This is a genomic window from Aeromonas oralensis, from assembly GCF_049665575.1.
Lineage (GTDB): Bacteria > Pseudomonadota > Gammaproteobacteria > Enterobacterales > Aeromonadaceae > Aeromonas > Aeromonas hydrophila.
Map to the genome: position 1 here is coordinate 3,727,689 of NZ_CP187186.1, position 54,812 is coordinate 3,782,500.

Consider the following 54,812-nt stretch of genomic DNA (forward strand, 5'->3'; position numbering starts at 1 on the left):
ACGCACAATTCCCCCGGGATCAGGGCGATGATGCCCCCACCGACCCCGGATTTGCCCGGCATGCCGACCCGATAGGCAAAATCCCCCGCCTCGTCATAGAGGCCGCAGGTGGCGAGCAGGGCGTTGACCTGTTTGGTGGTGCGGGCCGGCAGCAAGGGGGTCGTCGCGCCCAGCGGCACCCCGCGATTGGCCAGATAGATGAATGCCCGCGCCAGATCGACGCAACTCATGCGGATCGCACAGGCATTGAAGTAGCTCTGCAGCACCTTGTCCACTTCGTTCTCGAAATTGCCATAAGCCTTCATCAGATAGGCGATGGCCGCGTTGCGGGCAGAGTGCTGATATTCGGAGCGGGCCACCACTTGATCCGCCATGATGGCCTGGTTGCCCGAGAGGCGGCGCACCAGCTCCAGGGTACGCTGGCGCGGCGCGGTGAGCCGGGTCTCCAGCAGATCGCTCACCACCAGGGCTCCGGCATTGATGAAGGGGTTGCGGGGAATGCCCTGCTCGAATTCCAGCTGCACCAGGGAGTTGAAGGGCTGGCCGGAGGGCTCCTTGCCGACCCGGGCCCAGATCTCCTCCTCCTGATAGAGGGTGAGCGCCAGCGTCAGGCTGAGGGCCTTGGAGATACTTTGGATCGAGAAGGGCTCGCAGGCATCACCGGCGGTGAACAGCTCCCCTTCCACGGTACAGACGGCGATCCCGAGCCGATCGGGCCGGCACCTGGGCCAGCGCCGGAATGTAGTCGGCCACCTTGCCCTGTCCGAGCAGCGGGCGCACCTCATCCAGGATGCTGGCCAGTAATTCGGATGACAACACCATAAGCGATTCCATAACTAACGTGGCGATCCCATCACCACCGACAAAAATCCCGCCAGCGGCGGGACTTGTCTATCTGCTGTCGCAGGCTGTCGACACCGGGGCGCCTGCCACAGCCAGCCTGTCATCAGGCCGGTTCACCGTACCAGAGGTCGAACAGCTCGGTGACCACCACGGCTTCCATCCCCTTGCCTTCCAGCCAGGCTTTGACGGCGGCGCGGTCTTCTTCGCTGCATTTGCCCAGCTGCTGGGTGCAGATCATCCCTTCCCAGGCCAGGTGGCCGGAGCCGGCGAAGGCCAGCTTGCGGGGTTCGATCACTTCATCGATCATCGCGTCGACTACCGCATCGATGGTCTCTTCGGCGGTACCGACCGGGAAGTTGAAACTGATGTCGAAGCCCATTTCCTGGAATTCATCGACGCGCAGTTTCTTGCGCAGGCGGCGGCTACGATTGGCCATGATAGCTCCTTCAGTTAGTTGACACGTTTGAAAATCAGATCCCAAACCCCGTGGCCGAGACGGTGGCCACGTTGTTCGAATTTGGTCAGCGGGCGCCAGTCTGGACGCGGCACCCAGTTGCCGGTGGCAGAGGTGTTCTCATACCCCTCGGCGGCACTCATCACTTCCAGCATGTGCTCGGCGTAGTTTTCCCAGTCGGTGGCCATGTGGAACACGCCACCGATGGCCAGCTTCTGGCGAATGTCCTGGGCAAAGGCCGGCTGCACGATGCGGCGCTTGTGGTGACGGCTCTTGTGCCAGGGATCCGGGAAGAACAGCTGCAGGCAGGCGAGCGAGCCGTTCGGGATCATGTGCTCCAGCACCTCCACCGCGTCGTGGCAGATGACACGCAGGTTGGTGACTCCCGCCTCCTGGGCGGTACCAAGGCAGGCACCGACACCAGGCGAGTGCACTTCGATGCCGATGAAGTTCTTCTCGGGGGCATTCTTGGCCATCTCCACCAGGGAGGCGCCCATGCCGAAGCCGATTTCCAGCACCACCGGGGCCTCGCGGCCAAACAGGGCAACCAGATCGAGCGGCTCCGGTGCGAAATCGATACCCATGACCGGCCAGAGCTCTTCCAGAGCCTTCTCCTGCCCTTTGGTCAGGCGGCCTTCGCGACGGACAAAGCTGCGGATCTTGCGCATGAACTTGCCGTCTTCGTTAAATACATCTTGGGTCACTGGCATAATCAAATTGCTCGTTATTGCATCGGTCTGGGTCACAGACGACATAAATGGATTGCTCGTTATCTCGTCGTGCTGATCACAGACGACCGAGATGAATTGCTCGTTGTTTCATCGTTCCACCTCACCGACGAACGCGACATTGTTCGTCATTTCATCGCTCGGCGAAACAGGGTAGCGAATTATCCCAAGATAGGCTCAGGGCGCAAGTGTTTCGCGCAACAAATCCCCCGGCACTGACCAATTCCGCCACTGCGATTGACAAATGCCACCCCCTTCACAGAATCTGCCAGGCGCCGGGTGCATCCTGACCTGCGCAAATAAAACCATACACAACAAAGGATTGCAGTATGAAACACACAGCATTGGCGTTTGCCATCACAGCCCTGCTGGCCGGGTGCAACACCTCCAGCAACGATTCTCAGGCCCCCTCCGCCGCCGAGCAGGCCTATGAATACCTGGTGCAGCTGAGTTCCACCGCCGAGGGGATCGGCGCCAGACCCACCGGCAGCGAGGCCGAGACCCGCGCCGCCGCCTGGATCCAGGACCACCTGGCTGGCTGGGGTTATGAGGTGCAGAACCAGCCCTTCACCTACACCAAGAGCGGGGCCAGCAAGACCTCCCAGAACCTGGTCGCCGAGCTCAAGGGCAAGAGCGACAAGGTGATCCTGATCGGTGCCCACTATGACAGCACCGGCGACAAGAAGGGCTCCGAGGGGGCCACCGACAACGGTGCCGGCGTCGCCGCCCTGCTGGCGGTGGCCGAAGCGCTCAAGGGACAGACCCTGCCCTACACGGTGCGCTTCGCCTTCTTCGGCGCCGAAGAGAACGGCCTCAACGGCTCCAAAGCCTATGCAGCCAGCCTCGACAGTGCCGCCGTCGCCAAGCTGCTGGCCATGGTGAACTACGACACCATCGCCGGAGGCGACATCGTCTACGTCCACTCGGCCCACTCCGACGTGGCCGAGTACAACTGCGCCGATCCGAGCCGCTACAGCTTCGATCCCAAGGTGAGGGATCGCCTGCTGGCCATCTCCAAGCAGACCGCCACCCCGTTTGCCATTCACCCCAGCTACAGCGGCTACCCGGAAGGGGAGACCGGCAGCTGGTCCGATCATGCGCCGTTCGCCTGCCTCGGAGTGCCCATCGCCTACGTGGAGGCCACCAACTTCACCATCAACGGGGCGGATGGCTACGACGGCTACTCCCAGACCACCAATCCGGCGTTGTGGGACTGCTACGACGATGCCACCAAGAGTGCCTGCGATCGGGACAGCGAAACCCAGTGGGGCAAGATCTGGCATACCCAGTATGACCGCCTCGACAAGATGGCCGAACTGTTCCCGGGCCGGGTACAGCAGCAGCTCGGAGCCAACACCGAGCTGATGATCCGCTTCCTCAAGGAGCCGGGACTGTAACGGGTCACGCCGGGGCTTTTGCGCCTCATGGCCGTCCCCGACCGATAAAATTCGGGCAGGTGCCAAACCTGCCCTTTTTTATCGATTTTTGTTACAGCCATTGCCTCATTTTTTAAATCTGATACAAACGGATAACTTGGCGGTCGAATGGAGCGACCGCTCACCATGCCAGAGAGAATCCTATGCAGCCGTTTTTTGCCCAGCGCTTCAAGAAGGTAGAGCCTTCCTTCATCCGCGAGATCCTCAAGGTCGCCGCCAATCCGGAGATCATCTCTTTCGCCGGCGGCCTGCCCAATCCGCACCTGTTCCCGGTCAAGGCCATCGACCAGGCCTGCCAGGACGTGCTGCGCGAACAGGGCGCCGCAGCCCTGCAGTATGCCGCCACCGAGGGCTTCGCCCCGCTGCGCCAGTACATCGCCGACCGCTATCTGGCCCGCCACGGCATGCAGGTCAATCCGGACAACATCCTCATCACCAGCGGCTCCCAGCAGGCGCTGGATCTGCTGGGCAAGGTGCTGATCGACGAGGGGCAGGATCTCATCATCGAGGAGCCGGGCTATCTCGGTGCCATCCAGGCCTTCTCTGTCTATCAGCCGGCCTTCAAGCCCATCACCCTGGGTGAAGAGGGGCTGGATCTGGCGGCGCTGGATGCGCTGCTGGCGAGCGGCTCCAACGCCAAGCTGCTGTACGGCGTGCCCAACTTCCAAAACCCGAGCGGCGTCTCCTACAGCCGTGCCAACCGCGAGGCACTGGCGCAGCGGCTGGTGCGCCACGAGCTGTTGATGGTGGAAGACGACCCCTATGGCGAGCTGCGCTTCGAGGGCGAACACCTGCCCCCCATTGCCAAGCTGGCGCCAAACAATACCGTGCTGCTCGGCTCCTTCTCCAAGACCGTCGTCCCGGCCTTCCGCCTCGGCTGGATGCTGGTGCCGGACTGGCTGCGCAAGAAGGTCACCATCGCCAAACAGGCCACCGACCTGCACAGCAACGCCTTCAGCCAGCAGGTGCTGCACCGCTTCCTGATCGACAACTCGCTGGATGCCCATCTGGAGAAGATCAAGGAGGTCTATGGCCGCCAGCGTGCCGCCATGGAGGCCGCCCTGGCCCGTCACTGCCCGCCCGGAGTCAGCTATACCCGACCCGAGGGTGGCATGTTCCTCTGGCTGACCCTGCCCGCCAGTGTCAGCGCCATGGCGCTGTTTGACGAGGCGATCAAGGAGAAGGTGGCCTTCGTACCGGGCGCCCCCTTCTATGTGCGCCCCGAGATCCAGAACACCCTGCGCCTGAGCTTCTCCTGCGTGGATGAAGCCACCATCGAGGAAGGGGTCAAGCGCCTGTGCCGCGCCCTCGCCCGCATGCTCTGACCAGCTTCGGGGCGAAAAAAAAACCAGCGACCTCGGTCGCTGGTTTTTTATGCGGGCAATTTGGCTCAACCCTGCGCCAGCAGGCCGGCAAACTCCTTCATCGGCATCGGCCTGCCATACAGATAGCCCTGCAGGAAGTTCACCTGACGTGCCCGCAGATAGGCGGCCTGCACCTCGTTCTCCACCCCTTCGGCAACCAGCAGCAGACCGAGCCTAGTCGCCAGATCGATGACGTTCTCGACGATGTGGCTGGAGAGGGCATCGGAGCCGATCATGCCGACGAAGCTCTGGTCGATCTTGAGAAAGTCGACCTGGAACTGCTGCAGATAGGTGAGGCTGGAGTGGCCGGTGCCGAAGTCGTCGATGGCGATGAAAACCCCCAGCTGATGCAGCTCGGCAAACAAGCGGTCGGTCGTCTCGTCGGCCACGATCAGCTCCCGCTCGGTCAGCTCCAGCACCAGCTTGATGGGGTTCTCCCGAAACGCATTGATGAAGTCGCGGCAATCCTCCAGCAGGCTCATGTCCTTGCAGTGGCTGGCGCTGATGTTGAAGCCGAAGTGGAACCCTCTTGGCAGGCTGTGCACTCGGCCTGCGAACTGTTCGCGCACTTGCTCCATCAGCAGCCTGGTCATGGGCACGATGAGACCGCTGTCTTCAGCCAGCGGAATGAAGCGATCCGGCGAGATGAGGCCCTGGCGCGGATGCTGCCAGCGCATCAGCACCTCGCAGCCGCTCCAGTGGGCGTCGTCACCGGTCACCACGGGTTGCAGATAGGGGATGAACTCCCGCTGATCCAGCGCCCGCCGCAGCTCCTGAGAGGGCGAAGTCGAGCGGCCGGCCAGCCAGTAGACCAGGCAGCCCGCCAGCAGACCCAGCAATGGGTAGATGATGAGACTGGCCCGAGAGTAGTTCCAGATATGGCTGCCGTACTCGTCGTGGGAGAGATCCGTAACCACCCGAAACGGGTACTTGCCGGAGGTCTGCTCCAGCGACCCCAGCGCCACGGGCGGCACCTCGTCGTGGATCTGACCGTCGGCCAGCATACTCTGCGCCCCGATCACCAGGGTCAGCGGCGAGTTGCGGCTGAGCATGTCGAGGATGTTGTGCAGGTAGTAGCCATCGATGCCGACCAGTACGCTGTACTCCCCTACCGGTTGGCGGTAGACCACCAGAGGCCGACCCGGCGTCACCGGATTGCCCCGCATCAGATCCAGCTGACCATTGGCATAATCGGCCAGCGTGAAGGGGCCCTGATAGGGACCGTAGAGCGAGGAGCAGTAGACCACTTCCCCTTTGGCCAGGTTGACGGTGCGAACGTCCGGCACGGTCGCCACCTGATCCCGTAGCCCCTGCACCACCTCCTCGCAGGGGCGCCCCACGCTGCCCTGCACCATGGCCGCCGCTTGATGGGCGTGATCCAGGGTGCGCTCCAGCATCTCCCTGGCATGGAGCAGACGCTCTTCGGCATCCTGCTTCATGCCGGCAAAGGTCTGCCAAGAGACGATCAGTACCCCGAGCAGCAGGGGAAGCAGGCCGGCCAGCAACGCCGCCCCCAGCCTGGTATAAAACTGGCGCAACCTCAAACGACGAAACGGCATACCCACCCTCGCGGCAACGGTGAAAAAGCGGACGAGTCTACTCCTATCCCCTTCTCTGACAACCCTTTCTGACAATTCTGACGGCAGAGCGGAGCGCTCTGACGAACACTATATCGCGTCTGCAGCGGGGCGACAGCGGCAGTCGCTGCCATTCCTTCGCATGCGCGCAGTGCTCGCTGCACGCCCCCTGGCGCGATGCGCCAGATGCCTGCTGTGACGATTATAATCTTTGCAAAAACAGCTGCTTGTTCATCTGGTGCCGGCCCACTAGAGTAGAGCCAACAGCGTCAGGGAGTCTGCATATGAAAATATTGATCACGGGAGGGACAGGCTTCATCGGTCGTCGTCTGGTGGCCCATCTCAAGGTGGCCCACGAGGTGCTGGTGCTGACCCGTCAGGGCAGCCGCGCCTATGATCTGCTTGGCCACAACGTCAAGCTGCTCGACAGCCTGGATCGGCTCGACAACCTCAACGACGTGGATGCGGTCATCAACCTGGCGGGGGAGCCCATCGCCAACGGGCCGCTGGAGCGAGCGGCGCAAGCAGTTGCTGTGTGACAGCCGCTGGTTGCTGACCGAACAGCTGGTCGACCTGGTCAAGCTCTCCGATACACCGCCCAGGGTGCTGATCAACGCCTCCGCCATCGGCTGGTATGGCCGTCAGGGCGATGAGCCGCTGGACGAGCAGTGCCAGACTCCTCACGACGAATTCACCCATCAGCTCTGCCAGCAGTGGGAAACCCTGGCCCGCGAGGCCCGCAGCAAGCATACCCGGGTCTGTATCGTGCGCATCGGGCTGGTGCTCGGCACCGATGGCGGCGCCCTGCCCAGGATGCTGCCTCCCTATCGTGTCGGCCTCGGTGGCCCCATGGGCACGGGGCACCAGATCATGAGCTGGATCCACATTCAGGATCTGGTGCGCGCCATCTTGTTCCTGCTGGAACACGACGAGTGTGACGGCCTGTTCAACGGCACGGCGCCGCAGCCGGTCAGCAACCGCGAGTTCAGCCAGACCCTGGCAGGCACCCTGCACCGGCCGCACCTCTTCTTCGTGCCAGCCCCCCTGCTGCAGTTGCTGATGGGCGAAGCGGCCGATCTGCTGCTCACCGGCCAGAAGGTGCTGCCGACCCGTCTGCAGCAGGCCGGTTTCCACTTCACCTACCCGGCGCTGCCCCAGGCCCTTGCCAATCTGCTGAGCACTGCCCGCTGACTCGGCTCATCAGCCAACAGGATAACAATCAGCCCGGCCATTGGCCGGGCTGATTGTTATGGCGCCTTGCGGTATCCGCACAGGATGCGGTGATCAGAGCAGGCCCTGTCCCAACCCACGCAGCCGATCGCTCAGGGTGCCCGCCAGCAGCTGGCGCTGCATGCCCTGCCCCGCCAGCGTCACCAGCACGGCGCCCAGCAGCGACAGGCCGGCCCAGATGGCCCAGTGGAACTGCCACTGCCCCTCGAACCACCACCACTGCAGGCCGAGGGAGCAGAGTTCGACCACCATGGCGGCGCACACCCCCGCCAGCAGGCCGCTGGCAACCAGTTCCCAGCGCAACATCTTCCGAAGCAGCTCGCTGCCAGCCCCCAGAGTGCGCATCAGCAGCAGCTCCCGGCGCCGATGGGCCATGCTGGCCTGGGTCTGGGTCAGCAACACCAGCAGCGCCGCCACCGTCACCAGCCCCAGCATCAGCCCCAGCGCCCGGCTCACCTGATCCGACACTGCCGTTAACCGCACGATCAAATCGTCCACATCGATCAGGCTCACCGTGGGGTGCCGGCGGATCAGCTCCACTTCAGCCACCCGCCCCTGCTCCGGCAAACGATAGCTGCCGAGCCAGGTCTGGGAGAAGGGCGCCAGCACGTCCGGCGAGAAGATCATGTAGAAGTTGGGCCGCATGTTGTCCCACTTGATGGTCCGCAGGCTGGTCACCTGCGCCTTGAAGCTGCGCCCCTCGATGGTGAAGCCCAGGGTGTCGCCGAGGGCGATGTCGAGCCGTTTGGCCAGGTCCTTGTCTACCGATACCTGGCCGGGGCCATCCAGCCAGCGCCCTGTGGTCAGGGTATTGTCTGGCGGCAGGGTAGCGGTGGTGGTGAAGTTGAGCTCGCGATTGACCCCTTCGCGGCCATTTTCATCCGTGTCGAGCACCGCCTCACTGGCGATGCTGACCAGCCGGCCGCGCACCATGGGGTAGAAGTCCGAGGTCACGGCTCCCGCCTGGCGCAGATCGGCCAGGATCCCCTCCCGCTCTCCGTCTGCCACGTTGACCAGGAAGCGGTTGGGGGCATCCGCCGGCAGCCGGGCCGAGAACTCGCCGAGCAGGTCGACCCGCGCCGCCCACAGCAAACCGAACAGCATGAGTGCCAGCGCAAAGCCCGCCAGCTGGAACAAACCGCTGCCCCGCTCGCGGGAGAGATGGCTGATGGCCAACCGCAGCGCGTGAGGCCCCTGCACCCGGCGCCCCAGCCGCAGTAGCAAGGAGGCGATCAGCGCCAGCAGCCCCATCAGCAGGCCCATGCCGCCGATCAGCCCTAGCGCCAGGGTCGCATCGGCGGTGAAGCCCCACACCAGCCCAAACAAGCCGAGCAACGCCACCGGCAACGCCAGCCAGGGCGGGATCCCCGCCTCCAGCTCGCGCCTCAGCACCCGCAGCGGCGGCACCTTGAGCAGGCGCAGGAAGGGCACGAAGGCCAGCAGCAAGGTGATAAAGAAGGCCACCGCCAACCCCAGCGCAAAGGGTCGCCACGACGGCGGCGGTAGATCAGCGGGCAGCAGGTTGCCCAGCAGGTGCAGGGTCAGCCACTGCATGGCGCTGCCCGCCACCAGACCGAGCAGGGCGCCAACCAGCGTCAGCGAAAGCAGCAGGGTACCCATCAACTGCCAGAGCGAGCGACGGGAGGCCCCCAGGGTCTTGAGCAGCGCCACCATGTTGGTCTGGCGCTCGGCAAAGTGACGCACCGCAATACTCATGGCCAGCGCCCCCAGCAGCACTCCCGCCAGAGAAGCGAGCCGGAAGAAACGCTCGGCATTGGCCAGCGAGCGGCCCATCTGGGAGCCCTGGTCGTCCGGCTTGATCAGCTTCTGCCCCGCCTTGAGTCTGGGTTTGAGCCAGCGTTCGTAGTCGGCCACCTGCTCGCGGGTGCCCTTGAACAGGTAGCGCCACTGCTGACGGCTGCCCGGCAGCAGGGCACCTGTCGCCTCCACATCGGCGCTGTGGATCAGAGCCCGCGGCGCCAGCAGGAAGGGGCTGAAGCCCTGATCCGGCTCCTGACCCAGTACCCCCGCCACCTTGAGCACCGTATTGCCCACTTCCAGCGCATCCCCCGGCTTGGCCGCCAGCAGCTGCATCACCCGGGCGGAGAGCCAGATCTCGCCGGGCGCCGGCGCCCTCTGGGGGCTCAGCTCAAGCTTGCCGTAGAAGGGGAAATCCTCAGGCACGGCGCGGATGGAAGCCAGTTGCAGGGCATCGCCATGAAACAGCATGCTGTTGAAGCTGACCGTTGTCTGCACCGCCAGGCCCGTTTTTGCCGCCTGTTCGAGCCAGGTGGCAGGCGCCGGCGTGGCCGAGCGCAGCACCCGGTCGGCACCGATAAAGTCGCGGCCCGAGGCTTTGAGCCCGGCATCCAGCCGATCCGCCACCAGGGCCACGCTCAGCACGCAGGCCACGCTCAGCGCCAGCGCCAGCACGAACCAACGCAGCTCGCCGTTGAATCCTTCCCGGCGCAATAACTTGAATCCCAATCGCCACTGACTCATGACGTGCTCCTCACCTGCGCCAGTCCGGGCAGCCCCTTGTCATTGACGCCTTCCCCACACCATAACTTGAATCCCAATCGCCACTGACTCATGACAGCTCCCTGACTCTTGCTGCAGAGGCCGCTTCGGATGCTGACGCATCCGCCGCCAGCCGTCCCGCCGCCATCACCAGCTGCCGCTGGCAACGCTGAGCCAGCTCGTGATCATGGGTCACCACCACGAGCGTGGTGCCATGCTCGCGGTTGAGCTCGAACAGCAGCTCGATCACCCGCTCCCCGGTCTTGCTGTCGAGGTTGCCGGTGGGCTCATCGGCCAGCAGCAGGCTGGGCCGGGTCATGAAGGCCCGGGCGATGGCGACCCGCTGCTGTTCACCGCCGGAGAGGCGCGGCGGCAGATGGTGCAGCCGCTCACCAAGACCGACCGCCGCCAGCAGTTCACGAGCCCGCGGCTCGCAGCGGGTCTCGCCACGCAGCTCGGCAGGCAGCATGACGTTCTCCAGCGCACTCAGGGTGGGCAGCAGCAGGAAGGACTGGAACACAAAGCCGACCTGCTCAGCCCGCAGCCGGGCACGCCCCTCCTCGTCCAGCTGCAGCAGCGACTGGCCGAGGATCTCGATATCCCCCTGGCTCGGCAGATCCAGCCCGGCCAGCAGCCCCAGCAGAGTGGACTTGCCGGAGCCAGAGGCGCCGACCAGCGCCACCGTTTCTCCGCTATTGACTTGCAGGTCGATCCCTTCAAGGATGGTGAGGCTTTCCTGGCCCAGGCGCACTGTCTTACCCAGGCCCTTGACGTTGATAATGGGAGTTGAATTCATGACGCGTTTCCTGTTTGCCTTGTGCTGCCTGGTGTCATCGGTGCAGGCCCAGACCCTGCTGGTACTGGGCGACAGCCTGAGTGCGGGTTATCAGATGCCGGCGGAGCAGAGCTGGCCTGCGCTGCTCAATCAGAAATGGCAGCAGCAGGGGGGTAAACATCAGCTTATCAATGCCAGCATCAGTGGTGAAACTACGCAAGGGGCGCTGGCCAGATTGCCAGCCTTGCTCAAGGAACATCAACCGGACTGGGTGCTGATCGAGCTGGGTGGCAACGATGGGCTGCGCGGGTTCGCGCCGGCCATCACCCGGGACAATCTCACCAGGATGGTGGCGCTGACCAAGGCGCAACAGGTAAAAACCGTGCTGACCCAGATCCAGCTGCCGCGCAACTACGGCGCGCGTTACCTGCGCCAGTTCGAGCAGATCTTCCCGGAGCTGGCCAGCGCCAATCAGCTGCCGCTGATGCCCTTCTTCATGGATGATATTGCGCTGCGCCCTGAACTCATGATGAACGATGGCATCCACCCCACCGCCGCTGCCCAGCCGCAGATCCGCGACCGGGTAGCCAGCTTCATCGAGCCGTTGCTGACCCAATGATCCCGGTGTCATGGCCTTGGCCATCTTCCGGGTTACAACCCCAATAAAAATCCCGCCAAGGCGGGATGTTTATTGCTCCTGTCTCAGCGTTCCAGGATCTGGCGCAGCCGCTCCTGAGCCACCCCGACCAGCAGGTCTGGCTGGAACTTGGAGATGAAGCGATCACAGCCAACCTTCTTGACCATGGCCTCGTTGAAGTTGCCGCTCAGCGAGGTGTTGAGGGTGATGAAGAGCTCGGACATGCGGGCATCACTGCGAATTTCGTGGGTCAACCGGTAGCCATCCATCTCCGGCATCTCGGCATCGGTGATCATCAGCAGTATCTCGTCGGTCACCTTCTTGCCCGCATCGCACCACCCCTTGAGCAGGTTGAGCGCCTGCAGGCCATCCTGGCATTCGATCACCTCCAGCCCCAGCTGGCCCAGGGTCTCGCGCACCAGGTTGCGGGCCGTGCTGGAGTCGTCGACGATGAGTACCTTGCGGCCATGCATTTCCGGCAGGATATCCCGATCCAACACCTCTTCCGAGATGCGGATGTCGTAGGTGATGATCTCGGCCAGCACCTTCTCCACGTCGATGATCTCGACAATCTGGTCAACGCCATCCTCGGGAATGCGGGTGATGGCGGTCAGGTAGTTCGCCCGCCCGGCCGAACGCGGCGGCGGCAATATGTCCTTCCAGGTCATGTTGACGATGTTGGCCACCTGCCCCACCAGAAAGCCCTGAATGGTGCGGTTGTATTCGGTAATGATGAGGTTGGACTCGGCATCGATGGGCATCGGGCGCATGCCGATGGCGCTGCGCAGGTTGATCACCGGAATCGAGGTGCCACGGATGTTGGCCACCCCGCTGATGTTGTGGTGCGCTCCCGGCATCTTGTTGAGATGGGGCAGCTTGACCACTTCCCGCACCTTGAACACGTTGATAGCAAACAACTGTTGGGATCCCAAACGGAACATCAACAGCTCCAGGCGGTTCTCCCCTACCAGCTGGGTACGTTGGTCCACTGAATCCAATATGCTCGCCATATAAAGCCCTTACGTCCGTTGCCCGAGTCTCGCCATAGTATAGAAGGGTCAGAATCCCAACACGACCCGTATTCTTATCCTATGTCGGCCAGATGATGCAGGAACTTGATAAAAAAAAGCGAGACCCGGCTCGCGGCCGGGCTCTCTTCAAGCTTGTCAGTAACCATTCGTTCCCAATCCTGTGGCAACGATGATACGGCCCTGATTATCCGATACAAATCAGCGCCCTCCTCAATTGTATGACATAAAAAAAGCGGCAGATGAATCTGCCGCTTTTTGCCTGGGGTCGACCGGATTACTTGTCGATATCCAGCATGTTGTTGTTCAGCATGTAGTCGATCACCTGGGACGAGGTGGCCGACGTGCTGCCGGTGAGGCTGTCGAACGTGTGGTTCATCAGCACTATCTCCTGGGTCACGGGGGCGGCGCTGCTCTCCTTGACCTGCAGGTGAACCCCTTCGCTGTCCTGGAAGACAGAGAGCAGGCTCTTCAGATCGTTCTGGTTGCGAGAACCGTCGTGATCCAGCAGGTCGCTCAGATCCAGCTTGTCACCTTCCGCCTTGGAGAAGTCGACCACGTAATCCTTGGCCACGCTGCCCGCAGCGGTGTCGCCCTGCAGCCAGGTGAAGGTATCGGCGCCGCCATCCCCCTTGAGGATGTCATTGCCAAGCCCGCCGACCAGGATGTCATTGCCCAGCCCACCGCTCAGGGTATCGTCACCACTACCGCCGTACAGGGTGTCGTTGCCGCTGCCGCCGTACAGGGTATCGTTGCCGCTCTCGCCGTACAGGGTGTCGTTGCCGGCACCACCGAACAGGATGTCGTTGCCGGCCCCACCGAACAGGAAGTCATCGCCACCCTGACCGAACAGGATGTCGTTGCCATCGCCGCCAATCAGCTCGTCAGCCTTGTCGTTGCTGGAGGACTGGTCGAACTCGCTGGCGTGGTCCGTGATGTAGTCATGGACCTGGGCATCGGTCACCGAACCCACACTCAGCTTGCCGGCCACATACTGCTTGATGGCCGCGTAGCCTTCACCGTTGATGCCAGCGAAGTGGATGGCATCCCCGAACAGGATGTCGTCACCGGCGCCGCCGTCGATCCGGTCGCGGCCCGGCAGGTTGTTCACCGAGGTACCCAGGATGGCGTTGGCCAGGTCGCTGGCGTTGACACCGGTCATGATGACGCCGTCAGAGTCGTAGGACTTGAGATCGTTGTAGGAGATGTTGGCCCCCAGTCCGATCGCTTCCACCGTGACCCCCATGCCCGTCAGCAAGGCAAAGCCGGCAACCGAGTTGGCGATAGTGATACTACTGGTGGAATTACCTGTGCCCGCCAAAGTTGCATAGACATAGCGCCCGGTGCCATCTGGTCTCATATAGCCAATCTGGTTGCCGCTGTAGTCATAAACTACACCGTTACCGTTAACCACCGTCCGACCATTCACTGAGTATGTTTGGCCATAGGTGTAACTAGTACCGATGACATTGCTCAGGTAAACATCGTTCACTGTGCCAGCACGATCTCGGATCATGGGGTCATAACCCTCGTTATCCAGATAGAAGGTCGGCTGACCATCAGTAATGAAGTAGGTCAGGTTCTTGGCATTGGTGTTGTTCTGTACGGTCGAACTGTTGAACCAGTTGGCCGTGGTCTTGAACACATCCTCGTAGTTGGTGCCGCCACCGTTGCTGGAGCTGCCATCCATGCTGTCGAGAATGGCTTGCAGCTGGCTCAGGGCGTTGCTGTCCTTCAGGTTCACGCTGACCGACTTGTTGGCCATGGTGTCGAAGTCTACCAGGAAGATGTTGACCGTCCCGGCCCCATCGGTCCCGGCGCTCGCCTTGAGGCTGGAGAACACCTGTGCCAGCTGGCTCTTGATGGTGTTCATGGCGCTGGTACCGATACTGCCCGAGCTGTCGACCATGAAGGCGATGTTGTAGTTCTGGCCCGGCAATACCACGCTGCCATCCAGATCCCCGACCACGATATTGTGCTCGCTGCCATAGGTACGGTTCTGATCGCCAGGTTCCCCTTCGGTGGAAAGGAAGTAGCTCATGCGGATCGAATCCTGATCCGATGCACTGCTGGTCTGATCGGTCGCCACTTCCTTGGCAATGGCTTCTACCTTCAGGTCGAACTGGCCGGCACTGCTGCCCGGTACCCGCAGGGTCAGACCGGTCAGTTTGACGTCCAGCGCGCTCTGGTTCCACAGACCGGTCAGCGTCAGCTTGCCATCGGCTCCCACGGTGCCGAGCACGGTGGAACCCTGATACAGAGTCGACCCCGTCGGCATGCCGGTCAGCACCAGGCTGTCGAACTGCTCGCTGCCATCCCGGTCGGTCAGGGAAGCGCTGATCTCGAGCGGGTAATCCACCACGCTCGGCTGTACCGCCGTCAGGGTACCGTCGGTCTGGTTGAACTGGTAGACGCCGTCATCAAACTGCACCAGCTCGATGTCGTAGAGCGACTTGCTGATGGTGACGCCGTTCTCCTTCACCAGGAAGTTGAAACCGCCGTCGCTTCTGCGCTCGATGACATAGTTGGCACGCGAGCCCATCAGTACGGCCAGGTCGGTACCGGCGCCACCATACAGGGTATCGCCACCCAGTCCGGCCACCAGGATGTCGTTGCCGGTGCCGCCATCGAGGGTATCGCCGGAGACCGAGTTGCCGCCGACCAGAACATCATTGCCGGCACCGCCGACAAAGTAATCACCGCCCCCTTCACGCTGACGATGTAGTCGTTGCCGCTGGTCCCCACCACGCTGTCCTGGGTCGTGGTGCTGTCGGTAAAGCTGCTGGTGATGCCAAAGTTGCCCTTGTTGAAGTTGCCGCTCTGGAACGCCCCGGTGGAGATGCCGGACGATGGGTACTGGGTATAAAGCGGAATGCCGTTACCCGTCAGGCTGATGTCGACCACCGGCTTGTCCGCAACCGCCGTGATATCGATCACCAGCTTGCCGCTGTTGCTCAGGTTGGCGCCGTCGCTGATCTGGTAACCAAAGCTGGCGTAATCGCCCTGCAGGTTGCCGGTCACGACGCCATTGCCGTTGCTGGCATTGGTGCTCGATTCGTTGAGGCCTGGCACGAAGCGCAGGTGGCCGCTGTCGATATCGGCGTAGGAGACAAGATCCCCCACCTTCACCGCGATCCACTGGCCGGCTGCGTTCAGGTACTCCAGCTTGCCGTTCAGCGGCAGGCTGTTGATCTGTACGCTCAGGTCAGAGGCGGCCTGATCATCGCTGGCACCAAACTGGGCCCACTTCAGCACCAGCGGCGTGTCTTCCTTGCCGGCACTGTAGCCACCCGTAGTCACAGGCGCACGATCGTTGTCGATGATGGTACCGATGCCGTTCTGACCACCCACGGTCACCGTCAGGGTCTCATTCGCTTCGACCAGACGATCGTCCACCGTCGGGATGGTCACGGTAAAGCCCGACACCCCGGCCGGCACTGTGATCTTGCCGGTGGTGCTGTTGTAGGTCACACCGTTGCTGAACTGGGCAGTACCCCAGTCAAGGCTGGAAGCCGGGTTGGTACCGCTGCCCTTGATGCCGAAGTCATACTGGGTCGCTTCCTGGGTCGCATCAGAGAGCGTCACCGTGTGCAGCAGGTTGCCGCCTTCGGCCGCACTCTCGCTGGAGACCGACTGTACGATAGGCGTAAACAGCGGCTTGGTTGCGAAAGAGCCCAGGCTGTAGTCGCCGTCGCCATCCACCACCTTGATCTGGAAGTCGATGTCGCCATCCCCCAGCGGCTTGGACATGTTCTGATACTGGAAGAACTCCCACTTGCCGGTGGCTGGAGTAAATTCCAGACGGAACACCAGGGTGCCATCGCTGGCCTTGCCGACCAGAGTATTGGCCGATTCCATCGTAGTTGTGATCAGCTTGCCAGTCGCCGTGGTCAGCCCGGTCTCGGTAGAACCGACCAACTGCATGTAGCCCTTGCCGTCGGCGCCCCACTGCGGGGTGACCGTGCCGGAACCGTAGGCGATGGCCGGTGCCGTGGTGGCACCGAGGAACTCGATGCTCTTCACGGTGAAGTCGCTGTTGTCGGCATAGAGGCCGTTACCATTGTTGGTGGCCTTGATGACCATGGTATCGAAGCCACCCTGCTGCACCTGGAAGTTGCCGGCATAGTCGCCACCCGCCGCGTTGGAGCTGAAGGTCTGGGTACCGATCAGCACGCCACCACGGTAGAACTCGACCACGCCACTCTCCAGCTCGCCACCGAACATCTGGCTGAACTTGATGTTGGCGCCATAGGCCACCTTGCCCGCATCCAGCTTGACGATCAGCTGCTCGGAAGCAGAAGTACCGTTTGCAAAGTGGCGGAAGTCCACCTCGTTGGCGAGGTTGTGGTTCGGTGAGCCGACACTGGAAACCCCCAGACCGGCGCTGGAACCATTGACATTGGCGGTGATCAGGGTCGAGTTGGTCGACGAGGTAAAGCCCAGCGCCGTGATGCTGAAGCCGCTCACGTTCAGGGTCGTCTGGTTGCTGCCACTGTACTTGGTCAGATCAAACAGACCGGTCAGGGTATCCGGGATGTTGGTCTTGATGACGGAGACGGCCGCCATGTCACCGGCCACCGGCGAGTCATCCTCGACCGAGATAGGCAGACTGCCGGTGGTGGTGGTCTTGCCATCCGATACGGTCACACCGATCTGGAAGTTGAGTACGTCTTCACTGCCCTTGACCGGATGATCAAGCGGAGCCTTGAGCGTCACGTCATAACTCCAGTCGCCCTTGCCGTTGCCAGCGGGAGCAGTCAGTTTCACATCCATGACCGCCTTGTAGTCGGCGCCGCCCGGTGTACCGGTATAACCGGTCAATACCTTGGTGGCGGCATTCCAGCTCCACTGCACCGCGGCACCGCCAGCCGTCAGGCCAGCAGGCCCGTTCAGGCTGATGGTAAGCGTATCCTGGCTGTCGACATCGCCGACCGTGATCTTGCCGCTGGCGGCCACGCTGTCGGTGGTATCGCTGCTGCCTGCCGTATCGGCAATGCCGCCGGCAAGCCCCTCTTCGGAGACCACGGCCCCCTTGTCGATACTCAGGGTCGGTGCATCGTTGGTGCCGGTGATGGTGACCGAGACGGTATGGCTGGTGCCATCCACACTCTTGACGGTGAAGGTTTCAATACGGGTCTCGCCCAGGCCCAGATACTGCACCTTGCTGTTGTCGACGTTGTAGCTCCAGGTACCGGTCTCGGTGATGGAGAGGCTGCCCAGTGCACCCACGCTCGGGGTGCCGTTGCCGGCCACAAACTTGGCCTGACCCTGGTCCGCATCGCTGATGGTCAGCACGCCGCTGTCGCTCAGCTTGCCACCCACCACGTTCAGATCTTCGGTCACTGCCCCCAGGTCATCCCCCGCCACCACAGCGCCATCGTTCACGCCGGTGATGGTGATGGTGACGGTGTGGGTGGTGCCATCGACCGAGGCCACGGTGAAGCTCTCGACCCGGGTCTCGCCCAGGCCCAGGTACTGCACCTTGCTGTTGTCGACGTTGTAGCTCCAGGTACCGGTCTCGGTGATGGAGAGGCTGCCCAGTGCACCCACGCTCGGGGTGCCGTTGCCGGCCACAAACTTGGCCTGACCCTGGTCCGCATCGCTGATGGTCAGCACGCCGCTGTCGCTCAGCTTGCCACCCACCACGTTCAGATCTTCGGTCACTGCCCCCAGGTCATCCCCCGCCACCACAGCGCCATCGTTCACGCCAGTGATGGTGATGGTGACGGTGTGGGTGGTGCCATCGACCGAGGCCACGGTGAAGCTCTCGACCCGGGTCTCGCCCAGGCCCAGGTACTGCACCTTGCTGTTGTCGACGTTGTAGCTCCAGGTACCGGTCTCGGTGATGGAGAGGCTGCCCAGTGCACCCACGCTCGGAGTGCCGTTGCCGGCCACAAACTTGGCCTGACCCTGGTCCGCATCGCTGATGGTCAGCACGCCGCTGTCGCTCAGCTTGCCACCCACCACGTTCAGATCTTCGGTCACTGCCCCCAGGTCATCCCCCGCCACCACGGCGCCATCGTTCACGCCAGTGATGGTGATGGTGACGGTGTGGGTGGTGCCATCGACCGAGGCCACGGTGAAGCTCTCGACCCGGGTCTCGCCCAGGCCCAGGTACTGCACCTTGCTGTTGTCGACGTTGTAGCTCCAGGTACCGGTCTCGGTGATGGAGAGGCTGCCCAGTGCACCCACGCTCGGGGTGCCGTTGCCGGCCACAAACTTGGCCTGACCCTGGTCCGCATCGCTGATGGTCAGCACGCCGCTGTCGCTCAGCTTGCCACCCACCACGTTCAGATCTTCGGTCACTGCCCCCAGGTCATCCCCCGCCACCACGGCGCCATCGTTCACGCCAGTGATGGTGATGGTGACGGTGTGGGTGGTGCCATCGACACTCTTGACGGTGAAGCTCTCGACCCGGGTCTCGCCCAGGCCCAGGTACTGCACCTTGCTGTTGTCGACGTTGTAGCTCCAGGTACCGGTCTCGGTGATGGAGAGGCTGCCCAGTGCACCCACGCTCGGGGTGCCGTTGCCGGCCACAAACTTGGCCTGACCCTGATCCGCATCGCTGATGGTCAGCACGCCGCTGTCGCTCAGCTTGCCACCCACCACGTTCAGATCTTCGGTCACTGCCCCCAGGTCATCCCCCGCCACCACGGCGCCATCGTTCACGCCAGTGATGGTGATGGTGACGGTGTGAGTGGTGCCATCGACACTCTTGACGGTGAAGCTCTCGACCCGGGTCTCGCCCAGGCCCAGATACTGCACCTTGCTGTTGTCGACGTTGTAGCTCCAGGTACCGGTCTCGGTGATGGAGAGGCTGCCCAGTGCACCCACGCTCGGGGTGCCGTTGCCGGCCACAAACTTGGCCTGACCCTGGTCCGCATCGCTGATGGTCAGCACGCCGCTGTCGCTCAGCTTGCCACCCACCACGTTCAGATCTTCGGTCACTGCCCCCAGGTCATCCCCCGCCACCACGGCGCCATCATTCACGCCAGTGATGGTGATGGTGACGGTGTGGGTAGTCCCATCGACCGAGGCCACGGTGAAGGTCTCGACCTTGGTCTCGCCCAGGCCCAGGTACTGCACCTTGCTGTTGTCGACGTTGTAGCTCCAGGTACCGGTCTCGGTGATGGAGAGGCTGCCCAGTGCACCCACGCTCGGGGTGCCGTTGCCGGCCACAAACTTGGCCTGACCCTGATCCGCATCGCTGATGGTCAGCACGCCGCTGTCGCTCAGCTTGCCACCCACCACGTTCAGATCTTCGGTCACTGCCCCCAGGTCATCCCCCGCCACCACGGCGCCATCGTTCACGCCAGTGATGGTGATGGTGACGGTGTGAGTGGTGCCATCGACACTCTTGACGGTGAAGCTCTCGACCCGGGTCTCGCCCAGGCCCAGGTACTGCACCTTGCTGTTGTCGACGTTGTAGGTCCAGGCGCCGCCTTCGGTGATGGAGAGGCTGCCCAGTGCACCCACGCTCGGGGTGCCGTTGCCGGCCACAAACTTGGCCTGACCCTGGTCCGCATCGCTGATGGTCAGCACGCCGCTGTCGCTCAGCTTGCCACCCACCACGTTCAGATCTTCGGTCACTGCCCCCAGGTCATCCCCCGCCACCACGGCGCCATCATTCACGCCAGTGATGGTGATGGTGACGGTGTGGGTGGTGCCATCGACCGAGGCCACGGTGAAGGTCTCGACCTTGGTCTCGCCCAGGCCCAGGTACTGCACCTTGCTGTTGTCGACGTTGTAGCTCCAGGCACCGCCTTCGGTGATGGTCAGGCTGCCCAGTGCGTCCGCACTCGGGGCACCGTTGCCGGCCACAAACTTGGCCTCGTCGGCGCCATCCACGTCGGTGACGCTCAGGGTGCCGGTCTCGGTCAGCAGCGGCGTGCTTTCATCTTCGGTGACACCACCGGTGTCGCTACCGGTGATCACCGCGGCATCGTTCACGCCAGTGATGGTGATGGTGACGGTGTGCTCGGTGCCGTCCACGGACTTGACCACAAAGGTCTCGACCTTGGTCTCGCCCTCGCCCAGGTACTGCACCTTGCTGTTGTCGACGTTGTAGGTCCAGGCGCCGCCTTCGGTGATGGTCAGGCTGCCCAGCGCGTCTGCACTCGGAGCACCGTTGCCGGCCACAAACTTGGCCTCGTCGGCGCCGTCCACGTCGGTGACGCTCAGGGTGCCGGTCTCGGTCAGCAGCGGCGTGCTTTCATCTTCGGTCACACCACCGGTGTCGCTACCGGTGATCACCGCGGCATCGTTGACGCCGGTGATGGTGATGGTGACGGTGTGGGTAGTCCCATCGACCGAGGCCACGGTGAAGGTCTCGACCTTGGTCTCGCCCTCGCCCAGGTACTGCACCTTGCTGTTGTCGACGTTGTAGGTCCAGGCGCCGCCTTCGGTGATGGTCAGGCTGCCCAGTGCGTCCGCACTCGGGGCACCGTTGCCGGCCACAAACTTGGCCTCGTCGGCGCCGTCCACGTCGGTCACGCTCAGGGTGCCGGTCTCGGTCAGCAGCGGCGTGCTTTCATCTTCGGTGACACCACCGGTGTCGCTACCGGTGATCACCGCGGCATCGTTCACGCCAGTGATGGTGATGGTGACGGTGTGCTCGGTGCCGTCCACGGACTTGACCACAAAGGTCTCGACCTTGGTCTCACCCTCGCCCAGGTACTGCACCTTGCTGTTGTCGACGTTGTAGGTCCAGGCGCCGCCTTCGGTGATGGTCAGGCTGCCCAGTGCGTCTGCACTCGGGGCACCGTTGCCGGCCACAAACTTGGCCTCGTCGGCACCGTCCACGTCGGTGACGGTCAGGGTGCCGGTCTCGGTCAGCGTCGGGTTGGCCTCGTCTTCGGTGACACCACCGGTGTCGCTACCGGTGATCACCGCGGCATCGTTGACGCCGGTGATGGTGATGGTGACGGTGTGCTCGGTGCCGTCCACGGACTTGACCACAAAGGTCTCGACCTTGGTCTCGCCCTCGCCCAGGTACTGCACCTTGCTGTTGTCGACGTTGTAGGTCCAGGCGCCGCCTTCGGTGATGGTCAGGCTGCCCAGTGCGTCTGCACTCGGGGCACCGTTGCCGGCCACAAACTTGGCCTCGTCGGCGCCGTCCACGTCGGTGACGCTCAGGGTGCCGGTCTCGGTCAGCAGCGGGTTGGCCTCGTCTTCGGTCACACCACCGGTGTCGCTACCGGTGATCACCGCGGCATCGTTCACGCCAGTGATGGTGATGGTGACGGTGTGCTCGGTGCCGTCCACGGACTTGACCACAAAGGTCTCGACCTTGGTCTCGCCCTCGCCCAGGTACTGCACCTTGCTGTTGTCGACGTTGTAGGTCCAGGCGCCGCCTTCGGTGATGGTCAGGCTGCCCAGTGCGTCTGCACTCGGGGCACCGTTGCCGGCCACAAACTTGGCCTCGTCGGCACCGTCCACGTCGGTGACGCTCAGGGTGCCGGTCTCGGTCAGCCTCGGGTTGGCCTCGTCTTCGGTGACACCACCGGTGTCGCTACCGGTGATCACCGCGGCATCGTTGACGCCGGTGATGGTGATGGTGACGGTGTGGGTAGTCCCATCGACCGAGGCCACGGTGAAGGTCTCGACCTTGGTCTCGCCCTCGCCCAGGTACTGCACCTTGCTGTTGTCGACGTTGTAGGTCCAGGCGCCGCCTTCGGTGATGGTCAGGCTGCCCAGTGCGTCCGCACTCGGGGCACCGTTGCCGGCCACAAACTTGGCCTCGTCGGCGCCATCCACGTCGGTGACGCTCAGGGTGCCGGTCTCGGTCAGCAGCGGCGTGCTTTCATCTTCGGTGACACCACCGGTGTCGCTACCGGTGATCACCGCGGCATCGTTCACGCCAGTGATGGTGATGGTGACGGTGTGCTCGGTGCCGTCCACGGACTTGACCACAAAGGTCTCGACCTTGGTCTCGCCCTCGCCCAGATACTGCACCTTGCTGTTGTCGACGTTGTAGGTCCAGGCGCCGCCTTCGGTGATGGTCAGGCTGCCCAGTGCGTCCGCACTCGGGGCACCGTTGCCGGCCACAAACTTGGCCTCATCGGCACCGTCCACGTCGGTGACGGTCAGGGTACCGGTCTCGGTCAGCGTCGGGTTGGTCTCGTCTTCGGTCACCGCACCGCTGTCAGTACCGCCGATCACGGCAGAGTCGTTCACGCCAGTGATGGTGATGGTGACGGTGTGGGTGGTGCCATCGACCGAGGCCACGGTGAAGGTCTCGACCTTGGTCTCACCCTCGCCCAGGTACTGCACCTTGCTGTTGTCGACGTTGTAGGTCCAGGCACCGCCTTCGGTAATGGTCAGGCTGCCCAGTGCGCCCGCACTCGGGGTGCCGTTGCCGGCCACAAACTTGGCCTCGTCGGCGCCGTCCACGTCGGTCACGCTCAGGGTGCCGGTCTCGGTCAGCAGCGGCGTGCTTTCATCTTCGGTCACACCACCGGTGTCGCTACCGGTGATCACCGCGGCATCGTTGACGCCGGTGATGGTGATGGTGACGGTGTGCTCGGTGCCGTCCACGGACTTGACCACAAAGGTCTCGACCTTGGTCTCGCCTTCGCCCAGGTACTGCACCTTGCTGTTGTCGACGTTGTAGGTCCAGGCGCCGCCTTCGGTGATGGTCAGGCTGCCCAGTGCGTCCGCACTCGGAGTGCCGTTGCCGGCCACGAACTTGGCCTCGTCGGCGCCATCCACGTCGGTCACGCTCAGGGTGCCGGTCTCGGTCAGCAGCGGCGTGCTTTCATCTTCGGTCACACCACCGGTGTCGCTACCGGTGATCACCGCGGCATCGTTGACGCCGGTGATGGTGATGGTGACGGTGTGCTCGGTGCCGTCCACGGACTTGACCACAAAGGTCTCGACCTTGGTCTCGCCCTCGCCCAGGTACTGCACCTTGCTGTTGTCGACGTTGTAGGTCCAGGCGCCGCCTTCGGTGATGGTCAGGCTGCCCAGTGCGTCCGCACTCGGGGCACCGTTGCCGGCCACAAACTTGGCCTCGTCGGCGCCGTCCACGTCGGTCACGCTCAGGGTGCCGGTCTCGGTCAGCAGCGGCGTGCTTTCATCTTCGGTCACACCACCGGTGTCGCTACCAGTAATGACCGCGGCATCGTTCACGCCGGTGATGGTGATGGTGACGGTGTGGGTGGTGCCATCGACCGAGGCCACGGTGAAGGTCTCGACCTTGGTCTCGCCCTCGCCCAGGTACTGCACCTTGCTGTTGTCGACGTTGTAGGTCCAGGCACCGCCTTCGGTGATGGTCAGGCTGCCCAGTGCGTCCGCACTCGGAGCACCGTTGCCGGCCACGAACTTGGCCTCGTCGGCGCCGTCCACGTCGGTGACGGTCAGGGTGCCGGTCTCGGTCAGCAGCGGCGTGCTTTCATCTTCGGTCACACCACCGGTGTCGCTACCGGTGATCACCGCGGCATCGTTGACGCCAGTGATGGTGATGGTGACGGTGTGCTCGGTGCCGTCCACGGACTTGACCACAAAGGTCTCGACCTTGGTCTCGCCCTCGCCCAGGTACTGCACCTTGCTGTTGTCGACGTTGTAGGTCCAGGCACCGCCTTCGGTGATGGTCAGGCTGCCCAGTGCGTCCGCACTCGGGGCACCGTTGCCGGCCACAAACTTGGCCTCGTCGGCGCCGTCCACGTCGGTCACGCTCAGGGTGCCGGTCTCGGTCAGCAGCGGCGTGCTTTCATCTTCGGTCACACCACCGGTGTCGCTACCAGTAATGACCGCGGCATCGTTCACGCCGGTGATGGTGATGGTGACGGTGTGGGTGGTGCCATCGACCGAGGCCACGGTGAAGGTCTCGACCTTGGTCTCGCCCTCGCCCAGGTACTGCACCTTGCTGTTGTCGACGTTGTAGCTCCAGGCACCGCCTTCGGTGATGGTCAGGCTGCCCAGTGCGTCCGCACTCGGAGCACCGTTGCCGGCCACGAACTTGGCCTCGTCGGCGCCGTCCACGTCGGTGACGGTCAGGGTGCCGGTCTCGGTCAGGGTCGGGTTGGTTTCGTCTTCGGTGACTGCACCGCTGTCAGTACCACCGATCACGGCAGAGTCGTTCACGCCAGTGATGGTGATGGTGACGGTGTGGGTGGTGCCATCGACCGAGGCCACGGTGAAGGTCTCGACCTTGGTCTCGCCCTCGCCCAGATACTGCACCTTGCTGTTGTCGACGTTGTAGGTCCAGGCGCCGCCTTCGGTGATGGTCAGGCTGCCCAGTGCGCCCGCACTCGGGGCACCGTTGCCGGCCACAAACTTGGCCTCATCGGCCCCGTCCACGTCGGTGACGGTCAGGGTACCGGTCTCGGTCAGCGTCGGGTTGGTCTCGTCTTCGGTCACCGCACCGCTGTCAGTACCGCCGATCACGGCAGAGTCGTTCACGCCAGTGATGGTGATGGTGACGGTGTGGGTGGTGCCATCGACCGAGGCCACGGTGAAGGTCTCGACCTTGGTCTCACCCTCGCCCAGGTACTGCACCTTGCTGTTGTCGACGTTGTAGGTCCAGGCGCCGCCTTCGGTGATGGTCAGGCTGCCCAGTGCGTCCGCACTCGGGGCACCGTTGCCGGCCACAAACTTGGCCTCGTCGGCGCCGTCCACGTCGGTCACGCTCAGGGTGCCGGTCTCGGTCAGCAGCGGCGTGCTTTCATCTTCGGTCACACCACCGGTGTCGCTACCGGTGATCACCGCGGCATCGTTGACGCCGGTGATGGTGATGGTGACGGTGTGCTCGGTGCCGTCCACGGACTTGACCACAAAGGTCTCGACCTTGGTCTCACCCTCGCCCAGGTACTGCACCTTGCTGTTGTCGACGTTGTAGGTCCAGGCGCCGCCTTCGGTGATGGTCAGGCTGCCCAGTGCGTCCGCACTCGGGGCACCGTTGCCGGCCACAAACTTGGCCTCATCGGCGCCGTCCACGTCGGTGACGGTCAGGGTGCCGGTCTCGGTCAGCAGCGGCGTGCTTTCATCTTCGGTCACGCCGCCGGTGTCGCTACCGGTAATGACCGCGGCATCGTTGACGCCGGTGATGGTGATGGTGACGGTGTGGGTGGTGCCATCGACCGAGGCCACGGTGAAGGTCTCGACCTTGGTCTCACCTTCGCCCAGGTACTGCACCTTGCTGTTGTCGACGTTGTAAGTCCAGGCACCGCCTTCGGTGATGGTCAGGCTGCCCAGTGCGTCCGCACTCGGGGCACCGTTGCCGGCCACAAACTTGGCCTCGTCGGCGCCGTCCACGTCGGTCACGCTCAGGGTGCCGGTCTCGGTCAGCAGCGGCGTGCTTTCATCTTCGGTCACACCACCGGTGTCGCTACCGGTGATCACCGCGGCATCGTTGACGCCGGTGATGGTGATGGTGACGGTGTGCTCGGTGCCGTCCACGGACTTGACCACAAAGGTCTCGACCTTGGTCTCGCCCTCGCCCAGGTACTGCACCTTGCTGTTGTCGACGTTGTAGGTCCAGGCGCCGCCTTCGGTGATGGTCAGGCTGCCCAGTGCGTCTGCACTCGGGGCACCGTTGCCGGCCACAAACTTGGCCTCGTCGGCGCCATCCACGTCGGTGACGGTCAGGGTGCCGATCTCGGTCAGCGTCGGGTTGGCCTCGTCTTCGGTGACCGCGCCAGTATCGTTACCGGTAATGACCGCGGCATCGTTCACGCCAGTGATGGTGATGGTGACGGTGTGGGTAGTCCCATCGACCGAGGCCACGGTGAAGGTCTCGACCTTGGTCTCGCCTTCGCCCAGGTACTGCACCTTGCTGTTGTCGACGTTGTAGGTCCAGGCGCCGCCTTCGGTGATGGTCAGGCTGCCCAGTGCGTCCGCACTCGGAGTGCCGTTGCCGGCCACGAACTTGGCCTCGTCGGCGCCATCCACGTCGGTCACGCTCAGGGTGCCGGTCTCGGTCAGCAGCGGCGTGCTTTCATCTTCGGTCACACCACCGGTGTCGCTACCGGTGATCACCGCGGCATCGTTGACGCCGGTGATGGTGATGGTGACGGTGTGCTCGGTGCCGTCCACGGACTTGACCACAAAGGTCTCGACCTTGGTCTCGCCCTCGCCCAGGTACTGCACCTTGCTGTTGTCGACGTTGTAGGTCCAGGCGCCGCCTTCGGTGATGGTCAGGCTGCCCAGTGCGTCTGCACTCGGGGCACCGTTGCCGGCCACAAACTTGGCCTCGTCGGCGCCATCCACGTCGGTGACGGTCAGGGTGCCGATCTCGGTCAGCGTCGGGTTGGCCTCGTCTTCGGTGACCGCGCCAGTATCGTTACCGGTAATGACCGCGGCATCGTTCACGCCAGTGATGGTGATGGTGACGGTGTGGGTAGTCCCATCGACCGAGGCCACGGTGAAGGTCTCGACCTTGGTCTCGCCTTCGCCCAGGTACTGCACCTTGCTGTTGTCGACGTTGTAGGTCCAGGCGCCGCCTTCGGTGATGGTCAGGCTGCCCAGTGCGTCCGCACTCGGAGTGCCGTTGCCGGCCACGAACTTGGCCTCGTCGGCGCCATCCACGTCGGTCACGCTCAGGGTGCCGGTCTCGGTCAGCAGCGGCGTGCTTTCATCTTCGGTCACACCACCGGTGTCGCTACCGGTGATCACCGCGGCATCGTTGACGCCGGTGATGGTGATGGTGACGGTGTGCTCGGTGCCGTCCACGGACTTGACCACAAAGGTCTCGACCTTGGTCTCGCCCTCGCCCAGGTACTGCACCTTGCTGTTGTCGACGTTGTAGGTCCAGGCGCCGCCTTCGGTGATGGTCAGGCTGCCCAGTGCGTCCGCACTCGGGGCACCGTTGCCGGCCACAAACTTGGCCTCGTCGGCGCCGTCCACGTCGGTCACGCTCAGGGTGCCGGTCTCGGTCAGCAGCGGCGTGCTTTCATCTTCGGTCACACCACCGGTGTCGCTACCAGTAATGACCGCGGCATCGTTCACGCCGGTGATGGTGATGGTGACGGTGTGGGTGGTGCCATCGACCGAGGCCACGGTGAAGGTCTCGACCTTGGTCTCGCCCTCGCCCAGGTACTGCACCTTGCTGTTGTCGACGTTGTAGGTCCAGGCACCGCCTTCGGTGATGGTCAGGCTGCCCAGTGCGTCCGCACTCGGAGCACCGTTGCCGGCCACGAACTTGGCCTCGTCGGCGCCGTCCACGTCGGTGACGGTCAGGGTGCCGGTCTCGGTCAGCAGCGGCGTGCTTTCATCTTCGGTCACACCACCGGTGTCGCTACCGGTGATCACCGCGGCATCGTTGACGCCAGTGATGGTGATGGTGACGGTGTGCTCGGTGCCGTCCACGGACTTGACCACAAAGGTCTCGACCTTGGTCTCGCCCTCGCCCAGGTACTGCACCTTGCTGTTGTCGACGTTGTAGGTCCAGGCACCGCCTTCGGTGATGGTCAGGCTGCCCAGTGCGTCCGCACTCGGGGCACCGTTGCCGGCCACAAACTTGGCCTCGTCGGCGCCGTCCACGTCGGTCACGCTCAGGGTGCCGGTCTCGGTCAGCAGCGGCGTGCTTTCATCTTCGGTCACACCACCGGTGTCGCTACCAGTAATGACCGCGGCATCGTTCACGCCGGTGATGGTGATGGTGACGGTGTGGGTGGTGCCATCGACCGAGGCCACGGTGAAGGTCTCGACCTTGGTCTCGCCCTCGCCCAGGTACTGCACCTTGCTGTTGTCGACGTTGTAGCTCCAGGCACCGCCTTCGGTGATGGTCAGGCTGCCCAGTGCGTCCGCACTCGGAGCACCGTTGCCGGCCACGAACTTGGCCTCGTCGGCGCCGTCCACGTCGGTGACGGTCAGGGTGCCGGTCTCGGTCAGCAGCGGCGTGCTTTCATCTTCGGTCACACCACCGGTGTCGCTACCGGTGATCACCGCGGCATCGTTGACGCCAGTGATGGTGATGGTGACGGTGTGCTCGGTGCCGTCCACGGACTTGACCACAAAGGTCTCGACCTTGGTCTCGCCCTCGCCCAGGTACTGCACCTTGCTGTTGTCGACGTTGTAGGTCCAGGCACCGCCTTCGGTGATGGTCAGGCTGCCCAGTGCGTCCGCACTCGGGGCACCGTTGCCGGCCACAAACTTGGCCTCATCGGCGCCGTCCACGTCGGTCACGCTCAGGGTGCCGGTCTCGGTCAGCAGCGGCGTGCTTTCATCTTCGGTCACACCACCGGTGTCGCTACCGGTGATCACCGCGGCATCGTTGACGCCGGTGATGGTGATGGTGACGGTGTGGGTGGTGCCATCGACCGAGGCCACGGTGAAGGTCTCGACCTTGGTCTCGCCCTCGCCCAGGTACTGCACCTTGCTGTTGTCGACGTTGTAGGTCCAGGCACCGCCTTCGGTGATGGTCAGGCTGCCCAGTGCGTCCGCACTCGGGGCACCGTTGCCGGCCACAAACTTGGCCTCATCGGCGCCGTCCACGTCGGTCACGCTCAGGGTGCCGGTCTCGGTCAGCAGCGGCGTGCTTTCATCTTCGGTCACACCACCGGTGTCGCTACCGGTGATCACCGCGGCATCGTTGACGCCGGTGATGGTGATGGTGACGGTGTGGGTGGTGCCATCGACCGAGGCCACGGTGAAGGTCTCGACCTTGGTCTCGCCCTCGCCCAGGTACTGCACCTTGCTGTTGTCGACGTTGTAGGTCCAGGCGCCGCCTTCGGTGATGGTCAGGCTGCCCAGTGCGTCTGCACTCGGGGCACCGTTGCCGGCCACAAACTTGGCCTCGTCGGCACCGTCCACGTCGGTGACGGTCAGGGTGCCGGTCTCGATCAGCTGCGGAGTGCTTTCATCTTCGGTCACACCACCGGTGTCGGTGCCGGTAATAACGGCCGCGTCGTTGACCGGCGTAACAGTCCCGGTTACGCCGCCGGTTGCGCTGTTTAGGCCATCGGTGATGGTGTATTCAAACGCGATGTTGCCATTGAAATCCGGAGCCGGCGTGAAGATCAGCTGGCCATTGCTCAGGGTGACGGAACCATTGCTGATCGCTACCGTGCCGCCTTCGGCAATGGTCTGGCCGTTGATGGCGGTAATGGTGAGGCGATCACCATCCACATCTGTGTCGTTGCCAAGCACATTGATGGTGACGGTGCCGTCCTCCGCCACGGTGAACTGGTCGTCCCCCGGCAGGGGCGCGGCATTCACCACGCTGTTGTCGGTCCCCTTGGGCGAAGTGTTGCCCACCGGGTCGGTCAGGGTGGCATCTACCGTGATGGGGCCGTTGACTGGCAGATCCGTAGTGGGGATGGTCAGGGTGACCTGGGTACGGCCGATATCGTCAGTCGTCAGAATTCTGCTGGAGTCAGGCACGCCATCACCGTTCCAGTCCACATCGAGACGATCGCCGGCCTTGGCATCGCCCGGCAGCCGGATGATGACATCCACCCCGTTTTCGCGCTCATTGGCGGAGATGACATTGTCCGCGCCGTCCTGGATTTCCACTTGCGGCGCCGAGGGCGCGGTACTGTCCACGCTGCCGTCATCGGTCGCGGTGCCGGTGTTGCCGGCAGGATCGGTGACGCTGGCCGTCACTGTGTAGGAGCCATCAACCAGCGGAGTGGTGACATCCACGCTGAAGGTGCCATCCGGATTGACGGTGGTGATCAGGGTTTGCTGGTTGCCATTGGCATCGGTCACCAGCAGGGTCACGGTACTGCCTGCGGCGGCATCCGTGGTTCCGGTGATGGTCGGCGTCGTGTCGTTGGTATTGTCAGGTGCGGAGACGGTGATCACCGGCGGGACGAGATCAATCAGGCGGTTCTCTTCACCCGGCAGTGCATCAGCAGTCACGCCAGCATCGGTCTGGTTGGCTGTATCAAAACCGCCGCTGCTATGGTGGCATCACCGGTACGATCGATGGTAACGAAACCACCGTTGCCACTGGCGCCAGCCACGCCACCAATGCCACCACCACCGGCGGCAGGCGCCCCACCTGCGGCAGATGCTTCAAATGCCTTGGTCGGGTCAGCGCCACCCAGGATGGCCTGCTGCAGGGCCGCGATGTCATTGGGATTGCCAGACGGCACATTCTGGGCAAGCTGCGGCTCTTGAGACGTTTCATCCTCAACCTGCTGCTCGTTGGTCGGGCTCAGGGTGAAAGTCTGGTTGCCGCCTTTGAAGCTGGCGCCTTCAGGAGTGATCAACACCGCATCCTTGGGCAGGATATCGCCTTCGGCGAGCTGCTTCTGGCTGCCATCAGCGGCCACCAGGTAAACCTTGCCTTTCAACTGGGTAACGACGACGTCCTGATCCAATGCGATATTGTGGCTGCTCATGTTCTCTCCTGAATCTCTATTGGCATGCAATATTCCACCGTCTAATGTGCCCGTGAATGGCGCCGGAAACCAGTTAGAAAATTCGAATGGATAGACTGATTTGACGCTGTAACGGTCGGTTAAACAGAAGGATCAATAACGGCGGGAATGGAAAATAAAACCAAGATGATCAATGTTTTGCATTTTGATGACGGGGGCACTGCAAGTGCCCCCGTCAAGGGCTTCATATCAGGCGCCAGCCCACAGCAGGATGGCCAGCAACTGGGGTGAGATGATGCGAAGGAACATCACCAACGGATAGACGGTCGCGTAAGACAGGGCACTGGCACCACTGGTGGGGTGCATGCCGTTGGCAAATGCCAGGGCGGGAGGATCCGTCATGGAACCGGCCAGCAAGCCGCACAGGGTGAGGTAGTTCATCTTGCCATACAGACGGGCCAGCACACCGACCACCAGCAGCGGGATCAGGGTGATCGCCACCCCATACATCATCCAGGCCGGACCATCGCCGTTGATCAGGGTATCGATGAAGCCGGCACCGGACTTGAAGCCCACCACCGCCAGAAACAGCACTATGCCGATCTCCCGCAGCGCCAGGTTGGCGCTGGGGGGCATGAACCAGTAGAGCTTGCCGATGCTGCCGATGCGCGACAGGATCAGCGCCACCACCAGCGGGCCGCCCGCCAAACCCAACTTGAGCGCCGCCGGGAACCCGGGCAGGTAGAAGGGGATGGAGCCGAGCAGCACGCCAAGGCCGATGCCGATGAACACCGGCAGCATCTGCACCTGCTGCAGTTTCTGCTGCACGTTGCCCACCACATTGGTGACCGCCTCGATGGCATCGAGCCGCCCCACCAGGTTGAGGATGTCACCGAACTGCAAGCTGGTCTGGCTGGTCGGCACCAGCTCGATACCGGCCCGGTTTAGGCGCGAGATCACCACGTCATATTTCTGCTTGATGTCGAGATCGCGGATCTTCTTGCCGAGCACCTGCTCGTTGGTCACCACTACCCGCTCCACCCGCAGATCGGTGCCGCGAGTGGAGAGCGAGGTCTCAACCTCCTCACCCAGCACCAGCAGCACCTTGCGCAGGGCGTGCCGCTCACCCACCAGGTGCAGCAGGTCGCCCAGTTCGATACGCGAATCCGGCCGCGGCACCATCAGCTCATCGCCGCGCTTGAGGCGCGAGCAGATGACGTCTGCCTCATCGAGACTCGGGATCTCGCTCAGCATCAGACCGTGGATGTTGGGGTTGCGCACTGCGATGTTGATGGTCTGCAGACTCTCCTTGGTCTTGCCGGCCTGTTGTTCAAACTGGGCGGCTTCTTCGTCGATCTTGATGCGAAAGAACATACGGATCAGCCACATGGTCAACAAGATGCCACAGATGCCGAACGGATAGGCGACCGCATAGCCCATCCCCATCAGGCCGGTGGAACCGGGCGCGGCGCCCAGCTCCGCCAGGATCTGCTGGCCGGCACCGAGAGACGGGGTGTTGGTCACGGCGCCGGAGAAGACCCCCAGGATCACCGGCAGCGGCACGTCGAACAGCTGATGCAGGGCGGCCGCCACGGCGCAACCAAGCAGAACCAGCAGGGCGGCGAAGCCGTTGAGCTTGAGGCCGGAGCTGCGCAGGGAGGAGAAGAAGCCGGGGCCGACCTGAATGCCGATGGTGTAGACAAACAGGATCAGGCCGAACTCCTGAATGAAGTGCAGGGTTTGCTCATCCAGCGCCAGCCCCGAGAGGCCGGCGAAGTGGCCCACTATGATGCCGCCGAACAGCACCCCTCCGATCCCGAGACCAACGCCATAGACCCGCCAGTTCCCCAGCCAGAGCCCCAGCACTGCCACCAGCGACAACATGCTGATGGAAAGCGCGATATCACTCATTTCGTGCATCCTTTGCGAATTGAACTGTCCCTAGCTTGTCAGCAAACGCCGCGGCCAACTGTGTGATACCGCACGAATTTATCCTTTTGAACAGCAAAAAATACCAATTAAGGGCTAGTTATGCGACGTAACCATAAATGGCCATAAAGTGACAAATGCTGCCCCCCAGCACGAACAGATGCCAGATAGCGTGGTTGTAGGGGATACGTTTGGCCACATAGAAGATCACCCCCAGGCTGTAGATGAGACCACCCAGCCCGAGCAGCAGCAAGCCTTCCCCCTCCAGATGGATATAAAGCTGATAGACCACCAGCAACGACAGCCAGCCCAGCATCAGATAGGTAAACAGCGACAGCTTCTTGAAGCGGTTGATGAAGAGTAGCTTGAACACCACCCCCGCCAACGCCAACCCCCAGATCACCACCATCAACCCCTGTGCCAATGGCGTGTCGAGCGCCACCAGCAGGAAAGGGGTATAAGTACCGGCGATCAGCAGATAGATGGCGCAGTGGTCGAATACCTTGCACCAACGTCTGGCCGGCCCTTCCACCATGCTGTGGTAGAGGGTCGAGGCCAGATAGAGCAGCACCAGGCTGCCACCATAGAGGCTGTAACTGACCAGCGCCTGAGGGCCCTGCGCCCAGCCCTTGTTCAACAACAACACCAACCCCAGGATCCCCAGCACCAGCCCCAGGCCGTGGCTGAGGCGGTTGGCCAGCTCCTCGCGGGGCGAATAATCCGTCACACTGCTCATTGCATACTCCTGCCCAAACTGCGCTCACTCTAGCTGCCGTCATTTCAGAGTACAAGTGTTAGCTTAAAGTGATTTTCATGCCGTTTGCCATGTGTTGAGGAGGTACGCATGGCTGTCACCCGCTGGCCTTTGGTGTATGCTCTGCGGCCGATGCCCACGTAGCTGTTGCCACCGCGCTTGCTCACCCCCCAGTGACTCCCTGGCAACCCGGTCTGGAGAACCTGATGAAGTTGACTGAACTGTTTGCACTACCGGATCCGGCCTTCGGCCAGGCCATGACGGATCTGCTGGAGACCTTCCACCACTCGGATGACAGTCAGGCTCCCTACCAGCGCGACCAGTTCACCCACCAGCTCGATCAATCCCGCATGCCGGCCACCGGCATCACCATCGATGACTATCTGGCCCGCCTGGCCACCCTGGTGCCTGGCGCATCTCACCTTACCTCGCCACGCTACATGGGCCATATGACGGCCCCGTTACCGGCCTTCACTGCCGAGTTGTCCCGCCTGGTGGTGATGCTCAACCAGAACCCGATGAAGATGGAGTCCTCCCGTCTGCTCAGCTTTCTGGAACGGGAGGTGCTGGCCAAACTGCACCGCCTCATCTATCGCGCCGACGATCTCTTCTATGACACCCAGATGCATGCCAAGGATGCCGCCCTCGGCGTCATGACCAGCGGCGGCACCATCGCCAACGTCACCGCCCTTTGGCTGGCCCGCAACCGCGCCTGCGGCGACAACCTGTTCGCGCTCTATGAGCAGGGCTATCGCGGCGCCGTCATCCTGGGCTCGCGGCTGATGCACTACTCCTTCGACAAGGGGATGGATCTGCTGGGGCTGGGGGCGCGCAGCGTCTGGCGCCTTCCCACCGACGATCAGAACCGGCTCGACATGGCGGCGCTGGAGCAGGCCCTTGCCCAATGCAAGGAGCAGAAGCTCAAGGTGCTGGCACTGGTCGGCGTGGCCGGCAGCACCGATTTCGGCTCCATCGACCCGTTGCCTGAGCTGGCGGACATTGCCGAGCGCGAGCAGATCCACTTCCACGTGGATGCTGCCTGGGGTGGCCCGACCCTGTTCTCGCCCCGTTATCAGGCGCTGCTGGCAGGGATCGAACGAGCCGATACCGTCACCCTGGATGGCCACAAGCAACTGCTGGTGCCGCTCGGTACCGGCATGCTGCTCTGCCGCCAGCCGGACCTGATGATGGCGGTCAAGCGGGAGGCCCCCTACGCCATCCGCGCCAGCTCCTTTGATCAGGGCCGCTTTACCCTGGAGGGCACCCGCCCGGCCAACGCCCTCTATCTGGATGCCGCCTTCCAGCTGTTCGGCCAACAGGGTTATGCCGAACTCATCGAGGCCAACTACGACCGGGCCCGCCTGATGGCCAGCCTTATCGACCAGGATCCCGCCTTCGAACTGATGTCAGCCCCGGTGATGAACCTGCTCTCCTATCGCTGCATCCCCCCTCATCTGCAGGGCAAGGTGCTGGACGAGGCTGCCAACGAACAGGTCAATACCTTCAATATCGCCCTGCAGAAGGCTCAGCGCGCCGAGGGGCACAGTTTTGTCTCCCGCACTCAGCGCGCCGTGGGTCGCTACGGCACCCAGCCGCTCACCCTGCTGCGGGCCGTGCTGCTCAATCCGCTCATTGAAGAGCACCACATCCGCGATCTGCTGGCGGATCAGCAGCGGCTGGGCGCCGAGATCGCAAGGCAGCTATTTGGCTGAGGAACTGGCTGGCGAATGAGCGGTCTTATTCATTTGCCGTTGCCCATCGGGCAGGTACACTGAATGAAATTTTGCGGTCCACTTTTGAGGGCGACGAGCCAGACATGAAGCAATTTATTGAATTTATTCCTCTTATCGTTTTCTTTGCAGTCTACAAGTTCTACGACATCTACATGGCGACCGGTGCCCTGGTGGTGGTAACCGGTCTGCAGCTCGCCTACAGCTGGATCCGCTATCGCAAGGTCGAGAAGATGCAGCTGTTCACCTTCCTGCTGGTCGGCTTCTTCGGCGGCCTCACCGTCTTCTTCCACGACGACACCTTCATCAAGTGGAAAGTCACCGTCATCAACGTCCTGTTTGCGCTGGGCCTGCTCATCAGCCGCTACGGCTTTGGCAAAAACCTGATCAAGCAGATGCTGGGCAAGGAGCTGCAAGCCCCGGATCCCGTCTGGGATCGGGTCAATCTCGGCTGGGTCGGCTTCTTTACCGTCTGCGGCCTGCTCAACCTCTATGTGGCCTTCACCCTGCCGCAGGAGATGTGGGTCAACTTCAAGGTGTTTGGCCTGCTCGGCATGACCCTGGTATTCACCCTGTTGAGCGGTGTCTATCTCTATCGCCACCTGCCCGCCGAGCAGGAAAATGAAATGAAGAAATAACTGCCATCAAGAAAAGGATCGTCTCATGTGGTATCTCATCTATTCCGAAGATGTTCAGGGCAGCCTGCCGCTGCGCAAGCAGGCTCGTCCGGCCCATCTGGCCAGGCTACAGGCGCTGCAGGATGAAGGGCGACTGCTCACCGCCGGCCCCAACCCGGCCATTGATGCCGAGGATCCGGCCGATGCCGGCTTCACTGGCAGCACAGTCATCGCCGAGTTCGCCTCACAGGCGGATGCCAAGGCCTGGGCCGATGCCGATCCCTATGTGGCGGCCGGTGTCTATGCCAAGGTGACCATCAAGCCGTTCAAGAAAGTCTTCTGACCCAACGCGAATAGCGAAATGAAAAAGGCCGGACTGGCAATTCATACCAGTCCGGCCTTTTTGCATCCCGATATCCCGTTTTATGCCTTGGCCACGAACCAGGGGTTGAGGATGTCCGGCTTGTTGTAGCACAGCGGCGAGCCATCGAGCTGGCTGACTCTGCCGCCCGCCCCCTCCAGCACCGCCTGCGCCGCACCAGTATCCCACTCGCAGGTGGGTGCGAGGCGCGGGTAAAGCTCGGCGCCCCCTTCGGCGATGACGCAGAACTTGAGCGAACTGCCCATGGAGACCAGCTCAATCTCGCCCCGCGCCATGTCACCAAAGTCCGCCAGGTAATCCAGGGTTGCCTGGGAGAGGTGATTGCGACTGCCTACCACCCGCCAGGGCGTGCCTTCCTGATGAGGTCGGCTCTGGATGGCCTCACGCTTGCCATCAGCCACCCGCCAGGCCCCCAGCTCCTTACCGCCATACCAGAGCTGGTCCAATACCGGGGCATAGACCAGTCCCCAACGCGGTGCTCCCTCTTCAATCAGGGCGATATTGACGGTGAACTCGCCGTTGCGGGAAACGAACTCCTTGGTGCCGTCCAGCGGGTCCACCAGCCAGTAGCGGGACCAGCCGAGCCGTGCGCTCATCAACTCAGGATCTGACTCCTCCGACAGCACGGGGATCTCGGGCGTCAGCCGGGCCAGCGCCTGCACAATCACCTCATGCGCCCCCTTGTCGGCGGCGGTCAAGGGGCTTTCGTCCTGCTTGTACTCCACTGCAAAGGGCTGACTGTAGATGGCCATGATGGCGTCACCGGCGGCGCGGGCGATGGGCTCCAGCTCGGAAATCGCGGGAAAAAACATAAGAAAAGACATCCTGGTCAAATGGTTAGCACAGTGTACCTAGTTTGGATAAAGGAAGCTTATAGCCGTTTGCTCTGACTTATACAGTGTCAGATATGACAGACAAAAAGTGGCGCGACTCGGCTAATTCTCAATAGGCATACCAAACCACACAAGGACGTGCCGCCATGAACTACAAGACCCTGACCGCCACCCTGCTGCTGAGCTGCCTGCCCCTGTTCAGCCAGCCTCTGCTGGCCGCCGACAAGCCTGCTGCCAAGCCGGCAACCACGGTCACCGCCGCCAAGGAGAGCGGCAAGGTGAACCTCAACACCGCTAGTATCAATGAGTTGACTGCGCTCAAGGGCATTGGCGAGAAGAAGGCACAGGCCATCGTCGATTACCGCGAGAAGCAGGGCAAGTTCACTACCGTGGATCAGCTGGCCGATGTGAGCGGTATCGGACCCGCCACGCTGGAAGCAAATCGGGACATGATTATCGTCAAGTAACCGATCCATACCCCTTCCATCATAAGGGCAGCCTGTGGCTGCCCTATTTTTCTTCGGGTATCATGGGCCCACTTTGTATCTCTGGACTCTCTCCATGAAAAAGACACCACTCGTTGTACGCAAAGCCGTTCTTCCCGTCGCCGGTCTGGGCACCCGCATGCTGCCAGCCACCAAGGCCATCCCCAAGGAGATGCTGCCCGTCGTCGACAAACCGCTGATCCAGTATGTGGTGCGCGAAGCCATCGCCGCCGGCATCAAGGAGATCATCCTGGTCACCCACTCGAGCAAGAACTCCATCGAAAACCACTTCGACAAGAGCTTCGAGCTGGAAGCGACCCTCGAGAAGCGGGTCAAGCGGCAACTGCTGGAAGAGGTGCAACACATCTGCCCGAAAGACGTCACCATCATGCACGTCCGCCAGGGGGAAGCCAAAGGTCTGGGACACGCGGTGCTCTGCGCCCGTCCGCTGATCGGCGACAACCCGTTTGCGGTGCTGCTGCCGGACGTGCTGATCGACGAGGTGGCCAGCGACCTCAAGCAGGACAACCTGGCCGAGATGGTGCACATGTTCGAAGAGGATCACATCAGCCAGATCATGGTGGAAGCCGTCCCCGAGAGTGAAGTGGACAAATACGGCATCGCCGACATCAAGGGAGAGGCGCTGAGCGAGGGCATGTCTCTGCCGATGCAGGCCATCGTAGAGAAACCCCCCGTGATGAGGCCCCCTCCAATCTGGCCGTGGTCGGCCGTTACGTGCTCTCTTCCAACATCTGGCCGTTGCTGGAGAAGACCCCCGCCGGTGCCGGTGACGAGATCCAGCTGACCGATGCCATCGCCATGCTGATGGAACAGGAGCAGGTGAATGCCTACTTCATGAAAGGGCGCAGCCACGACTGCGGCAGCAAGTTCGGTTACATGAAAGCCAACGTGGAATATGCAGTGCGCCATCCGGAACTGAACGGCGAATTTATCACTTGGTTGAAACAGTTTGCCAAGCAGCTGTAATAGCTGAATATTTAACCTATTAATGGAATAAAACACTGGGCATCATTCGATGCCCTTTTTCATTTTATAAACATATATTCAACCATTGATAGATAAAATATCGCTAAATCATAATATTGTAATTTAATCACGCTTGTTCTATAAGGATTATGGCTTGTTCCTAGCCCTTGCATAAAATTTCTAAAAAAATATAAGACACAGGTGGAAGTTCCAATGAATAATCCGTCCAAAGGGACCTTTTTAGGTCACCCTAAAGGGCTTTTTTTGCTCTTTAGTACCGAACTGTGGGAGAGATTCTCCTATTACGGCATGCGTGCCGTGCTCGTGCTCTATCTGACTGACATGACTGCCAACGGCGGGATGGGCTGGACTCAGGCCGATGCCCTCAAGCTGTACGGCATCTATACCGGTCTGGTCTACATCACCCCGATCATCGGCGGCTGGCTGGCAGATACCTTCCTCGGCCAACGCCGCGCCATTCTGTTTGGTGCCGTACTGATGGCCGCCGGCCAATTTACCCTGGCGCTGCCGCACGCCATGTTCCCGGACATGGTCAACACCGTCTTCTACTCGGGTCTCGGCTTGCTGATCGTGGGTAACGGTCTGTTCAAACCGAACATCTCCACCATGGTGGGTGACCTGTATCAGGAAGGTGACCACCGTCGTGACGGCGCCTTCACCATCTTCTACATGGGTATCAATCTGGGCTCCCTGCTGGCCGGTGTGATCTGTGGCGCCGCCGCAACCGCCTATGGCTGGCAAGCCGCCTTCGTCAGCGCCGGTATCGGCATGCTGCTCTCCCTGGTGGTGCAGGCTACCATGGCTCAGCGTTTCTTGGGTGACATCGGCCGCGTGCCGGCCGCCCAGCGCGCCGCTGAGCAGCGCTCCAAGGAGCAGAAGGCTCCGCTGACCAAGCAGGAAGTGGATCGCATCAAGGTCATCCTGGTGCTGGGTCTGTTCACCATCATCTTCTGGGCCGGCTTCGAGCAGGCCGGTGGTCTGATGAACCTGTACGCGCAGGAGTATACCGACCGCATGATCGGCAGCTTCGAAGTGCCGACCGCCTGGTTCCAGTCCCTGAACCCCTTCTTCATTATCACGCTGGCCCCCATCGTTGCCGCCATCTGGATCAAGCTCGGCAAGAAAGAGCCGAACTCCCCGGTGAAGTTCGCCATGGGCCTGCTGTTCCTGGCCGTGGGCTTCCTGTTCATGATCGGTGCCGTGCTGGAGCAAGGTGGTGATCAGGCCGTCAAGACCTCCATGTTCTGGCTGGTCGGAGCCTACCTGTTCCACACCCTGGGCGAGCTCTGCCTCTCCCCGATTGGCCTCTCCATGGTGACCAAGCTGGCTCCGCTGCGCCTGGCCTCCCTGATGATGGGTGCCTGGTTCGGCTTCGTGGCCCTGGCCAACTATGCCGCCGGTTTCATCGGCTCCTTCGTCGGCGAATCCGGTGCCATGGCCATCTTCGGTGGCATCGCATTGGCCGCCGTGATCAGCGCGCTGATCCTGCTGACCATGGCCAATCGCCTGGTCTACTGGATGCACGGTGCAGAAGGTCCGGCCAAAGAGCCGCAGGAACACGACAAGAAGCTGCAATCTGCCGCCGTCTAAGCGGTCAAGATTGTCAGCAACAAAGAGGGTGCCCATGGGCGCCCTCTTTGTATGTGGCCGTCTGACACGGCCTCAATGATGTCGAACCTGCACATGCAGGGCACTGCCGCTGTCACTGCGAAACTGCAGGTCAAAGGGTTCATGCCAGCTGCGCCTGTGCAAGGCGTAGTGGCTGGTACGCAGCAGACCGAGCGGCAAGCCGCCGGAGCGCACCAGCCAGTGGGGTGAAGTCAGCCCGGCATTGGCAAAGACCAGCCCGTCCTCCTGGTCAAACAACAAGGCGGCCATGGCGAAGGAGTGGCGCAGGCCGGATTCGACCAGCTGCAGATTGAGGTAATCGAGCAACCGGTGGGGCTGGGTCAGCAGCAGACTCTCGCCACGCTGAAACTGGCGATACGGGGCGTTCATCAGGGAGCGCACCAGGGCGCCGCAGAAGGCGGCATCCACCCCGAGGATCGGCAGCTCCATCACTAGCACCAGCAGCTTGTCATCCACCTTGAAGGTATCGGGAATGAACAGATTGCCCATCCCTTCAAAGGTGACCTGCCAGGGCCCCCACTCCTGCAAGCCCGGCGGCTTCAACCAGGCCAGCAGCCGGGTCGCCGCCTGGTCGTGTTCGCGAAAGAAGTCGATGTGCTCCATCAACTCCAGCTGTTGTCCATAACCGTGGTTGGCGCTCAGGCACTGCTCTATGCTGCGACGCACCTGACCGAAGTCCGAGATGGGCTTGAGCAGGAAATCGCGGGCACCGGCGCGCAGCGCTCGCTCGACCGCCTCCATCTTGCTCTGGGCCGAAATGACGATGACAGGAATATGAGGGTAGCGGGCCGTGAGACAGGCGATCACCTCATGCCCATCCATGTTGGGCATGTTCAAATCACATAACACCACATCGGGGTGATAGAGAGCGGCGGCAGAGAGACCTTCAATGCCGTCTTCGGCCTGGAACACGCAGGCACCATCGTGAGCGAGATAATTGACCAGCGAGTGGCGAAAAACGGCTTCGTCCTCCACCACCAGGATCCGTAGTCCGGCTTTTGACATCTTGATAAAGCTCTTATTAGTCAACCAGTTATTTAGCCTCAAGCCTAGACCATAACCGACTGCATTGACCAATCAGATGATTGAATAATCGCCGAAAAATCCATGCCCGCTAGCTATTCTGGCGGCCAACTGCTTGAAATAAAGCAGCTAATGATGCTCATCGAAACTCAGCTTTTTCTCCTCTTTGCAGCTTGGCTGACAAAAAACAGCGTCATACGAAAACAAGCAACCCCGATTGCGGGCGAGCCGACCACCCGCCGGCGGTGCCGGGCATTGCCATCAATTGTATGAGGCTCCGCCATGGGGGATAATACCGCCACGTCCGTCAATGAAGCATGCCATGACCCCTGCCGAATACAGCGCCCTCGCCCATCCCAGATTGTCCCACCCGGCCCGCAGCCTCTATACCCTGCAGCTGCGCCGACTGGTGCTGGAAAATCAGCTGGCCAGGCTCAACTACCCCGAACTCGGCCGGGCGCTGGCGGTGGTCGACCCGGGCGATCCCAGCGGCTTTTCCTTTCAGGTCAATGCCCGCCAGCTGACCGAGCTGTTCGATGAGCTGATGGAGGCGGGGTTGCTGCAAGTCGAGGCGCAAAACGACAGTGAGCACTACCATCAGTGCCCGTTCCAGCTGCCGCTGCTGACCCAGCGGGTGCGCAGCCCGCTGCCGGAGCGCCCATTCCAGATGCACCTGCAATGGCGCCCGGATGCAGAGCTGCCAGCCCTCGCCCGCCTGTGCGGGGTGATCGATGCCAGCTACAACGAAGAGGATCTCGGCGAGTTCATCGCCTACTGGCTGGGGCGGCCCGAGGTGTTCGACTCCCAACACCAGTGGATGCTCAAGTTCATTCGCGCCCTCAAGACCCGCCGCTATACCCGCCGCAAGCCGATGGAGGTGCAGGGCTACCAGCAGGTGAACGTAACTTCCTCGATTGATACTGAATCAAATAAACGTGCGTTAGAGATCTTGAAAGACGCACGACGCCAACACGAAGCAAAAAAGAATCAAAAAGATGAGAACTAAACTCATCTTCCAGTAAATTTTCGCGAACATAGTAAGATATTGAGCTACGTGATCAGCATCCAAAAGGAGTGCCCAATGACTAAACCATATGAACCACACCTCCAGGATCTGAAAGAGATCGAAAATAAACTCCAAAAACAAACTCAAAACAAACAGGCTCAGAGGGCACATGACCCCGAACTGAGTAGCCATGTTAGTGGGCTGTTAGAACGTATCCGCCGCCTACAGGCCCAGACAGGTGGCAGCCAGTATGACTACGAGACCCTGCGTAAAGAGTACGACGCCAAGGCCAACGCCGAGGTACGCGAGCTGCAGAAGGCGGCCCGTCAGGAGCGGATCCAGAAACTGATCACCCAGGCCGACCTCAATCCGAATTGGGTATTTGAGAAAATGGATACCACAGACCCAATCCTGCAATATCCGATAGAAACAGCGCGTCAATTCATCTGCGGTTTTGAACAATGGGGAGGGAGTTGCATGCTAATCCATGGAGACTATGGAACCGGCAAGTCCACTCTAGCTGGTGCAGTCGCTCACGAACTAATCTCCCTTCACCAGAAATCGGTGATCTTCCAGCAGTGGGCCTCCATCGTCGATCGCCTCTTCTTCAACGTCATCCCCGACCAAGAAGAACGCAACCAGTATCGCCGCGCACTGGAAGAGGTGGATCTGCTGATCATCGATGAAGTAGCAGCCAACCGCGCCAAAATGGCGGAGAGCCAGTCCAGCTTCCTCGGCCACCTGCTGCGCCGCCGTCGCAACCTGTCAAAGAGCGTCATCTTAATTACTAACCATACGCCAGAGACCCTGCATCAGGCGATCGGGGACTTTTGCTTTGAAGCCCTTAAGGCATTCAGCCCTGCTGTTGCTATCCATATGAATGGCCCCAGCCGTCGCCCCAGCATCGGCAACTACAACGGCTGATGCCTCTCAAAGAGTGCGAGTCGCTGGCGGCTCGCACCTTCTCCTCCTTGCCGCCTCACAAATAGAAACAACTCTCATTTACAGCAAGCACACAAGCCACTAGGCTAGCCCCTTTTGCCAAGGGAGCTCAGCTATGCCAACCACACTGATTTTCGGAGCCAGCCGCGGGCTGGGCCGCGCCTTTACTCATCACGCCCTGAACCAGGGGCACCGGGTCGTTGCGCTGGTACGCAACCCCGAGATGGCCACAGAACTAGGTGCGCTGGGGGTCGAAGTGATCGAAGGGGATGCGCTGGATCCGGCTGCGGTGCAACAGGCATGTGCCCGTGCGGGGCAAGATGCACAGGTCGTCTCTACCCTTGGCAGCTTCCGTCAGGCCGCGCCGGTGGACTATCAGGGCAACCGCCATGTGATCGATGCCATGGAGCAGGCAGGCCTGAAACGGCTGCTGCTGGTCACCTCCCTCGGCTGCGGCGACAGCTGGCAATATTTGCCGCAGCGGGCCCGCGCTGCATTCGGTCACGAGGTGCGCCTCAAGAGTCTGGCGGAGAGCTGGCTGCAGACCAGCGCGCTCGAGTGGACCATACTGCGTCCGGCAGGTTTGCAGGATGGCGAGGCCACCGGTCAGGCCGTGCTGAGCCAGGGCGAGGAGGTGCACGGCCTGGTGCGTCGTGCCGACGTCGCCGCCTGCGGACTGCGTCTGCTGAGTGACAAGGCGGCACACAGCCAGATCTACGCCATCGGCGATCCCGACCTCCAGCGCGGCTAAAGCAGTGCCAGCTTCACTGAGTCCAGCGCATACAAAAACGGTCAGCCCTTGGGCTGACCGTTTTTCGCTTTAGTCCGCACACCGTCTCGCGCGCGCTTGTGCCATCCCGCTTAACCGGCGGTGGTTTCACTCTGCAAGGCAAGCTGGCTGGCAACCGGCAACGAGTGCTGCCGCCAGCGCAACAGCAGGCAGGCCAGCGCACCGTAGAGCAGTGCCAGCCCCCACAGCTGCCACCAGTAGTGGGAGACCTGAGCAAACTCAGCCCCCATCTGGTTGAGCCGCAGAAAACCTTCGATGGCCGGGGTGCTCGGCACCCACTGCGCCAGCCAGTTGAGCGGAGTCGGGATCAGCTCAAGCGGCCAGATGAAGCCGGCCAGAAAGACCAGCGGCAGCGAGGAGACAAGCACTACCTGAGTCGGCAAATCCCGGCGGGTAAACAGTGCCCCCAGCACAACTCCCAGCCAGGTGGTTGCCAGCAGGAACGGCAGGGTGAACAGCCAGAGTGCGGCCGGCTCGGCGGTGCGCACTATGTTGTAGTGATCAAAACAGAAGCCGAAGAAGTAGCTCACCGGCAGCACGAACAGCCCCCCACCACCAGGGTGCGGGCCAGCAGCAGTGGCAGGATGGGAGCATGCTGCCAGTAACCCTCCTCGCCGCGCTGGCTGCGCTGGTTCTGGGTCGCCCCCAGGATGCCGGTGCCCATCAGCAGCACCTGGTGCAGGATCAGCACGAATACCGCCGGCACCACGTAGTTCACATAGCCCATGGTGGGGTTGAACACCGGCAGCACGTTGAGCGCCACCGCATTCCAGCCCATGGCGGCCTGCGGCAAGGCCTCACCGTGGCTCAGCAATCTGGCGACCTTCACCTGAGCGGCCAGGGTGCCGCCCGCCTGGGCCAGCCCCTCGGCAATGGTGCCGTAAACCAGGAAGTAGGAGGCATCGCCGGCATAGCCGAGAGTGACGCTCTTGCCCTGCATCAGATCCCGATAGAAGTGGCGGGGGATGTGCAAAATGCCGCTGCCCTGCCCCGCCAGCAGCAATGCACGAGCCTCATCCAGACTGCCCGCCCGCGCCACCAGTTTTACCTGCGGCGTGGCATCGGCCATGAACTCCAGCTGGCGCGACAGCTGACTGCCATCCTCGTTGACCACCACCACCGCCTCTTCCCGCGGCAGCTGGTGCAGATAGGGCTGCGGATAGAGGAAGGAGTAAAAGAAGACGCCGCCGAACAGGGTGAGCATGATGGCCCTGTCCGCCAGCAGGGTGCGCAGCTCGAGGCGCAGCAGATCCCAGAAACCTAGCATGTCATTGGCTCCTTCCACCGCCAGGAGGCAGCAATTTGTGGCGCCAGCGAGAGGCACAGGTCGATCGGCCGCCACTCAAGGCGTGGCAAACCCCAGCATTCCATCATGACCTGGGCTCCTCATTAACGGGGGTCGCGCTCGCCTGGGCCTGATAGCGGCGAACCACCAACAGCAGGGGCAGCAGAAACAGCAGCAGGGCGCCAAACTGGGGCAGCGCCGCCGCCAGCGGTTGACCGTAGTTGGTCTGACCTATCTGCAGCTCGACATAGTGGGAGATGGGCAGCAGGCTGCGCCAGAACTGGGCGAAATCCCCCATGGCACTGACCGGAAAGGTGACCCCCATGAAGGCAAAGCCCGGCGCGGTGTAGGCACCGGCCAGCGACAGGGCGCGGGCCGGATCCCGGATGATGCCGTAGAAGAAGGCCCCCATGCTGACGCAGGCGGCCGACGCCAGCCCCAGTCCTGCCGTCAACACCAGCCAGCTGCCCTGCATCGGGTAACCAAACCCCTTGAACAGCAGCAGGCTCCAGCCCAGCCCCCAGCCCCAGCCAATCAGCACGTGGGGCAGCAGGGTGCGCCAGAGACCGAACCAGACCCCTTTGGTAGTCCAGTCCAGCCCCAGCCGATCGGTGCGGGCCAGCGCATTGATGCCGTAGAGCACCACCAGGATCTGCCACACCGCCGGCAACAGGGCACTCAGCAAAAACTGGGCATAGCTGGAGTTGATGTTGTAGAGCGCCGTCACCTGGCTGGCGATGGGCACCGCCTGCCCCAGCGCACCGGGCAGCGCCTTGCCGCCCGCCATGGCCGAGAGCACGCCCACCTGACCGTTGAGCGTCCCGACCACTTGGGCCAGCGCCGAGTTGACCAGCTTGGCGATCAGGATGAACTGGCCGTTGTTGAATACGGTGACCTGCGGCTGGGTGCCTTGCCGGGCATCGCGCTCAAGGTGGTTTGGCAGCACGACCAGGGCGTAGATGTCGCCCCCTCGCAGTGCGCGGGCCCCTGCCTCGATGGAATCAAACTGCTGGGCGACCTTGAGTCCGGCGGAGGCATCCAGCGAGAAGGCCAGCTCACGTGACAGCAGGCTCTGATCCAGATCCACCAGACCTATCTTGAGATCCCGCGCCAGCCCTGCCGAAAAGACCCAGCAGAGGATCCCTATCAGCAACAGGGGTAGCCAGCTTGCCAGCGCCCGGCCGAACGGATCCTGCCACAGCAACCGCCATTCACGTCCCATCAGAGTTCGACCAGCACGCTCATGCCGACCCGCAGCCCCTCAACCGGTTGCAGCGGGCGCGCCTCTACCTGGAAGCTCTTCATGTCAAAGCCCTGGCGGGTATCGGTGGCACGCCAGGTGGCGAAATCCCCCATCACGGCCACATGGGTCACCTTGAAGCGCACCGTCTGCTCGCCCAGGCCGGGAATACGGGCATCGAACTCGGTACCCAGCGCAAAGCGGGGCAACAGATCTTCACGCACGTGGAACTGGGCCCAAGCATCGCTCATGTCGAGCAGGGTCACCACCGGGAAGCCCTGCGGCGCCAGCTCTCCGCTGCGCAGCAGCACCTGGGAGACTTCCCCGGTGTGCGGGCTGGCGATGCGGGTATCGGCCAGGTAGGCCTCCACTTCGGCCACACCACCGGCTGCCATCTTGGCCTGCTCGCGCGCCGCAATCTTGGTCTCTTCCCGCGCCCCTTCCAGGGTCATCTGGTATTGCTGCCAGGCCATGCCTTCGCTGTACTTGGCCGCCTGCCAGGCGGTCCAGGCCTCATCGCGCTTTTGCAGCGGCATCACGCCATCCCGATGCAGGCTGGCGATGCGCTCGTAAGTCTTGCCACGCAGCAGCGCGGCTGCCTTGGCCTTTTGCCACTGATCCTTGGCGGCGGCAATCTGCTGCGCGCGCGCCCTTTCTCGGCCTCTTCGGCCATGGCGCCAGCCGCCGCCTGGCCGGCCTTGGCCTGGCTCAGCTTGGCTTCGATTTCCGGACTGGCCAGGGTAAACACCAGCTGATCTTTGGCAAGCTGTTCACCCTTTTTAACCAGTACCTCGTCGATGCGCCCCGCCACCTTGGAGGAGACGGAGTACTGCTGCGCCTCGATCTGCCCCTGCAGGCGCACTGGCTCCGGCTGATAGGCCAGCCAGAAACGCCAGCCCAGCCAGATGACCAGCAGCACCAGCGCCAGTGGCAGCAACAGCGGCTTGGCCTGGCTCATCTTCTTCTTGATGGGGGGATGACTCATGCATTCACCTCGGCAAACGGGCGACCCTTGGCGGTCGAAACAGACATGAAAAAAGGAGCAGAGTGGCGCGCGATCATGAATTCACCTCGATCACTTGCCCATGCTGATATTGATTGAAACTGTTCATCTGACCGGAGAGCGCCAAGAGGCGGGCCAGCGAGATCACGTATTGATAAGCGGCAGCGGCGCGCTGGGTCTTGACCCCGGCCAACTGGTTGCGGGCATCCACCACGTCGAGGGAGGTAGAGAGTCCCTGCCCGAACGCCTTGTCCCGCAGCAGCACGTTCTCCTCGGCCAGCGCCTGGGTGGAAGAGAGCGACTGGAACTCCTCCAGCCCCTGCGCCGCCTCGCGCCAGGTCTTCTCGACCAGCAGCTCCAGATCCTGGCGGGTCTTGGCCTGCAGCAGATTGACCTGCAGCTCGGCGCTCTTGGCCGCCTGTACCGTCTCGGAGCGGCCGTCACGGCTCACCAGCGGCATGCTGACGCCCACCCCGACCAGCCAGTCCGGCGTGGTCTTGGAGGCCAGCGAATCATCCTCATAGAGGTTGTAGTTGCCGAACAGGAACAGCTCGGGGGCGTACTTGCCCTTCTCCAGCTTGATCATCCCCTGCGCCTGCTCCTTCTTGGCCGTCAGCAGCTTGAGACCGGGATGCACCGCCAGCGTCTCCTGCACCAGGGCGTCGAGCTCGGGCATCTGCTGGTTGATGAAGAGCTGGGTGTTGGGCTCGGCCTGCTTGAGCTTGAGCATGTGGCCAAGGGCCAGCTGGGCGATCTCCAGGCTACGCCTTGCCTTCTGGGTATCGATGCGCGCTCGGTCATAGGCCGACTGGGCGGAGAGACGTTCGACCCGGGCAATCTGGCCCTGGGCCTCCAGCTTCTTGGCATGCTCCAGATGGCGGGACAGCCCCTGCTCGATCTCCTGCTTGGTCTGCACCACCTGGGCCGCCAGCACCACGCCGAAGTAGGTCTGGGAGAGGCTTTCGAAGGTGGACTGCTGCTTGAGCACCAGCAACTGCTGCGCCTCGCTCACCTGGGCCTGGCGAATGTCCTGCGCCGCATCGATGCGGCCACCGGTAAACAGCGGCCACAGCATCTTGACCGAACTGGTCACCACGTTCTGCTTGGTGAGGGGGGTGACGAAGTCGTTGGGCGTCAGCTTGAGCGCCTGCATGATGGGCGCCAGCACCTTGCCGAATTCCGGATGGTTGGCGATGGGGTTGAGATCCATCATGTCGAGCTCCATCGGCTGATCGAGGTGGGTATAGCTGGCCCCCACATCCACCTTGGGCAGATACATGGCCTTGGCCGCCTCGCGCAGTTGCTGCGCCCGCTCCACCCCTGCCTGCTCGGCCGCCAGCCCGTCATCCTGGCGGATGACCCGACTCCAGGCTTCGCTGAAACTGACCGTCTGGGCCTGGGCCGAACCCAGCACGGCGCCAAGCAGACACGGGTAGAGAGATTTGATGAACCTTGCCGTCATACATCCCCAATCTGTTTGTAATGAAATTGTTTGGAGCCTTTGCTCGATACAAGCTCGCTATCATAACGCAAACCGGTCCGGGATGGGGACAGGCAAATCGCCTCTCCACTCACCCATTTGGCCCCGCCAGTCCGGCTCGACAATATGTCTGATTTTCAAGCACTCCTGAATTTGCAAGCCTTGGCGCGACGTTTTTTTCAGAAAAAAATGGCTGACGCTCAAATACTAACCTTTTCTCCTGACTAAAAAATGCGTAATATACGCCGCCCTAAGCCGATGGTAACCGTGGAATGCAGATAGGTCCCCACACGCTTGAAACTCCCCTGATTGTGGCTCCCATGGCCGGTGTAACAGACCGACCATTTCGTGAACTTTGTTTGCGATTGGGCGCCGGCATGGCCGTTTCCGAGATGCTGCTGGCCAACCCGGATGTCTGGGATACCCAGAAAACCAGGATGAGAATGGATCACTCTGCAGAAGGTGGCTTGCGATCGGTCCAGATTGCCGGAGCCGACCCCGAGATGATGGCGTTTGCTGCCCGCTACAACGTGGAGCAGGGCGCTCAGATCGTCGACATCAACATGGGATGTCCGGCAAAAAAAGTGAATAAGAAGCTGGCAGGTTCCGCTCTGCTGCGCCAACCCGATCTGGTCAGAACCATCTGCCGGGCCGTGGTGGACGCAGTGGAGGTACCTGTCACCTTGAAGATCCGCACAGGATGGGATCCGGATAACCGCAATGGCGAGGAGATCGCCCGAATCGCCGAAGATTGCGGTATCGCGGCCCTTGCCGTGCATGGTCGTACCCGTACCGACCTCTATCGGGGCGAGGCGGAGTACGACACTATCAGGGCGATTAAGCAGGCCGTATCGATTCCTGTTGTCGCCAATGGCGACATAGACAGCCCGGAGAAGGCCCGGTATGTCCTCGACTATACCGGCGTTGATGCCGTGATGATCGGCCGTGCTGCGCAAGGACGACCCTGGATTTTCCGGGAAATCCGTCATTTTCTTGAGACGGGCACCAAGCTGCCGCCTCCCGAAAGGGAAGAGGTTCGCACCCTGATGAACGAGCATGTAACCAACCTGCACCGGTTTTATGGTGCATATCTGGGAGCGCGCATTGCCCGTAAACACGTGGGCTGGTATCTGGATGAAGAAGAGACGGGCCGAGAATTCCGTAAGCACTTCAATGCCCTGGATTGTGCAGATGCACAACTCGAGGCACTCGAAGCGTATTTCGATGGATTAGGTTAACGCATAACTAAAGAGCCGACCGAATATGTTCGAACAAACCCTGACTTCTGATGCATTGGTAACAACTACTCACAATCACGCTGCCGAGCCGACCCAGCGCCCCCTGCGTGACTCTGTGCAACAGGCCCTGCGTAACTACCTGGCCCAGTTGAACGGTCAGGAAGTGATTGATCTGTACGATATGGTTCTCTCCGAAGTCGAAGCTCCCATGCTGGACGTGATCATGCAGTACACCCGTGGTAACCAGACTCGCGCCGCCGTGATGATGGGCATCAACCGCGGTACTCTGCGCAAGAAACTCAAGCGCTACGGCATGAACTGATTTCAGTCAGCCTGCTGCAGTGCAGACGAAGGCGTATCCCAGCGATGGGATACGCCTTTTTCTATGCCCGGCATTTACCCTCTCACTCCACCGCCAGCTTGATGCCAAGCCCCACGAACAGCCCCCCATCAGGCGGTTGAGCCAGCGGCCCAACCAGCCAGGCAAGGCCATCCTGCGGCTCGCATAGGCGGTCGAGAAGGCCAGCAGATGGCACCAGATCATGCCGTTGAAATTGAAGATACAGCCCAGCACGATGAAGGCTAGCGCCTTCTGCGGTGCATCGGGAGCGATGAACTGGGGAACAAAGGCGAGGAAGAACAGGGCTACCTTGGGATTGAGCACATTGGTCAGCAACCCTTGCCGGAAGATCCGGCCGTAGGAGAGCGCAGGCAGCCGCACGGCAGGCTCGCGCACAGCCGGTGAGCCAGCCCCTTGCCACAGAAGCGAGCCTCCCAGATAGACCAGGTAGAGCGCCCCCATCAACTTGATGACGGCGAACAGCTCGGCCGAGGCACTCAGCAGAGCCGACAGTCCCAGCGCCGCCGCCAGCACATGCACCATGGTGCCCGTCCCTATTCCCAGCGCAGCCACAGAACCGGCCCGCCAGCCTTGTGAACCGCTGCGCAGCATGATGAGCAGGGAGTCAGGTCCCGGCATCATGTTCAATAGCAGACCGGATACGACAAACAACGCCAGATCGTGGATCCCCAACATACACAGCTCCTTATGCGTGAAAGAGACAGTCTATGGATCCAGCTTGCCTTGTCATCCCCCGCTGCAGCAATAGTGATCATCGACGAATGGAATAGCTGGACAGCTCAAGCGCTCAGATCCAGTGGCTGGAGGGAATGGTGAGATTTGAAAATGAGAAGATAAACATCGAGATATCGAGTGTTCGGCAGCCCGGCTGGAGCAATCACAAAGAAGGGGAAACGGTCTAACGGTAATAACTGGAACCAGAGCCAAGGCTGCAACACGCTGAATTTCAGACAATAAAAAACCCCGCTCAGATGAGCGGGGTTTCTCGTGTTGGGTGCCTGGCAGTGTCCTACTCTCGCATGGCGAATGCCACACTACCATCGGCGCTACCGCGTTTCACTTCTGAGTTCGGCATGGGATCAGGTGGTTCCACGGCGCTATGGCCGCCAGGCAAAATCTTCAATCTTGGAAAGCTGACGTGAATAACGACTTGGTCATTATCACTGAATTAGTAGTTCGCTTGGTATTTGCTACAAGGCCCAGAACACTTCTTGGGTGTTGTATGGTTAAGCCTCACGGGTAATTAGTATGGGTTAGCTCAACACGTCGCCGCGCTTACACACCCCACCTATCAACGTTGTGGTCTCCAACGGCCCTTTAGGACCCTCAAGGGGTCAGGGATGACTCATCTCAGGGCTCGCTTCCCGCTTAGATGCTTTCAGCGGTTATCGATTCCGAACTTAGCTACCGGGCAGTGCCACTGGCGTGACAACCCGAACACCAGAGGTTCGTTCACTCCGGTCCTCTCGTACTAGGAGCAACTCCCTTCAATCATCCAACGCCCACGGCAGATAGGGACCGAACTGTCTCACGACGTTCTGAACCCAGCTCGCGTACCACTTTAAATGGCGAACAGCCATACCCTTGGGACCGACTTCAGCCCCAGGATGTGATGAGCCGACATCGAGGTGCCAAACACCGCCGTCGATATGAACTCTTGGGCGGTATCAGCCTGTTATCCCCGGAGTACCTTTTATCCGTTGAGCGATGGCCCTTCCATTCAGAACCACCGGATCACTATGACCTACTTTCGTACCTGCTCGACCTGTCCGTCTCGCAGTTAAGCTGGCTTATGCCATTGCACTAACCTCCTGATGTCCGACCAGGATTAGCCAACCTTCGTGCTCCTCCGTTACTCTTTGGGAGGAGACCGCCCCAGTCAAACTACCCACCAGGCACTGTCCGCGACCCGGATTCACGGGCCTGCGTTAGAACATCAAACATACAAGGGTGGTATTTCAAGGACGGCTCCAGCGCAACTGGCGTCACGCCTTCAAAGCCTCCCACCTATCCTACACATGTAGGTTCAATGTTCAGTGCCAAGCTGTAGTAAAGGTTCACGGGGTCTTTCCGTCTAGCCGCGGGTACACCGCATCTTCACGGCGAATTCGATTTCACTGAGTCTCGGGTGGAGACAGCATGGCCATGGTTACACCATTCGTGCAGGTCGGAACTTACCCGACAAGGAATTTCGCTACCTTAGGACCGTTATAGTTACGGCCGCCGTTTACCGGGGCTTCGATCAAGAGCTTCGCTTGCGCTAACCCCATCAATTAACCTTCCGGCACCGGGCAGGTGTCACACCCTATACGTCCACTTTCGTGTTTGCAGAGTGCTGTGTTTTTGATAAACAGTCCCAGCCATCTGGTCACTGCGACTCCCGACAGCTCCATCCGCAAGGGACTTCACCATCAAGAGCGAACCTTCTCCCGAAGTTACGGTTCTATTTTGCCTAGTTCCTTCACCCGAGTTCTCTCAAGCGCCTTGGTATTCTCTACCCGACCACCTGTGTCGGTTTGGGGTACGATGACTTGTAATCTGAAGCTTAGAGGCTTTTCCTGGAAGCAGGGCATCAATGGCTTCCGCACCGTAGTGCGTTCGTCTCGTGTCTCAGTGTTGTGTCTCCGGATTTGCCTAGAAACACCACCTACGCACTTTCACCAGGACAACCGTCGCCTGGCCCACCTAGCCTTCTCCGTCCCCCCATCGCAATTACAAGTCGTGCAGGAATATTAACCTGCTTCCCATCGATTACGCCTTTCGGCCTCACCTTAGGGGTCGACTCACCCTGCCCCGATTAACGTTGGACAGGAACCCTTGGTCTTCCGGCGAGGAGGCTTTTCACCCCCTTTATCGTTACTTACGTCAGCATTCGCACTTCTGATATCTCCAGCATACCTCTCGATACACCTTCGCAGACTTACAGAACGCTCCCCTACCACTCACACTTAGTGTGAATCCGCGGCTTCGGTGCCTGGTTTGAGCCCCGTTACATCTTCCGCGCAGGCCGACTCGACTAGTGAGCTATTACGCTTTCTTTAAATGATGGCTGCTTCTAAGCCAACATCCTAGCTGTCTGAGCCTTCCCACATCGTTTCCCACTTAACCAGAACTTTGGGACCTTAGCCGGCGGTCTGGGTTGTTTCCCTCTTCACGACGGACGTTAGCACCCGCCGTGTGTCTCCCGGATATTACTTACTGGTATTCGGAGTTTGCATGGGGTTGGTAAGTCGGGATGACCCCCTAGCCCAAACAGTGCTCTACCCCCAGTAGTATTCGTCCGAGGCGCTACCTAAATAGCTTTCGGGGAGAACCAGCTATCTCCGAGTTTGATTGGCCTTTCACCCCCAGCCACAGGTCATCCCCTAACTTTGCAACGTTAGTGGGTTCGGTCCTCCAGTTGATGTTACTCAACCTTCAACCTGCCCATGGCTAGATCACCCGGTTTCGGGTCTACACCTTGCAACTAGACGCCCAGTTAAGACTCGGTTTCCCTACGGCTCCCCTATACGGTTAACCTCGCTACAAAATGTAAGTCGCTGACCCATTATACAAAAGGTACGCAGTCACCCCGAAGGGCTCCCACTGCTTGTACGTACACGGTTTCAGGTTCTATTTCACTCCCCTCACAGGGGTTCTTTTCGCCTTTCCCTCACGGTACTGGTTCACTATCGGTCAGTCAGGAGTATTTAGCCTTGGAGGATGGTCCCCCCATATTCAGACAGGATGTCACGTGTCCCGCCCTACTCGATTTCACATCAAGGTTGTTTTCGTGTACGGGGCTATCACCCTGTATCGCCGGCCTTTCCAGGACCGTTCCACTAACTTCCAAGATGCTTAAGGGCTAATCCCCGTTCGCTCGCCGCTACTGAGGGAATCTCGGTTGATTTCTTTTCCTCGGGGTACTTAGATGTTTCAGTTCTCCCGGTTCGCCTCGCTACGCTATGTATTCACGCAGCGATACCTAGCTTATGCTAAGTGGGTTTCCCCATTCGGAAATCCGTGAGTCGTAATGTCTCTTACCGACTGCTCACGGCTTATCGCAGGTTAGTACGTCCTTCATCGCCTCTGACTGCCAAGGCATCCACCATGTACGCTTAGTCACTTAACCATACAACCCCAAGAAGTGTCGTCGAAACGACGCGACTTGTTGCTGTACAACAAGGACCAAATAAAATTTGGTTTTCGCCAAGAAGTTTCCAAAGCACTTGTAACAAAT

The 54,812-nt window shown here is 61.5% G+C and carries 26 protein-coding genes, 2 rRNA genes and 8 pseudogenes (1 of these 36 only partly in view); 15 read left to right on the forward strand and 21 right to left on the reverse strand.

The window, feature by feature from the left end:
• The 3 genes and pseudogenes from glsB to trmB all read right to left on the reverse strand — a co-directional run.
• Positions 1-822 (reverse strand): annotated as a pseudogene (glsB, locus tag ACPDZI_RS17310) (glutaminase B); it reaches 100 nt to the left of the window's first position.
• 124 nt (positions 823-946) lie between these two features.
• Positions 947-1,279 carry a YggL family protein gene (locus tag ACPDZI_RS17315; RefSeq protein WP_011707230.1) on the reverse strand — a complete coding sequence of 111 codons (333 nt, stop codon included), beginning with the start codon at positions 1,277-1,279 and terminating at the stop codon, positions 947-949.
• A gap of 14 nt (positions 1,280-1,293) precedes the next feature.
• Positions 1,294-2,007, reverse strand: coding sequence for a tRNA (guanosine(46)-N7)-methyltransferase TrmB (trmB, locus tag ACPDZI_RS17320; protein WP_017410916.1), 714 nt, complete (start codon positions 2,005-2,007; stop codon positions 1,294-1,296).
• A gap of 347 nt (positions 2,008-2,354) precedes the next feature.
• Here trmB and ACPDZI_RS17325 point away from each other — a divergent pair, with 347 nt between their 5' ends.
• On the forward strand, positions 2,355-3,422 hold the full coding sequence (locus ACPDZI_RS17325) for a M28 family metallopeptidase (RefSeq protein ID WP_043161362.1): 1,068 nt from the start codon (positions 2,355-2,357) through the stop codon (positions 3,420-3,422).
• 182 nt (positions 3,423-3,604) lie between these two features.
• Entirely contained in the window at positions 3,605-4,786 is a 1,182-nt protein-coding gene (locus ACPDZI_RS17330) for a PLP-dependent aminotransferase family protein (protein WP_438833539.1), read from the forward strand.
• A 65-nt stretch (positions 4,787-4,851) separates the two neighbouring features.
• Here ACPDZI_RS17330 and ACPDZI_RS17335 read toward each other — a convergent pair whose 3' ends face one another.
• Complete coding sequence (locus ACPDZI_RS17335) at positions 4,852-6,384, reverse strand: EAL domain-containing protein (protein WP_438833540.1); 1,533 nt, start codon at positions 6,382-6,384, stop codon at positions 4,852-4,854.
• A gap of 302 nt (positions 6,385-6,686) precedes the next feature.
• Between ACPDZI_RS17335 and ACPDZI_RS17340 the strand changes: the two are divergent.
• Positions 6,687-7,593 (forward strand): annotated as a pseudogene (locus ACPDZI_RS17340) (TIGR01777 family oxidoreductase).
• Between the two features lie 93 nt (positions 7,594-7,686).
• Here the strand turns inward: ACPDZI_RS17340 and ACPDZI_RS17345 are convergent.
• Together ACPDZI_RS17345 and ACPDZI_RS17350 are read right to left on the reverse strand one after the other, a co-directional pair.
• Complete coding sequence (locus ACPDZI_RS17345; protein WP_438833541.1) at positions 7,687-10,134, reverse strand: ABC transporter permease; 2,448 nt, start codon at positions 10,132-10,134, stop codon at positions 7,687-7,689.
• An 88-nt stretch (positions 10,135-10,222) separates the two neighbouring features.
• Positions 10,223-10,948 (reverse strand): ABC transporter ATP-binding protein, encoded by a 726-nt coding sequence (locus ACPDZI_RS17350; protein ID WP_045789088.1) that lies wholly within the window; start codon positions 10,946-10,948, stop codon positions 10,223-10,225.
• Here ACPDZI_RS17350 and ACPDZI_RS17355 point away from each other — a divergent pair.
• Positions 10,947-11,546: an arylesterase gene (locus tag ACPDZI_RS17355; protein ID WP_011707238.1), complete on the forward strand. Its 600-nt coding sequence runs from the start codon at positions 10,947-10,949 to the stop codon at positions 11,544-11,546. The genes ACPDZI_RS17350 and ACPDZI_RS17355 overlap by 2 nt on opposite strands.
• A gap of 83 nt (positions 11,547-11,629) precedes the next feature.
• Here the strand turns inward: ACPDZI_RS17355 and ACPDZI_RS17360 are convergent, their stop codons facing one another.
• The 6 genes and pseudogenes from ACPDZI_RS17360 to trhA form a co-directional block, all read right to left on the reverse strand.
• Positions 11,630-12,574: a chemotaxis protein CheV gene (locus tag ACPDZI_RS17360; protein ID WP_438833542.1), complete on the reverse strand. Its 945-nt coding sequence runs from the start codon at positions 12,572-12,574 to the stop codon at positions 11,630-11,632.
• 295 nt (positions 12,575-12,869) lie between these two features.
• Positions 12,870-29,797 (reverse strand): annotated as a pseudogene (locus tag ACPDZI_RS17365) (VCBS domain-containing protein); the annotation flags it as partial.
• Positions 29,798-30,148: 351 nt separating this feature from the next.
• Positions 30,149-30,394: pseudogene (locus ACPDZI_RS17370) on the reverse strand (hypothetical protein); the annotation flags it as partial.
• Positions 30,391-30,879 (reverse strand): retention module-containing protein, encoded by a 489-nt coding sequence (locus ACPDZI_RS17375; RefSeq protein WP_438833543.1) that lies wholly within the window; start codon positions 30,877-30,879, stop codon positions 30,391-30,393. The pseudogene ACPDZI_RS17370 and the gene ACPDZI_RS17375, both read right to left, overlap by 4 nt.
• Positions 30,880-31,107: 228 nt before the next feature.
• On the reverse strand, positions 31,108-32,769 hold the full coding sequence (locus ACPDZI_RS17380; RefSeq protein ID WP_011707241.1) for a putative transporter: 1,662 nt from the start codon (positions 32,767-32,769) through the stop codon (positions 31,108-31,110).
• 118 nt (positions 32,770-32,887) lie between these two features.
• Positions 32,888-33,523, reverse strand: a complete 636-nt coding sequence (gene trhA, locus ACPDZI_RS17385; RefSeq protein ID WP_438833544.1) for a PAQR family membrane homeostasis protein TrhA — start codon at positions 33,521-33,523, stop codon at positions 32,888-32,890.
• 224 nt (positions 33,524-33,747) lie between these two features.
• Here trhA and ACPDZI_RS17390 point away from each other — a divergent pair, with 224 nt between their 5' ends.
• The 3 genes from ACPDZI_RS17390 (at position 33,748) to ACPDZI_RS17400 (ending at position 36,231) form a co-directional block, all read left to right on the forward strand.
• The gene (locus ACPDZI_RS17390) at positions 33,748-35,253 is read left to right on the forward strand and encodes an aminotransferase class V-fold PLP-dependent enzyme (RefSeq protein WP_438833545.1); all 1,506 of its coding nucleotides are present in this window, start codon (positions 33,748-33,750) and stop codon (positions 35,251-35,253) included.
• A gap of 104 nt (positions 35,254-35,357) precedes the next feature.
• Complete coding sequence (locus ACPDZI_RS17395) at positions 35,358-35,909, forward strand: septation protein A (RefSeq protein WP_438833546.1); 552 nt, start codon at positions 35,358-35,360, stop codon at positions 35,907-35,909.
• Positions 35,910-35,934: 25 nt separating this feature from the next.
• Positions 35,935-36,231 carry a YciI family protein gene (locus ACPDZI_RS17400; RefSeq protein WP_005309589.1) on the forward strand — a complete coding sequence of 99 codons (297 nt, stop codon included), beginning with the start codon at positions 35,935-35,937 and terminating at the stop codon, positions 36,229-36,231.
• A gap of 80 nt (positions 36,232-36,311) precedes the next feature.
• On the opposite strand, the gene cysQ is transcribed toward ACPDZI_RS17400, so the two are convergent.
• Positions 36,312-37,082 carry a 3'(2'),5'-bisphosphate nucleotidase CysQ gene (gene cysQ, locus ACPDZI_RS17405; protein WP_438833547.1) on the reverse strand — a complete coding sequence of 257 codons (771 nt, stop codon included), beginning with the start codon at positions 37,080-37,082 and terminating at the stop codon, positions 36,312-36,314.
• Positions 37,083-37,249: 167 nt separating this feature from the next.
• On the opposite strand from cysQ, the gene ACPDZI_RS17410 reads away from it, so the two are divergent.
• From ACPDZI_RS17410 to ACPDZI_RS17420, 3 genes and pseudogenes are all read left to right on the forward strand, one after another.
• Positions 37,250-37,570 (forward strand): ComEA family DNA-binding protein, encoded by a 321-nt coding sequence (locus ACPDZI_RS17410; RefSeq protein ID WP_076362890.1) that lies wholly within the window; start codon positions 37,250-37,252, stop codon positions 37,568-37,570.
• Between the two features lie 94 nt (positions 37,571-37,664).
• Positions 37,665-38,575: pseudogene (gene galU, locus ACPDZI_RS17415) on the forward strand (UTP--glucose-1-phosphate uridylyltransferase GalU).
• 213 nt (positions 38,576-38,788) lie between these two features.
• On the forward strand, positions 38,789-40,186 hold the full coding sequence (locus tag ACPDZI_RS17420) for a peptide MFS transporter (RefSeq protein ID WP_011707249.1): 1,398 nt from the start codon (positions 38,789-38,791) through the stop codon (positions 40,184-40,186).
• A 72-nt stretch (positions 40,187-40,258) separates the two neighbouring features.
• On the opposite strand, the gene ACPDZI_RS17425 is transcribed toward ACPDZI_RS17420, so the two are convergent.
• Positions 40,259-41,230 carry a response regulator gene (locus ACPDZI_RS17425; protein WP_017410997.1) on the reverse strand — a complete coding sequence of 324 codons (972 nt, stop codon included), beginning with the start codon at positions 41,228-41,230 and terminating at the stop codon, positions 40,259-40,261.
• Between the two features lie 340 nt (positions 41,231-41,570).
• On the opposite strand from ACPDZI_RS17425, the gene ACPDZI_RS17430 reads away from it, so the two are divergent.
• From ACPDZI_RS17430 to ACPDZI_RS17440, 3 genes are all read left to right on the forward strand, one after another.
• Positions 41,571-42,254 carry a DnaT-like ssDNA-binding domain-containing protein gene (locus ACPDZI_RS17430; protein WP_202012737.1) on the forward strand — a complete coding sequence of 228 codons (684 nt, stop codon included), beginning with the start codon at positions 41,571-41,573 and terminating at the stop codon, positions 42,252-42,254.
• 75 nt (positions 42,255-42,329) lie between these two features.
• Complete coding sequence (locus ACPDZI_RS17435; protein WP_263681303.1) at positions 42,330-43,178, forward strand: DnaA ATPase domain-containing protein; 849 nt, start codon at positions 42,330-42,332, stop codon at positions 43,176-43,178.
• A 133-nt stretch (positions 43,179-43,311) separates the two neighbouring features.
• The gene (locus tag ACPDZI_RS17440) at positions 43,312-43,947 is read left to right on the forward strand and encodes an SDR family oxidoreductase (protein ID WP_202012741.1); all 636 of its coding nucleotides are present in this window, start codon (positions 43,312-43,314) and stop codon (positions 43,945-43,947) included.
• Between the two features lie 110 nt (positions 43,948-44,057).
• On the opposite strand, the pseudogene ACPDZI_RS17445 reads toward ACPDZI_RS17440, so the two are convergent.
• The 4 genes and pseudogenes from ACPDZI_RS17445 to ACPDZI_RS17460 all read right to left on the reverse strand — a co-directional run bounded on the left by ACPDZI_RS17445 (position 44,058) and on the right by ACPDZI_RS17460 (position 48,976).
• Positions 44,058-45,253 (reverse strand): annotated as a pseudogene (locus ACPDZI_RS17445) (ABC transporter permease).
• Between the two features lie 103 nt (positions 45,254-45,356).
• The gene (locus ACPDZI_RS17450) at positions 45,357-46,493 is read right to left on the reverse strand and encodes an ABC transporter permease (protein WP_323946262.1); all 1,137 of its coding nucleotides are present in this window, start codon (positions 46,491-46,493) and stop codon (positions 45,357-45,359) included.
• A pseudogene (locus tag ACPDZI_RS17455) lies at positions 46,493-47,496 on the reverse strand (HlyD family secretion protein). The gene ACPDZI_RS17450 and the pseudogene ACPDZI_RS17455 overlap by 1 nt, the downstream one beginning before the upstream one ends.
• Positions 47,497-47,569: 73 nt before the next feature.
• The gene (locus tag ACPDZI_RS17460; RefSeq protein WP_135319048.1) at positions 47,570-48,976 is read right to left on the reverse strand and encodes a TolC family protein; all 1,407 of its coding nucleotides are present in this window, start codon (positions 48,974-48,976) and stop codon (positions 47,570-47,572) included.
• Between the two features lie 290 nt (positions 48,977-49,266).
• Here ACPDZI_RS17460 and dusB point away from each other — a divergent pair, with 290 nt between their 5' ends.
• Together dusB and fis are read left to right on the forward strand one after the other, a co-directional pair.
• Entirely contained in the window at positions 49,267-50,232 is a 966-nt protein-coding gene (gene dusB, locus ACPDZI_RS17465; protein WP_029302666.1) for a tRNA dihydrouridine synthase DusB, read from the forward strand.
• 25 nt (positions 50,233-50,257) lie between these two features.
• Positions 50,258-50,554: a DNA-binding transcriptional regulator Fis gene (gene fis, locus ACPDZI_RS17470; RefSeq protein ID WP_005309538.1), complete on the forward strand. Its 297-nt coding sequence runs from the start codon at positions 50,258-50,260 to the stop codon at positions 50,552-50,554.
• An 82-nt stretch (positions 50,555-50,636) separates the two neighbouring features.
• On the opposite strand, the pseudogene ACPDZI_RS17475 reads toward fis, so the two are convergent.
• The 3 genes and pseudogenes from ACPDZI_RS17475 to ACPDZI_RS17485 all read right to left on the reverse strand — a co-directional run bounded on the left by ACPDZI_RS17475 (position 50,637) and on the right by ACPDZI_RS17485 (position 54,704).
• Positions 50,637-51,268 (reverse strand): annotated as a pseudogene (locus tag ACPDZI_RS17475) (LysE family translocator).
• Between the two features lie 321 nt (positions 51,269-51,589).
• Positions 51,590-51,704 (reverse strand): 5S ribosomal RNA (gene rrf / locus ACPDZI_RS17480).
• A gap of 111 nt (positions 51,705-51,815) precedes the next feature.
• Positions 51,816-54,704: ribosomal RNA gene (locus ACPDZI_RS17485) — 23S ribosomal RNA — on the reverse strand.
• Between the last annotated feature and the right edge of the window lie 108 nt (positions 54,705-54,812).

Excerpts from the sequence above, each read along its gene's own strand:
- ACPDZI_RS17315 (WP_011707230.1), bottom strand. The coding sequence starts at position 1,279 with ATGGCCAATCGTAGCCGCCGCCTGCGCAAGAAACTGCGCGTCGATGAA.
- trmB (WP_017410916.1), bottom strand. The coding sequence starts at position 2,007 with ATGCCAGTGACCCAAGATGTATTTAACGAAGACGGCAAGTTCATGCGC.
- ACPDZI_RS17325 (WP_043161362.1), top strand. The coding sequence starts at position 2,355 with ATGAAACACACAGCATTGGCGTTTGCCATCACAGCCCTGCTGGCCGGG.
- ACPDZI_RS17330 (WP_438833539.1), top strand. The coding sequence starts at position 3,605 with ATGCAGCCGTTTTTTGCCCAGCGCTTCAAGAAGGTAGAGCCTTCCTTC.
- ACPDZI_RS17335 (WP_438833540.1), bottom strand. The coding sequence starts at position 6,384 with ATGCCGTTTCGTCGTTTGAGGTTGCGCCAGTTTTATACCAGGCTGGGG.
- ACPDZI_RS17345 (WP_438833541.1), bottom strand. The coding sequence starts at position 10,134 with ATGAGTCAGTGGCGATTGGGATTCAAGTTATTGCGCCGGGAAGGATTC.
- ACPDZI_RS17355 (WP_011707238.1), top strand. The coding sequence starts at position 10,947 with ATGACGCGTTTCCTGTTTGCCTTGTGCTGCCTGGTGTCATCGGTGCAG.
- ACPDZI_RS17350 (WP_045789088.1), bottom strand. The coding sequence starts at position 10,948 with ATGAATTCAACTCCCATTATCAACGTCAAGGGCCTGGGTAAGACAGTG.
- ACPDZI_RS17360 (WP_438833542.1), bottom strand. The coding sequence starts at position 12,574 with ATGGCGAGCATATTGGATTCAGTGGACCAACGTACCCAGCTGGTAGGG.
- ACPDZI_RS17375 (WP_438833543.1), bottom strand. The coding sequence starts at position 30,879 with ATGAGCAGCCACAATATCGCATTGGATCAGGACGTCGTCGTTACCCAG.
- ACPDZI_RS17380 (WP_011707241.1), bottom strand. The coding sequence starts at position 32,769 with ATGAGTGATATCGCGCTTTCCATCAGCATGTTGTCGCTGGTGGCAGTG.
- trhA (WP_438833544.1), bottom strand. The coding sequence starts at position 33,523 with ATGAGCAGTGTGACGGATTATTCGCCCCGCGAGGAGCTGGCCAACCGC.
- ACPDZI_RS17390 (WP_438833545.1), top strand. The coding sequence starts at position 33,748 with ATGAAGTTGACTGAACTGTTTGCACTACCGGATCCGGCCTTCGGCCAG.
- ACPDZI_RS17395 (WP_438833546.1), top strand. The coding sequence starts at position 35,358 with ATGAAGCAATTTATTGAATTTATTCCTCTTATCGTTTTCTTTGCAGTC.
- ACPDZI_RS17400 (WP_005309589.1), top strand. The coding sequence starts at position 35,935 with ATGTGGTATCTCATCTATTCCGAAGATGTTCAGGGCAGCCTGCCGCTG.
- cysQ (WP_438833547.1), bottom strand. The coding sequence starts at position 37,082 with ATGTTTTTTCCCGCGATTTCCGAGCTGGAGCCCATCGCCCGCGCCGCC.
- ACPDZI_RS17410 (WP_076362890.1), top strand. The coding sequence starts at position 37,250 with ATGAACTACAAGACCCTGACCGCCACCCTGCTGCTGAGCTGCCTGCCC.
- ACPDZI_RS17420 (WP_011707249.1), top strand. The coding sequence starts at position 38,789 with ATGAATAATCCGTCCAAAGGGACCTTTTTAGGTCACCCTAAAGGGCTT.
- ACPDZI_RS17425 (WP_017410997.1), bottom strand. The coding sequence starts at position 41,230 with ATGTCAAAAGCCGGACTACGGATCCTGGTGGTGGAGGACGAAGCCGTT.
- ACPDZI_RS17430 (WP_202012737.1), top strand. The coding sequence starts at position 41,571 with ATGACCCCTGCCGAATACAGCGCCCTCGCCCATCCCAGATTGTCCCAC.
- ACPDZI_RS17435 (WP_263681303.1), top strand. The coding sequence starts at position 42,330 with ATGACTAAACCATATGAACCACACCTCCAGGATCTGAAAGAGATCGAA.
- ACPDZI_RS17440 (WP_202012741.1), top strand. The coding sequence starts at position 43,312 with ATGCCAACCACACTGATTTTCGGAGCCAGCCGCGGGCTGGGCCGCGCC.
- ACPDZI_RS17450 (WP_323946262.1), bottom strand. The coding sequence starts at position 46,493 with ATGGGACGTGAATGGCGGTTGCTGTGGCAGGATCCGTTCGGCCGGGCG.
- ACPDZI_RS17460 (WP_135319048.1), bottom strand. The coding sequence starts at position 48,976 with ATGACGGCAAGGTTCATCAAATCTCTCTACCCGTGTCTGCTTGGCGCC.
- dusB (WP_029302666.1), top strand. The coding sequence starts at position 49,267 with ATGCAGATAGGTCCCCACACGCTTGAAACTCCCCTGATTGTGGCTCCC.
- fis (WP_005309538.1), top strand. The coding sequence starts at position 50,258 with ATGTTCGAACAAACCCTGACTTCTGATGCATTGGTAACAACTACTCAC.